A 43360-nucleotide genomic window follows, 5' to 3' on the forward strand; every position below is an offset into this window, starting at 1 on the left:
GCCGAATACGCTCTGCACGATCTGGCCCGCCTCGAAGCGGGCGAGACCGTGCTGATCCACGGCGCGGCAGGCGGTGTCGGTACCGCGGCCATCCAGGTGGCCAAGTCGATCGGCGCCCGTATCATCGGCACGGCGAGCTCACCCGAGCGGCGCGAACACGTCCTGGCCATGGGCGCGGACTTCGCGGTGAACTCGCGCTCGCTCAACTTCGTCGACGACGTCCTCGCGCTGACCGGCGGTGCCGGCGCCGACGTGATCGTCAGCAGCGCACCCGGTGAGATCCTGCGCCAGAACTTCAACGCCGCGGCCGAATTCGGGCGCATCGTCGAGGTCGGCAAGGCCGACATCTACACCGGCGGGCTGCTGGAACTGGCCAACTTCGACAAGAATCTCGCCTACTACTCGATGGATCTGGACCGCCTGGTCGCGGTGCGCCCGCAACGACTGTCACGACTGCTGCAGCGGGTGTTCGCGAAGGTCACCGAGGGCGTCTACACCCCGTTGCCGTACCAGATGTTCCAGACGCACGAGGTGAGCCAGGCGTTCGAGGAGACACTGCGGTCCTCGCGCGTCGGCCGGGTCGCGCTGCGGATGGACGACCCGCAACCGCCCGTGCGGCCCTACCTGCCGCCACTCGACATCGACGGCGCTGGAAGCTATCTCATCACCGGCGGGTTCGGTGGATTCGGCATGGCGATCGGTCGCTGGCTGGCGATGCGCGGTGCGCGCAGGCTGGTGCTGGTCGGGCGCAGCGGCGCCGCCACCGAGACGGCGCAGCGCCAGCTCGAGGCGTGGCGCGCGGTGGGTATCGAGGTGATCGAGGAACACGCCGACGTGACCGATGCCGACGCCGTCGCCGCGATCATCGATCGCGCGCACAGCGAACACCATCGGTTGCGCGCGGTGTTCCACGCCGCGGGCGCGGTGGCCGACAACCGACTGGCCAGCATGGCGATCGACGAGCTCGACCGGGTCTATCGTCCCAAAGTCCATGGCGCGCAGGTGATCCACCAGGCGGTAGCCGATGCGGGCATCACCCTGGACATGTTCGTCCTGTGCTCCTCGGGTGGCTCGATGTACGGGATCTACGGTCAGTACAACTATTGCGCCGCCAACGTCGCCGTCGAGACATTGGCACGGCGCTGGGCGGCTGCCGGTGAGCGCGCGCTGTGCATCGGCTGGGGCCACCTGTCGGGCGCCTCGGGCGGCATGGCCTCGGACGAAACCGCCGAAAAGTATCTGGACCTGGTGGGGTTCGGTCCGATCGATATGGCCGACGCCACCGCCTACCTGGAACAGGCCCTGCGCCTCGGCGTGACGAACGCGGCGATCATCCCCACCGACTGGGCGAAACTGACCGGAACCTTCCCGCAGCTGGTGCGCACCGGCCGCACCGCCGCCTTGGCTCAATCCTCGGCCAAGGACACCTCCGAATTGGCCAGGCTCCGTGCCGAACTCGCCGCGATGGAGGAGGCCAAGCGCGGACCCGCCATCGCCCGCAAGATGGCCGACGAACTCGCCGTTGTCATGGGGGTTCCGGTCGAGTCGATCGACATGACGGTGCCGGTGCCCGAGCTGGGGCTCGACTCGTTGATGGCGGTCGAACTGGGTGCGCGGGTCACCAAGACGCTCGGCATCGACCTGATGTCGATGCAGATGGGTCGTTCGTTCAGCCTGGAACAGGCAGGCCCGAAGGTCGCGGAGCTGATTCTCGCCTCCGAACCCACTGTGACACCGCCGCTTCCGGAGGTGGCGTCCGTGCCCGGTGAATCCGCCCCGCCAAGTGTCGAAGTGCCCGACCGGTGGACCGTCGACCGATCGGCGGAGGTCTCGATGGCGGGATCGCACTGATGGTCGACTTCGGTTTGATCGACGAATGGCGCCCGTCTCCCGGTCGGCTCGTGACCTGGTTCGCCTCGGCGGACTCGGTCGCGCGCGCGGCCGGGGCGCCGGCCCATCCGGCGCCGCCCTCGCTGCAGCAGGAGCAGTATCTGCGTCTGGCCGACCGGCACGGCGGCGCGGATTTCCGGTTCTCCGGCCTGTGCCTGGTGACCGCCGAGATCCCCACCGGTGACCTCGACCGCGACGCCATCACCCGGGCGATCCACGCATTCCTGATGCGCCACGACACCTTTCGCACGTGGTTCGCCGTCGAACCGGATGGCACGGTCCGGCGCCATCTGGTGCCGGAGGCCGATGTGGAGTTCGTCCCGGTCGACTACGGCCATGTCGACGACCCCGAGTCGATCTGCCGACACGTGGAGAAGACGACACCCGGCCCGTTCCAATGGGATTGCTTCACCTTCGGCACCATCGAGCACGGCGATTCCACCACCGTGTATCTGGCCGTCGACCATCTGCACACCGACGGTCTCGGGCAGTACCTGTCCGCGGCCGACTTCGCCCAGCTCTACGCCGCGCAGCTGTGGGACGAGGCCGAACCGCTCGCTCCCGCGGCGAGCTATCTCGACTATTGCCGCAACGAACGACTCTTCAGTGAGCAGCAGAGCCTGTCCTCTGCTGGGGTGAAGAAGTGGCTGGCGCTGTTGCGTGGCAACGACAATCGGCTGCCGGTGTTCCCGCTCGATCTGGGCGAGAAGACCGACGGCTACCATCGCAGCGCCCACCTCAGTGTCGTGCTGTTCGACGACGAACAGGCCGATCGATTCGACGAGGTCTGCCGGGCCAACGGCGCCGAATTCGTCGGCGGCGTGTTCGCCGCGGCCGCACTGGCCGAACGCGAGCTGGTCGGTTCGGACTACTACTTCGGCATGACCCCGGTCAGTACCAGGACCACCGCAGCCGAGAACAATTCGGTGGGCTGGTACGTGACGCTCGTTCCGGTCGCGTTCCCGCTCAGCGAACGCACCACGTTCGCCCGCGCGCTCATGATCGCGCAACGGGCCTACGACAGTGGACTGCTGTTGGCGCCCACCTCTTTTCACCGTGTTCTCGACCTGCTGCCCGCTGATTCCGAGATCAAGGCCGAGCCGGGGTGGGTCACCCCGATGATCTCGTTCATCGACGCGAGGGAATTTCTGGGCAACGAGCTGTTCGACGGCATGAAAGCCGGGGTCTTCGCCAACCGCGCCGCCTCGGAGGAAGCTCTCATCTGGATCAACCGGCTACCGGGGCAAACGACGCTGAGCGTCATCTTCCCCGACACCGCGGTCGCGCAGGAGTCGGTGCGGCGCTACCTGGCCGCCATGAAGTCCGTATTCGGAGCCATTATCGACAGCGCCACGGAGCACCCATGATCCGAGAAGAGTTCGAACCGACCATCTTTCGTGATCCCGGTATTCCCGATGGCGAGAAGTCGAGATACCGCGTCGGCATCTCCGGCGAGCCCGGCGGCTTCGAGATATCCCACGTCGTCGTGCACGACCGGGGCGGCTACCACACGACGATCGAGGCGAGTCCGGAAGGCAAGAGTGGGCGCGACCGTGCACTGGTCATGACGGTCGAACAGCGAATCGGGCGCATCGACGGGCGACTGCACGCGGAAAGCTATCGCGCGCAGACACGGTCGGGAGCGACGGTGGTTTCTCGCGAGGAAGTGAATTTCGTCGACACCGTGCATCTGCAGTTCGGCGGCCTGCCCGGCCCGTTCCCCCCGAATGTGATGCCGATAGCCGCCGGGCTGACCATGTTGCGCGGACTGGACTTCGCCGACGGGCTGATCGAAACGGTCGACGTGTGGCTCGCGTCCTCCGTGCACTGGCCACTGCTGGTCCGGGTGGAGAAACAAGTCGTCTTCGCGGGGACGGCCGGGGTGTTCCCGTGTTGGCAGGTGCGGTTGCGGCCCGGCTTCGAGCAGGTGAACGGGATGCTGGACAAGATGGTCGGCTCGGTGGTGCCGCCGTTCATCGCGCTGTTCGAGGTGGCGGCGCCGCATCGGATGGTGCAGCTGAGTTTCCCGACCCAGATGTCGATGTCGGCCCCGCGCGCCACGATGGAACTGGTGTCATGAGCGAAGCCACCGGGGTCGCGAAAGCTCAGGTACCCGAGCTCGGCGCGTGGCTGGCGTTCGGCGCCTGTCTGATCGCGGTGTTCATGCAGATGATCGACGTGACCATCGTGAACACCGCGCTGCCGAGCCTGACCGCCGACCTCGGTGCGTCCAGGTCGGCGCAACTGCTGGTGATCTCCGGCTATGCGCTGGCGTTCGCCTGCACCCTGCTCACCGCCGCGCGGATCGGTGCGATGGTCGGCCGACGCACGATGTTCCTGGTGTCGGTGGTCGCCTTCACCGCCGCCTCCGTGTGGTGCGGATTGGCCGGTGGCCCTTCTGAACTCGTGATCGCGCGCGTGGTCCAAGGCGCGGCGGGGGCGGGCATGGCGGCCCAGACGATCGCTCTTCTCACGGCCGGCTTTCCGCGCGAACGCCATCCCTTGGTCTTCGCGCTCTATGGGGGAGTGGCCGGATTCGCCGGGATGCTCGGGCCCATCGTGGGCGGCGTGCTGCTCACCATCGACATCGGGGGGTGGGGGTGGCGGTCGGTCTTCCTGATCAATCTGCCGATCGGGCTGTTCGCGTTCGGGTTGGCATGGAAATTCCTGGACCGGAACAGCCCGGTCGGCCGTGACCGACTCGATCTGGTCGGTGCCGCGCTGTCCGGGCTCGGGTTGTTCGCTCTGATCGCGGGCATTGCGCAGATCCAGGAGCACGGGTGGCGGCTCGACCTCGTCGCCGTGACCGGTGCCGGGCTCGTCCTGACGGCGGTGTTCCTCGCTCAGCAGCGCGCCCGCACCGCACGCGGCGCCGACCCGCTCGTGCGCCTCGACCTGTTCGGCAACCGCGGTTTCCGGATCGGCTCGGTGCTGGTCGGCACCTTCTTCGGACTGTTCACCGCGTTCGTGTTCGCCGCCTCGATCACCATGCAGGATGTGCTCGGCTACTCGCCGCTGCTCACCGGCATGGTGATGACCCTGTTCGCCCTCGGTGCGGGCGCCGGTGCCCTCGGCTCGCTGATACTGGTTCCCCGCTGGGATATCTGGGCGCTGGCCGCCGGGATCGCGCTGTTCGGCGGGTGCATCGCCGCGGGCGGGGTGTACCTGTATCTGGTCGACGGTGTGGCGAACGCGCTGCTCTGTGCCGGTCCGGTGTTCGCGGCCGGATTCGGTGTCGGCCTGTTCGGCGTGCAACTGCAACCGATGATGCTGTCCGGGTTGGACGCGAATCGGATGGCCGAGTCCTCCGGTGTGCTGCCGACCATCGAACAGATCGGCAATGCTGTCGGCCTCGCGGTATTGACCACGGTGTTCTTCAGCTCGCACAGCCTGGGCGGCAGCATCATGATGATGGGCGCTATCGCCGTCGTCGCGATGGTGCTCGCGGTGCTGACCTTGGCGATGCCGTCGCGTGCGCGTCGAGAACAGGCCGCGGTCAGCGTTTCCTGAGGTGTCGGCGCTGGTCGTCGGCGTGCGGTTGCCGCTGATTGTCGTACCCCGGTGCCAGACTCCGGCAGGTGAGATGGGCGATAGCGGAGACGGGCGACGGCGGCGCTCGGTTGTGTCCGCTCGATCAGGACGGTCACCCGGCGGGACCGGTCCTCGACGAGCCCTCGCTCGTCGAGGCGGTGCGCAGCCGTCCTGACGTCGAACGGTGGGTATGGCGGTCCACGGCCGAGATCTACCGTGCGCTGCTGGCGGCGGGCGTGTGGGTCGAACGGTGCTACGACGTCCAGGCGGCGGAGTCTCTGCTGATCGGACACGAGGAAGGGCAGGCGGGGCAGGCGCGCTCGCTGGCGGCGGGCTGGGCACGGTTGCACAACCTGGCTGTCCCGCCGGATGCTCCCGCGCGGGCCGCCGAGACCCAGCCGTCGCTGTTCGACTCGGGCCCGGTGCCGCTGCCGCCGGGGATCGACGAGTTCACCGCCTTGCTGGCGGTCTATGCCGGACAGGTCGCGCGCACCGCTCGGGCCGAGCATCCCGACCGCATGCGGCTGCTGCTCGCCGCCGAATCGGCGGGCATGCTCGTCGCTGCCGACATGGGGCAGCTCGGAATTCCGTGGCGCGCCGATGTACACCGCGAACTCTTGGATTCGATGCTGGGCGAGCGCTTTCCGGGTGGATCCGAACCGCGGCGGATGGCGGAGTTGGCCGAGGAGGTGTCGCGGGCGTTCGGGCCAGGGGTACGAGTCCGGCCCGATCTGCCCGCCGACATCATCAGAGCTTTCGGTCGCGCCGGAATCCTGCTGTCCTCCACCAGGAAATGGGAGATCCAGCAGATCGACCACCCGGCTGTCGCCCCGCTGCTGGCCTACAAATCGCTCTACCGGCTGTACACGGCGCATGGGTGGTCCTGGCTCGAGCAGTGGGTGCACGGCGGCCGCTTCCGGCCCGAGTACCTACCCGGCGGCACAGTGTCGGGGCGCTGGACCACCAATGGTGGCGGCGCACTACAGATTCCGAAGATCATCCGGCAGGCGATCAGGGCCGATCCAGGATGGTCGCTGGTGGTCGCCGACGCCGACCAGATGGAGCCGAGGGTACTGGCGGCGATCTCGCGTGATCCCGGACTGATGGAGGTGGCAGGCCGTGGCGAAGACCTCTACGCGGACCTGGCGGCTCGTGGCTTCGGCGGCGATCGAGACCAAGCCAAGATCGCGCTGCTCGGCGCCATCTACGGACAGACCTCCGGCGACGCCCTGACCCACCTCGCCGGCCTGCGCCGGCGCTACCCGGCCGCGGTGGCCTACGTCGACGACGCGGCGCACGCGGGCGAGGAAGGCCGCCTGGTGCGCACCTGGCTGGGTCGCACCTGCACGCCGTTGTCGGTCGGGCTCGACGACACGGACGCGCCCCGCGACACCCGCGCCGATTCCGCCGCCCGCGCCCGCGGCCGCTTCACCCGCAACTTCGTGGTGCAGGGCAGCGCCGCCGACTGGGCCCTGTTGGTACTGGCCGGAATCCGGCACGCGATCCGCGACCTGCGCGCGGAACTGGTCTTCTTCCAGCACGACGAAGTGATCGTGCACTGCCCGACCGAGGAAGCCACGGCGGTGGCCGAAGCGATCGCCGCCGCCGCCGACGCGGCGGGCCGGATCGTCTTCGGGCAGACGCCGGTCCGGTTCCCGTTCACCACCGCGGTCGTCCAGTGCTACGGCGACGCCAAGTAGGACGGTCGCCGCGCGCCACCTGCGCCAGTTGTCGGTGGGTATCGGTAGCGTCTTGCCTGTGGAAACAGGGGAACGTATCCAAGAACTCGCCGACCGGATCGTGGCGCTGCGCGACGCCTACTACCAGGGGGCGCCGCTGGTCGCCGACGCGGAATTCGACGCGATCGAAGACGAGCTGCGAGCCCTGATCGAGGCGCATCCCGACCTCGCACCGGACCCGAATCCGCTCGAACAGGTGGGTGCGCCCGCCGTGCTGCACGCCCCGGTACGGCACTCACGCCCGATGCTGTCGCTGGAGAAGGCGACCAAGCCGGAGCAGGTCGAGGCGTTCTTCGGTCGTTTCCCCGGTCAGTCGGTGGTCGTGATGCCCAAGCTCGACGGCTTGTCGCTGGCCCTGGTCTTCGAGAAGGGGCGGCTGGCGCGTGCGGTCACCCGTGGCGACGGCACCACCGGTGACGACGTGACCCCACTGGTCCGTGCTCTCGTCGACGGCGTCCCCGAGCGGATCGAGCTGCCCGGCCGCGTCGAGGTGCGTGGCGAGGCGGTGATGCTGCGGTCGACCTTCCTCGCCTACAACGCCGCGCACCCGGACAAGCCGCTGATCAACCCGCGCAATGCCGCGGCGGGCACCCTGCGGGCGAAGGACCCGGCCACCGTGTCCGAGCGGCGTCTACAGTTCTTCGGCTTCGACCTGGACACCTCGGCCGACGACGCCGCGCACGACCTCGGGGAAGGGCTGCGCGCGATCGGCGTCGCGGGTGCGCAGATGCGCCTGTGCGCCGACGCCGCGCAGGCGCAGGCCGCGATCACCGAGATCGAGCAGGGTCGCAATGATCTCGACTACGACATCGACGGTGCCGTACTACGCCTGGCCGACCGTGATGCCTACGCGGCGGCAGGGACCCGGTCGAACTCCCCGCGGGGTGCGCTGGCGTTCAAGTTCGCCGCCGAGGAGAAGACCACGCTGCTGCGCGAGGTGATCTGGGATGTCGGCAAGACGGGCAAGATCGTCCCCGTCGCGTGGCTCGAGCCGGTGTTCGTCGGCGGCACGACGGTCACGAAGGCGACGCTGGCGAACCAAGAGGTGATCCGCGCTCGCGACATCAAGGTCGGTGACACCGTGCTGGTGCGCCGCGCTGGTGATGTCATCCCGTTCGTGGCGGGTGTGCTCGACGCGGCCAAGCGCACGGGCGAGGAACTCGACATCATCTCGCCCACCGTGTGCCCCTCGTGCGGTCAGCCGGTCACCGAGCAGGGCAACAGCCGAGAACTGTTCTGTACCAACGTTTCCTGTCCCGCGCAGACTGTGCGCAGGCTGATCCATTGGGCCTCGCGCGCGGCCGCCGACATCGACGCCATCGGGGGAGTGTGGATCGAACGCCTAGCCGAGGCGGGCATTCTCGAAAGTCCGTCGGACTTCTACACGCTGACCAAAGAGCGGCTGCTCGAATTCGACCGCGTCGGCGAGGTCTCCGCCGCGCGCATGATCGATTCGATCGACGCCAGCCGTCAGGTCGGCCTGCGCCGCGCCCTGATCGGCCTCGCCATTCCGATGGCTTCCGACGGCACCGCCGCGCGCCTGGCTCGGTCGGGCTTCGGCTCCCTGGAGGAGGTCGCCGACGCGGGCGAGGAACGACTGGTCGCGGTGGAGGACATCGGCCCGAAGGTCGCCGCCTCCCTGGTCGCGCACCTGACGCGACTGCGTCCGGAACTGGACCGCCTACGAGAACTCGGCGTCAGTCTCGACGTGCGCGAAGAGGACCTGCCGCCGGTCATCGCGGCGGGCGCGCCCCTCGAGGGCAAAACGGTGGTGATCACCGGCGCGATCAGCGACCCACGCTCCGGCGAAAAGGTCGCTCGCCCCACCTTTCAGCGCCTCTGTGAGCAGGCCGGGGCGACAGCGGCGTCCTCGGTCTCGGCCAACACCGACATGCTCATCACCGGCGCCGGGGTCGGTGACAGCAAGCTGGCCAAGGCCGAGAAGCTCGGCGTCGAGGTCGTCGACCAGGGCGAGATCTGGACGTTGCTGATCGACGCAAAGGTCATCTGACGGTCGAAAGGCGCCACTGCGGTACCCGCCGAGTCCGGGAGCGGATACCGCAGTGGCGACAGCGTCTTCTCAATCGGTCCGGTGGTCAGGGGCGCGGTCGGTGACGTAGTCCTTCGCCCAGCGGTAGTCGGGTTTGCCGCTGGGGGAGCGGGAGATCGTTTCCGCTATCCAGATGCGTTTGGGGATCTTGTACCCGGCGAGGTGCGGGCGCAGGTGGGTACGCACGGCATCGAAGTCCAGGGTGCGGTCGGGGGAGATCGAGATGATCGCGGCGACCTGCTGGCCCCACCGTTCGTGCGGGACGCCGATGACCACCGCGTCGTAGATCGCGTCGTGGGATTTCACCACGGCCTCGACCTCCTCGGGGAACACCTTCTCGCCTCCGGTGTTGATCACCATGTTGCCGCGGCCGATCAGGGTGATGGAGCCGTCGGACTCGGCGCGGGCGCGGTCGTCGGTGACCACGATGCGGGCGCCGTCCACCGTCTTGAACAGCCGGGCGGTGCGCTCGGGGTCGTTGTAGTAGCCGAGCGGAACCGCGCCGGTCTTGGCCAGCCAGCCCTCCTCGCCGGGAGCGACGGGCCGCCCGTCCTCGTCGACGACCACCGCGCCGCGCCCGGTCTGCACCCGAGGTCCGCGCGCCGGATCGTCGTCCTTCTGCGCGAAACCGATACCGCCGAAACCGGTTTCGGACGAGCCGATCGAGTCCGACACCATCGACGTCGGAAACTGCTCCAGCAGTGCGTTCTTCACCGGCTGCGACAGCAGCGCGGCCCCCGAGGCGATCACGAGCAGCGAGGAGGCGTCCACCGGTGCTTCGACGAAGGTGTCGATGAGCGGGCGAGCCATCGCGTCGCCGGTGATGACCATGACGTGCGGCTGGTGCGTGGCAACGGACTGCCACACCCGCGCCGGGTCGAAGCGCGGCTCGAACAGCACCGTATTCCCCGACCAGAGTGCGTTGAACGTCGGCATCATCGCCGCGGCGTGGATCAGCGGCGGGAGCACGAACCAGATGGCCGGCACGCCCTTGGCGCCGGTCTCGGACTGCTGATACTCGTCGCGCACCGGTTCACCGCTGTAGAAGTCGACCCCGCCGCCGAGCACACGCCACATGTCTTCCTGACGCCACATGACGCCTTTCGGCATGCCGGTGGTGCCGCCGGTGTACATCATGAACAGGTCGTCCGCGGTGCGAGTGACCGAGGGCCGGACCGGGTCTCCCGCCGCGACGAGCTGCTCGTACAGGACCGCGCCCGCGCCCGGTACACCGACATCACGGTCGTCGTCGACGCAGATCGATTGGCGCACAGTCGGTGTGGCCTCGAGGGCCGCACGGACGGTCTCGCCGTAACAGGCGTGGTAGATCAGCACCTCGAGGTCGGCGTTGCCGTAGACGTAGGCCAGCTCGGTCGGGCCGTACCGGTAGTTGATGTTGATCGGCACGGCGGCCAGCTTGAAGCAGGCGAGCAGCGTCTCCATGGTCTCGATGCTGTTGTGCATCTGGAAGCCGATGTGCGTGCCGCGGCCGACGCCCGACTCGGCCAACTGATTGGCCAGGCGGTTGGCCCGAATATCGAGCTCCCGGAAGGTCACTCGACGATCGCGCTGAATGAGGGCGATGCGATCGGGCATGGCGTCGACGGAGTGTTCGAACAGGTCGGCGAAGTTGTTGGCCATGTCAGTCCATCTCTTGACGATCTCTCACACGACGGTGAGTGGCAGGGGTTTTCCGCGGTCGGTGAAGGAGAAGCCCGCACCGGTACTGAAGCGGGTCACCGCGACCTCGGATGCTTCTCGGAACGGTTGCTCGGCCAGGTCGATGTCGACGGTCCAGCCGTGCTGGTCCGTCGCCGTGACGCGGGCGACGAAGCGTGGGTTGACCCCGCGGACCAGGGCATCGAGGGGACGCAGGTCTTCGGGTGTCAGCATCGAAGGCCAGGCCCCGTCGGTTCGAGCCCCACTGACGTGCGGGAAGCGCAGGCGCACACCGGAGGCCAGCACCGCGATGTCGACTCCGGTGTAGTTCACCGGGTTCAGCGCCGGATGCAGGCGCAGGACCGTGGCAAGCGCGTGCGGATCGTCGCCGAGGGCCAGGCATCGACGAATGCGCTCGGAGGTCAGTCCGGCGATCCCGGCGAACTGCTTGCGCCCGATCCCGAGAGCGGTCTCGGTGTCGGAGCGTTCGTTGATGGCGACCATGAACCCGAGGGTCAGCAGATGCTGCTGCAGGCAGATCTCATCGGCCATCCGACGCAGGGCCGCATGGGAGAAATCGGCGAACCGCAGATCGCTCAGCAGGGGCCCGGTGTAGTCGGCCATGCCCTCGTCGCCGGGATCGATCTCGGCCAACTCCAGCCCCGCGGCAACGGAATTCGCGAGGAGCGCGGCATTGCGCGGCACCGAGGGCGGGACGTGCGCGGGATCGATGACCACTGTCCACGCGCACACCGGGGTGCGGTCGGCGGGCCGGCGCGGTGGGCGGTGCACCGGCCGAACCTGGGCGTGCGGATTGGTGGCCAGCGCTGTCGCGTCGAAGGTGGGGTCCTCGATGTCGTGGCACATCGCCACCACGAATTCCTCGCCCATCGGCTCGACATCGGCCAGCGCGCCACAGTGATCGAGCCAGAACTCGCCGTGATCGTGGTCGTCGACCCGGAACCGGAAGTCCATGAACTGCGGCGGCGCGCCGATATCGAGTTGCAGCCCCTTGAAGATGGTCTCGACGCTGTCGCCGGTGAAGCGAAGGGCCCGCTGCATCCGGCGGGTGTAGATCGGGCTGGCCAGCTGCCACTCCTCGATGGCCACCGCCGTCATCCCCTCCCGGCCGAAGGCGGCGATGGTGTGCGCCATCCCGGATCGATCGATGAGGTGACCGCACAGCAACAGTTCGGGGACCAGCGCGGCCAGTTGGTGCCGGGACAGCCCGGCGTAGCTGCTCATCGGGCTCACCACAGGGAAGCCGGTGATTCGCCGACGCGGTACCAGCCGGGCAGCGGGTCACGCGAGACGGAGCGTTCGATGCGCTTGTGCATGCCCGGCGACAGCGCGTTGTCGGTGATCATGTCGAGGAACATCGCCGAGACGTTGCCGAAGTCGAAGAAGTCACGCTGCCAGGACCATTGGAAGTCGCCGCCGTAGCGGAACCAGCTGCCGCCGATGCCCTCGGGGGAGTAGTGGCGGCCGTCGGCGCGCTTGCCCTCGTTGATCTGCTTCCAGAAGCCGATCACGGTGCCGCTGCGCTCGTCGATGACGAACTCCTGGTACGGATAGGTCCAGCCCTCGAGGCCGAGCATCTCCTGACCGAGGGCGTAGTCGCGGATCTCGTCGCGACCGACGGACATGAACTCCTGCTTGGGACCGTAGTTCCAGCCGTAGGTCGCATCCACCGTGTACATCTCGGCGAGGGGCTTCCAGTCGCCCTTCTCCTCGCACCGCTGGTTCTCCACGACCCAGCGCCGAACCATCTCGTCGAGTTCGGCCCGCTCGAAACTTGCCATCAGTCTGTGCCTTTCACGGAGGAGTCGGATTCGCCACCGTCGGCGATCGACAGAGCTTGGGTGGGGCAGTAGCGGATCGCGGCCTCGACGGCCGTGCGTTGCGCGTCGCCGGGGGTGGCGTCCACGATCTCGACCAGGCCGCGTTTGGGCACAGTGAAAACCGCGGGCGCCTCGTCCTGGCAGACCCCGTGTCCCTGGCACAGATCCAGATCGACCACGATTCTCATGACGCGCCTCCGTCCGGCACCGGCCGCAGGGGCGCCTCGGGCTGCACCTCGACCAGCACCATGTGGACCCCGCGCGGGACGGAGACCACCGTCGCCACCGCGTCGGCGAGATGCTGCGGCCGCAGCATGTAGGGATGGCGGGCCAAGCCCCAGTCCTTCCAGTCCCGCAGCACCGGCCCGACGATCTCGGGGGTCGAATCCATGCCCATTCCGGTCAGGGTCGGGCCCGGCCGTACCAGTGACGCGCGAATGCCGCTGCCTTCCAATTCCATGCGCAGCTGGCCGACCATCGCTTCGAGGCCGTTCTTCGCGGCGCTGTAGGCGCCGGAGCGCGGCCGTGGATTGTCGGCGCAATCGGAGCTGATCACGACCAGATCGCCGCGCCGCCGCGCTGTCATTCCTGGCAGCACCCGGTGGATGAGGCGTTGGGCGCCGACGAGGTGGACCTGCACCTGGAACAGGAATCGCTCCGGGTCCATCTCGCCCACCAGCGAGAATTCGATATCGCCCGCACCGGAGACGAGGATCTCGGTGGGACCGTGCGTGCGCTCGGCGGCCGTCACGAACTCGTCCACGGACGCGGCGTCGGTGACGTCGAGCCGGTGCGCGTATGCCTCGCCGCCGTCGGCGCGGATCTTGGCGGCGATCTCCTCGCACAACTCGACTCGACGCGCGCCCAGCGTCACCGGATGCCCGAGCTGGGCCAGCGCGACGGCGCTCGCGGCGCCGATGCCGGAGGAGGCGCCGGCTATCAGCACGGGCCTGCGGTCGGGATGGGGTTCGAATCGGGGCACTAGCTGACCTCTACTGTGATGGGGAGTTTGGCGAAGCCACGGACATTCGTGGAGTGCACTCGGGCGATGCCGCCGTCGGCGACGTCGAAAGCCGAGACCCGCGAGGCGAATTCGCCGAGCACGATGGTGGCCTCCAGTCGGGCCAGATGCGCGCCGAGGCAGAAGTGCACGCCCGCACCGAAACTGGCTAGCGCGGAGCTGCTGCTGCGGTCGATGACGTAGCTGTCACCGTCGTCGAAGGCCGCCGGATCGCGGTTGGCCGAGCCGATCAGCAACAGCACCTTCGCGCCCGCCGGAATGGTGCCGCCGTGGTATTCGAGGTCGACCGCCGCGGTGCGGGCCACGATCTGGCTGGAGGTGTCGTAGCGCAGGGTTTCCTCCACCCAGTCGCTGACCAGCTCCGGCTCGGCGACGACCTTGGCGTACTCCGCGGGGTTGGCGCCGGCCCAGTAGAGCGCATTACCCAAAAGCTTGGTGGTGGTCTCGTTTCCGGCGACGACCATCAGGAACATGAAGCCGATGATCTCCTCGTCGGTGAGGGTGTCGTCATCGATCTCGGCATCGAGCAGCGCCGAGGTGAGATCGTCGCTGGGTGCGGCGCGGCGCTGGGCGACCATGTCGGCGTAATAGCCGAACAGCCGGATCGAGGCGTCGATCGCGTCGACGGGCACATCGAGCACGCCCTCTTCGCGGTGCACCACCAGATCGGCCAAGCGGCGGATCTCGGCGCGATCGGGCTCGGGTACGCCCATCAATTCGGAGATGACGTCCATCGGCAGCTTGCCCGCGACCTCGTCGATCCAGTCGAAGCTGCCACGCGCGAGCGCCGGCTCGAGATGCTCGAGGGTGATCTCCCGGATCCGTACTTCCATCTCGGCTACGCGTTTCGGGGTGAAACCCTTGAAAACGAGCCTGCGCATCCGCATATGTCGCGGATCGTCCATTGCCAGGAACGACATCACCCGATGGGCATGCGGGCCCCAGGCCGCCGGATCCAGGGAGACGCCATTGGCGCTGGAAAGCCGATTGCTGTCCCGAAATGCCGCGAGTACATCGGAATGCCGGGAAAGTGCCCAGAAATCGAGCTCCGGATTGTGGTAAAGCGGCGCCTCGGTGCGCAATCGGTGGTAAGTCGGGTACGGGTCTTCGTGGAATCCGTAGTCATACGGATCGAAAGTCACGGGCTCCACTGTGGCGCTGGTCATCGCGAATACCCCGGTTTCGATAGATCGTCCCCTTCGGTGGCGGGGGCGGACAACCCCGAGGGAGACAGGTAGCTGGACATGTGTCTGGACGGTACCATCGACACGAGTTCGGCACAACGCTTTCAGGGGTCTTGCGGGGGCTGACCGGCTGGTGGTGGCCGAGTTTCGGGCCGGTCAAATATCTGGACCGGTGTCTGGAATGTGGTCCAAATCATATGGTACCGTCACCGCCATGGCACGGGTAGACGACGAAGTTGCACCGGTCAACGGTGGTGCGACGGACGCGAGCGACACAGATGTGCAGGACGGGGAACAGGCCGGTGCCGGGCAGATAATTCGTCGAAACTTCTCCGACACTGTCCTTTCGAGTGTCGCGACTCTGGGCCGGGCTTTGCGTATCGGCGCGGCAGCGAGCTACATCGGTGTGATCGACGCTATTCGTGGGCGATTCCAGGTACACGAAACGCTCACGCAAGCCTGGTTTCTGATCAGGGTCACCGCGGTACCGAGTATTTTGATGGCCATTCCCTTCGGCGTCATCGTTTCCGCGCAAGTCGGCAATATCGTGTCCGAACTCGGGGCCGATTCGATGATCGGTGCGGCGGGCGGACTCGGCGTCATCAAACAGGGTGCCCCGATGGCCACCGCGATGCTGCTGGGTGGGGCGGGCGCCGCCGCGATCGCGGCCGACCTGGGCGCACGGACCGTCCGTGAGGAGGTCGACGCACTGCGGGTGATGGGCATCGACCCGGTGCAACGCCTGGTCGTGCCACGTATCGCGGCCATGATGTTGGTTGCGCCGCTGCTCAATATCCTCATCATCTTCATCGGCGTCGGCTCGGGCTTCCTGGTCGCGGTGTCGGCGTTGAACGTCACCCCGGGCAGTTACTGGCAGTCCTTCGGCGCCTTCACCACCTCGATCGACGTGTGGGTATCGCTGGTCAAGGCCCTGATCTTCGGCTTCCTGGTCGTCGTGATCGCCTGTCAACGCGGGTTGGAAGCCAAGGGCGGACCACGCGGTGTCGCCGACGGGGTCAATGCGGCCGTGGTGATGTCGATCGCCGCGGCCGTTGTGCTGAACACCGTGATCACCCAGGTCGTCACGATGTTCTTCCCGGTGAGGATGGCCTGATGAGCGCGCCCTATTATCCCACCGCGCTGCGGTGGATCGGCTGGCTGCGCCGTCGTGGCATTCGTCCGTTCGGCCCGATCGAGTCGATCGGGTTCGTGCTCGGCTTCTGCTGGCAGGTGCTCTCGTCGGTGCCCTACACGCTCGTGCACTACCGCCGTCAGACGATCACGATGGTGACGGACATGACCTGGGGCCGCGGCTCGGTGATCATCGGCGGTGGCGTGGTGCCGCTGATGCTGTTGCTCGGCGCGGCCATGGGCGCCTCCATCGGCATCGAGGCGTTCAGCGCGCTCGACCTGTTGTCGCTTGGTCAACTCAGCGGACTCATCTCGGCCTTCGGGGTGACCCGCGAGCTCGCGCCGATCGCGGCGGGGATCGGATTCGCGGCGCAGGCCGGGTGCCGAATGACCGCCGAGATCGGCTCCATGCGCATCTCCGAGGAAATCGACGCACTCGAATCACTCGGTATCCGGTCGGTGCCGTTCGTCGTGACGACCCGGGTCATCGCCGGGATCTTCGCCGTCGCACCGGCATTCGTGGTCGCGCTGATCCTGAGTTACTTCTCCTGTGCCTTCATCGTCACGACGATCCACGGGACGCCGGCCGGAACGTACAACCACTACTTCGAGCAGTTCGTGGTCGGCTGGGATGTCTTCGCCGCGACTGTCAAAGTGATGGTGTTCGCGGTCGCTGTCGTGCTGATCCATTGCTATCAGGGCTTTTTCGCCACGGGCGGTCCCGAGGGCGTGGGGATCGGTTCCGGGCGCGCCATTCGGGCGAGCCTGGTGGCGATCATCGCGCTCGACATGGTCGCCACCATTCTGCTGTGGGGATTCCAATCCCCCGTCACGTTCACCGGGTGATGCCATGCCTGCCTATGCTCTGCCGGGTACCGAAGTCGGGCCACTGCGTGCCCGCATTCTCGGCACTCTCGCCGTCGTGCTCACGCTGGTCGGCGTGCTCGTGTGGCGGGTGGTGCCCGACAACGAGCCCGACGACCAGATCCAGGTCGCACTGCTGGTCGGCCAGGTCGGCGAGGGCGTCGGGGAGGGCACCGATGTCCGGCTCGACGGCGTGCGCGTCGGCTCGGTCGCCGCGATCGACTTCGCGGGCCGCGGCGAGCAGCGAATCGAGCTGGCGCTGAGTGGTTCTCAGCTGTTCGGCCTGACGAATGCCCTGACCGTCGACTACGCGCCGGGAAACCTCTTCGGCATCAGCGCCATCGAACTGCACTCGACAGCGGGCGGTGCGGAGCTGGTCGACGGCTCCACGGTCGACCTGACCGATCGCGAAGCTGATCGAGTCCACGATGCCACGCTCTCGGCCTTGCTGAAATCGACGGGACAGCTCACCGACGAGGTGCTGACACCGAAACTCGTCGAACTGCTCAGCACGATCTCGCGCGACCTCACGGCCTTCACGCCACTGCTGCAGGCGATCGGCACGACCGCCCGCTCCTATGCCGAGACCCGGCAACTCCCGCCGTCGATGCTGTTCGAACAGTTCGGTTCGGCGCTGACCGGGCTGCCGCCGATGCTGACCGGCGGACTGACGCTGCTGAACGCGGAGTACACGAACAAGTACCTGGCGGTACCCGACCAACTCCAACGCTTCGGCCAGATGTTCGAAGGCATCCAATACCAACTGCTGCCGACGGTGACCCAACTGCTCAGCACGTCCCAACAGTATTTCGGTGGAATCTTGCCCATGATCAGCCTTGTCCTCGACCGCCTTGCCGCGTCGGTCAGCGACCCGCACCGTTCGGCGCAGCAGCTGAGCGAACTACTCACTCGCCTCGACACCGCCTTTCGCGACACACCCGACGGCCCGGTGCTCACCGCCGGGGTCGAACTGGATGTGGTGCCCGGTCTGGCGGCGCCGCTGGCCTCGATACTCGGGGGCGTGCGCTGATGACGACACGTTCCCTGCTGTTGCGCGTAGCCGCTGCGGTCCTGCTGATGGGTCTGGTGCTGGTGGGCGTCCTGCGCGTGATCGAGAGACCGATCGACGGCGAAACCGACACCTACACAGCACTGTTCACCGATGCGAACGGCCTGCGTGCCGGCGACGACGTACGCCTCTACGGCGTTCAGGTCGGCAAGGTGCGTGCGTCCGAACTCGACGGCGCGCTCGCTCGCGTGACTTTTATCGTCAGCAGGGATCGGCCGGTGTTCACCAACACCGTCATCGCCATCCGCTACCAGAACCTCACCGGCTTCCGGTATCTGGACATCGAGCAGCCTGAACAGCCTGCGGGACAGCGTGATCCGGCATCGGTTTTCGGCACCGCGGAGACGGTGCCCGACTTCGACATCACCCGACTGTTCAAAGGACTACAGCCGGTGCTGGCCGAACTCTCGCCCGATGATCTCAACCAGTTCGCGACCAGCATTCTCGCGGTGGTCCAGGGCGACGGGACCGGTGTCGGGCAGGCGCTGGGCGCCATCGACAAGCTCAGCCGCTATGCCTCCGATCGGCAGGCGGTGCTGTCGACGCTGGTGGGCAACCTCGCCCAGGTGGCCGATCATCTCGGCGGGAAGTCCGGCAATGCGATGACCCTGCTGACCAATCTGACCAACCTGTTCATCACCATCACCGAGAAGCTGCCCGGACTCGTCGACTTCGCGAACGGCATACCCGGTGTACTGCAACCACTTCGGAGCATGCTGACCATCTTCGGGGTCACCGGGGAGCCCGACGGGGACCTCGATGTAGCGCTGCGCAGGGCATTCCCTGATCCGTATGACGCGGTGGCCGCATTCGAGAGCATGCCCGGCCTCATCCAGGCGATGACACAGGCCATTCCACCCACCGGGCCCGACCTCACCTGCTCGCGCGGTGCCGCCACGGCGCCCCAACCTCTGCAAGTACTCATCGCCGGACAGGGGATCGTGCTGTGTCACCGATAGCGCGCGGACGCGCCGCCGATCCGCGGGCAGGCGAATTGCGCTGGGGGATAGCGGGAATGTGCGCCGCTGTGCTCTTGCTGGTCGCGATCGGCGCGGTCTATGTCACCGGAACGACCGCCGAGCGCACGTATTCCGCCGAGATGGCCCAGGCGGGCTCGGTCCGCACCGGCGACGACGTGCGGCTCGCGGGGATACCCGTCGGGAAGGTGACCGCGCTGACCCTGCTGCCCGATCGGGTCAGGATGGAATTCACCGTCGCCGAGGACGCGTTCCTGGGCGATCAGACCACCCTCGATATTCGGATGCTCACCTTCGTCGGCGGCTACTACCTGGCCGTCCTGCCCGCCGGCACGAAACCGCTCGGCGCCGCGGTGATCCCGATGGAGCGAGTCATCGTGCCCTACAACCTGACCAAGGCTTTCCAGGACGCCGTGGAGCCGGTCCGCCGGATCGACGGGAGCGTCTTCCGCCAAGACCTCGCCGCACTGTCCACCGCGATCGACAAGAGCCCGGACGCCGTGCGGTCGACGGTGCGCGCCGCCGGTGACGTGGTCGCGATCCTGGACCAGCAGAACGCCGACATCTCCCGTGCCCTGTCCATCGCCGACGAATACCTGACCGCGCTCGACGCGAACGCCGATGTGCTGGCGGATCTGATCATCACCCTCGGCACGCTCGAACAGATCATCCAGACCAACAAGGTGCAGGTTGCCGAATCCCTGTACGACCTCGCAGTGATCCTGCAGGATCTCACGCCGCTCGGACGGGCGTGGGACACGTCGATCAAAGAGCGCGCCCAGCCGCTCGCCGATGCCATCCCCGCGCTCGAGCAGCTCGGCGGGCGGCTGGGCGCCCTGCTGGATGCCGTGCGCGCGTTCGAACAGCGACTGCTCCCGCTGATGCCGGCGGGCGGTGGGGTGAGTGTCGACCAGTCCGGCGCGACCATCCAACTCCCCGCCGTGTGCGTGCCGCTGCCGGGAGGTGGTTGTTGATGCTGAACAAGATCCTGGGATCGCGCGGGCTGATGTCGGCCGTGGTCGTCGTGGCGCTCGTCCTGGCCGGTGCGATCGGCCTGCGGCTGAGCTCGCCGAATCCGCCGATGCGTAGCTACTGCGCCGACATGCCGGACAGTATCGGGCTGTATGAAGGCAGCGCGGTCACGGTCATGGGGGTGCAGGTCGGGAGCGTCACCGAGATCAGCATCGAGGGTGCGGTGGCGCGCGTCGAGTTCACCGTCCGCGCCGATCGCAAGCTGCCGACCGATGTCGGAGCGGTGACCGTCAGCGACACCTTGATCGCCGACCGGCGGCTGGCCCTGATCGGGGCCGAACCCGCTGGGCCGGGCTGGAATTCGAGCGCGTGCATCACCAAGACGCTGACTCCCAAAAGCCTGACGCAGACCTTCGACGCGCTCGCCGGGCTCGCCGACCAGCTCAACGGTGCGGGCGAAACCGGTCAGCAGCGCACCGCCGTCGGGGCCGGAGTCGATGCGCTCGATCGCGCGACAGCGGGGACCGGTGATCAGATCAACGAGATCATTGCCGCGTTGAGCAGAGCGCTGGTCGCACCCGACGCGGCGATCGGCCACATCGGTCAACTGCTCGACGCGCTCACCGAGCTCGCCCACCGAGCCCGCAGCGGCTGGTCGCAGGTGGAGACCACGGTGAGCGGGCTGCCACAGACGTTCAACGACATCGTCACCATCGCGTTCCCGCCGATCATCGAGATCGTCGCCGCGCTCGCCGACCTGCTGCCCCAGCTCAACGACGTGATCGTGATGTTCGGGTCGCCCGCGCTGCGTGCGTTGAATTCCGTGCCGGATCTTTCGCGCATGATCGCGGCGGGCGTCGGCTCGCTCGCCGATGTCATCGCCATGGCCCCGGCCGTCGCGAGCGGCTTCGCCGGCGCTGTCGACCCGGCCGGCGGAGCGCTGACCATCGGCTACGCGCCACCGAAACTCGTACTCGCCCAGCAAGACACGGCCCAGGTCTGTGCGGCCGTACAGGTCATTACCGGACAGCCCTGCCAGGCGACCGAAAGCGGTGCGATGACGATTCCTGCCCTGCCCCTGCTGCTCGGGGCGGTGAGCGCACGATGAGACGAGTTGCCCTGCTCCTGTTCACAGTGCTGCTCGCCGCCACCGGCTGCGGCTTCCAACCCGCCGACCTGCCGGTACCGGGTTCGGGCGTCGACGGACCGACGTATCAGCTGCGGATCGAGTTCGCCGATGTGCTCAATCTCCCGCAGGGCGCCAAGGTGATCGCGGCCGGTGTCCGGGTCGGCATACTCACCGGGGTCACCCTCGTCGATCCGGTCGCCGCCACACCGGACCGTAGGGCCGTGCCGGGCTACGCCATCGCCGACGTCGCCATCGCGCAGTCGGTTCGGCTCTCGGTCGGCACTACCGCCGAACTCCGCCAGGAGACTCCGCTCGGCGACGTCCACATCGCGCTGACCGAACCGGTGCCCGCGAGGACCGGCGAGCTGACGGCGGGCGCGACCATCCCACTCGCGGACACCACCCAGTCGCCCCCGATCGAGGACATCCTGGCCGGGCTGTCCACCTTCATCGGCAGCGGCGCGGTGACCGACTTCCAATCCATCGTGCGCACCATGAACGGCGTGTTCCCCGACGATCCGCGCGACACCGCCCGTCTCGCAGGCCTTCTCGGCGCCGACATCACCGACCTCGGCGACCACCTGCACTCGGTCGACGCCCTGCTCGACGGCTTGGAGGCCACCGTCGAGGAGGGCATGCAGCAGAACCTGCCGATTCTCGACGAACTGCTCACCCCCTACGGCGTCCAACACACCACCGATGCGGTGAACGCGCAGATCCGGGTCATCTTCGTGCTGACCGCGCTCGGCCCGGTCGCGCCGAGTGCGCAGTGGCTCGGCCCACTGCTGTCCTCCTTGGATGACACCACCCGCGCCCTGGTGCCCATGCTGCTGGGCAGCCGCCCGCTCGACGCCGATTCACCGTCGAACATGAAGGCGCTCATCGACCTGATCAACACCGATCTCGTTCCCTTCGCCATGCACGGTCCGAAGGTCGACCTGGTCGATGTCACCCTCGGGCCGTCGACCGGCCCGATCACTGCCGACGAGCACACGGCCCGCATCGTCGACACCCTGCGGATGATCGGACTCCTACGATGAATGTCCGTGCGGCAGTGTCGCTCTCCGCGATCGCGGCGGTCCTGGTTCTCGGTGTCGGGTACATGTCGCTCGGGGTGCTGCGGCTGGACCCGCGACTGAGCTACATCACCGCCGACATGCGGCTGGACAACTCGGGCGGGCTCGCGCCGAATTCGCCTGTCCTGCTCGCCGGTGTGCAGGTCGGGCGCACCGAGTCGGTGCGCAAGCAGGCGGGCGGGGTGCTCGTTCGGCTGCGGATCGACAGCCGCTACCGAATCCCGGTGTCCAGCGACGTCCGGATCGAGCAGCTCTCGGCCCTCGGCGAGCCGTATATCGCCTTCGCGCCGGAATCGGGGGCCGGCCCGTATCTCGAGGACGGCCAAGTCGTCGCGGCCGACCGGATCCACCTGCCGATGACCATCACAGCCCTGTCGGCCCGACTGGTCGAGCTGCTCGAGCAGATCCATCCCGAGGCGATCGCGAACCTGGTCGACACCTTCGACCGGGCGCTCGCCGGGACGGACACGGCGATGCAGACCCTGCAGCGGTCATCGACCCTGCTCGCGGCCACTCTGCTCAGCCGCACCGAGGCCGTTCGGCAACTGTTCGCCGATGTGCAAGCCCTCGGCGGCAACATGGAATGGCTAGGGCCCTCGCTCGGCACGGCGGGTCCGCTGTTCGGCGAGTTCGGCGTGACGCTGAACGCGATCGTCGAATCGGGATCGGAGCTCGTCGAGAGCCGCCCGGTGCCCTCGTACTTCACCGGCGACGGCCTCGTGCCGTTCCTGGCCGAGCTCACCACCCTGATCAACGAGATCGGGCCCAGCATCGCCCCGCTGGGACAGGTGCTGGGTCCGGTGGTCACCGATGCGGTGAACCGCACACCCGCCATCGACATCAGCACCCTGATCGAGCAAGCCCTGCAGAGCGTGGACGCCGACGGCACAGTGCAATTGCGCATCGGCGTCAAGTAGTCGAACGAAGGACGGACCATGAGCACAGCGACCGAAGAAGCCACCACCACCGAGGCCGCCGAGCAGCCGCCGCGCACCGTTTCCCTGCGACTGTCGACCGTGCTGAGCACCGCCACGATCGCGGTCCTCGTCGCCGCGGTGGTCACCTTCGCGTCGCTGTACTTCTCGGCCGAGGCGACGATCGCCGATCGCGACGCACGCGACGCCGACGCCCGGCACGTCGAACAGATCGCCTCGGACTACGGGGTCGGCGCGTCCACCATCGACTACCGCGACGTGCGGGCGTGGTTCACCCGACTGCGAACCGGCACCACCCCGCAACTGGCCGCGAAATTCGACGCCACCGCACCGCAATTGGAGCAGATCCTGCTGCCGCTGCAGTGGACGTCGAAGGCGACCCCGCTCTCGGCGACCGTGACCTCGGAAACCGGTGGCATCTACAAGGTCAACGCCTACCTCGATGTGGTCTCCACCAGCGCCCAGACACCCGACGGAACGCGGACCACCGTCACCTACTCGCTCACTGTCGACCGCAATGCCGACTGGCAGATCACCGAGGTGGGTGGCCTGCAGAACGCGCTGCCGACCAAATAGCCGACTCAGTAGGCGATGAAGAGGATCTCGTCGGGGGTGTAGTCGTGTCCGGGGTGGTTTTCGGCCAGGTGCGCCTGGGTCTGCTTGATCAGGTCGTCTTCGTCGGTGCCCTTGATGGCGACGCCGCAGGGGCAGTTCAGACGAGTCTTCATCGGTGTTCTCCTTTGGTTCCGACTATCCGAGCAGGTTTCCGGACAGTAGTCCGGATTGTATTCCAGTTCATATGTTAGCGTGGCTCGCATGGCAGCTCTGGACGAAATCTCCGCCGGTACCAGCGAACTGTTCGCACTCGCCGAACAGGTCACCGGATTCATGCCGCCGGACGAGGGACACGCGCTCTACGCTGCCGCTCACGCGTACGCGGGCGACGGAATCATCATGGAGATCGGCACCTATTGCGGCAAGTCGACCGTCTATCTCGGCGCCGCCGCCCGCGAGACCGGCGCCGCCGTGTTCACCGTCGACCACCACCGCGGCTCCGAGGAACACCAGCCGGGCTGGGAGTACCACGACACCACCCTGGTCGACCCGGAGACCGGCGTCTTCGACACCGTGACCACGTTCCGGCGCACCATGATTCGGGCGGAGCTCACCGACACGGTGACCGCGATCATCGGCTCGTCCACCGCCGCCGCGCGCATCTGGCGCACCCCGTTGCGGATGCTGTTCGTCGACGGCGGCCACACCGAGGAAGCCGCGCAGCGCGACTACGACAACTGGGTGCCCTGGGTGGCGGGCGGCGGGCTGCTCGCCATCCACGACGTCTTCCCCGACCCCGCCGATGGCGGCCGCGCGCCGTTCAACATCTATCGCCGGGCACTCGACAGCGGCAAGTTCAGCGAACTCTCGGTCACCGGTTCGCTGCGCATCTTGCAGCGCACCGCCGCCTGCGGCTGAGTCTCAGCGGGGGAGCGCGTCGCGGAAGATGCCGTTGCCCGCGGTGGTGCGGCTGAGGGCGTCGGCGGCCAGCACGACAGCCGCCCCGGTCCACGTGGTGCGTTCTTCCGGCCAGCGCTTGCCATCGGTGAAAACCAGTCCGGTCCAATAGGAACCGTCGAGTTCGCGCAGATGCTGCATATTGGCGAACAGTGTGGCGGCGGCAGCGGTGTCGCCGATGGCGTCCAGGGCGAGCACCAGTTCACAGGTCTCCGCGCCGGTGACCCACGGTGCGTCGGAGACGCAGCGGATCCCGAGGTCGCCGACGACGAATTCGTTCCAGCGCCGAGCTATCAGCTCCGTGGCCGCGACGCCGCGCACCGCGCCGCCGAGGACGGGGTAGTACCAGTCCATGGAGTAGCGGCTCTTGTCCAGGAAGGCGTCCGGACGATGGCGCAGGGCGTGACCGAGCCGGTCGCGGGCCACCGCCCAGTCCGGGCGTGGATCGCCTACCCGCTCGGCGAGCGTCACCGCACAGCCGAGGCTGTGGAAGATGCTGGAGCAGCCGGTCAGCAAGGCTTCGCCGGAGGACCCGGATTCGTTTGCCGACCAATGGATCTCGCCGTGCGCGCCCAGCTGGAGGCCGAGCACGAAGTCGATACCGGCGCGAACCGTCGGCCACAGCTCGGCGGCGAAGCCGGTATCGCCGGTGACCGACAGGGCGTGCAGGACGCCGGTGGCCAGGTAGGCGCAGAAATTGGTGTCGGCGTCGTGATTCTCGATCACGCCACCGCGCACCTGCATCGGCCACGAGCCGTCGGAGCGTTGCGATTTCGCCGACCAGATGTAGGCCTCGCGGGCCTCGTCCCACAGGCCGGCCACGGTCAGTGCCATCGCGGACTCGATGTGGTCCCACGGATCGGTGTGACCGCCGCTGAACCAGGGAATCGCGCCATCGGGTTCCTGTGCGGCGGCGATGGATTCGGCGGTCCGCCGGATATCCCGCGCGGAGAGGACCCCGGGAAGGGCCGGTAGCTCAACGGGCATCGCCGCGCACCGCCGGTTTCGTGAAGTAGAGCGCGACGGACTTGCCGACCAGCGGATTCAACACACGTTCGGCCGTGCGCGTCACGGCGGGCGCCGACATCATGTCCCACACCAGCATGCGGTGATAGGCGCTCACCAGTGGGTGCTTGTCATTGCGCACGCCGACAGCGCATTTGAGCCACCAGAAGGGTGTGTGCAGCGCGTGCGCGAAGTCCTGGTGGTGGTAGCGCAGACCGCGCGCGGTGATCTTGTCGCGCAGCTCGTCGGCGCGATAGATGCGCACGTGGCCGCCCTCGTTGGCGTGGTACTCGTCCGAGAGCGCCCAGCAGATGCGTTCGGGCAGCCAGCGCGGCACCGTGACCGCCAGCGTGCCACCGGGTTTGACCACCCGCGCCAGTTCGGCGATCGCCTGCGTGTCCTGCGGGACGTGCTCGAGGATCTCCGAGGCGATGACCACGTCGAATTCCTCGTTGCCGTAGGGCAGATCGAGCGCGTCGCCGCGCACGGTCTCGGCCTTGGCGTACTCCGGTGCCTCGCCTGCCGCGGCCATGGCCTCGAACATGATGTCTACATCGGCCAGGTCGGCGGCGTTCTGGTCGAACGCGACGATGTCGGCTCCGCGGCGGTAGGCCTCGAAGGAATGTCTGCCCGCGCCGCAGCCGATGTCGATCACCCGTGATCCGGGACCGACGCCCAAGCGGTCGAAATCGACGGTCAACATGAGGCCTCCAGGTGCTGCACAGGGTCGGGCGGTGTCGTCATCGGGCGGTGCCCGGCGGGGTGGGGGAGCGGCGGGTGATCGCCTGGTCGTAGATCGCGACCGTCTGCGCGGCGACGGCCGACCAGCTGAACAGCTCGAGAACGCGAACACGACCCGCCGCGCCGAGGAGCCCGCGCCGGGCGGGGTCGGCGAGCAGTTCGCCGAGCACCCGGGTCAGCGCGTCCACATCGCCCGGCTCGACCAGTTCGGCGCACTCGCCGACGACCTCGGGCAGCGCGCCCGCTCGGCTGGCGACCAGCGGCGTGCCGCTGGCCATCGCCTCGACCGCGGGGAGCGAAAACCCCTCGTACATCGACGGAATGCAGGCGAGCTCCGCGGAGGCCAGCAGTTCGGCCAACTGCTCGTCGCTCATTCCGCTGACCGGGGTGACGATATCGGCGATGCCGAGTTCGGCGATCAGCTTCTCGGTGGGGCCGTTCGGTTCCAGCTTCGCGACGAGCCGGAGCTCGACATCGCAGGTATTGCGCAGCCGAGCCACAGCTTTCAGCAGGTGTGCGATGCCCTTGAGCGGCTTGTCGGCGCTGGCGACCGCGACGATCCGCCCACGCACCCGCGGTGTCTCGCGTGGCCGGAACAGCTCGGTGTCCACGCCGAGGGGAACGGTATGCAGCTGTCCCGGCCGCACGCCGAAGTCTTCGGCGATATCCGCGGCCGAAGACGACGACACCGTGATCAGGTCCGGAATCTGCTGTGCGACTCGCTGTTGCATGCCGAGGAACCCGTACCAGCGGCGCACGAACAGCTTGCGCCGCCACGGCGTCGCGGCCAGATCGACCGCGCGGTCGCGCGTGATCGGATGGTGCACGGTCGCCACCAGCGGCAGCTGCTCGGCGATGTCGAGCAGACCGTAGCCGAGGCACTGATTGTCGTGCACGACATCGAAATCCTGTGCGCGCGAGGCCAATAGCCGTGCGACGCGCAGGCTGAACGTGCGCGGTTCGGGGAACCCCGCCGTCCACATCGTGGCGAGCTCGAGCAGATCGATGCGATCGCGGATCTCGCGCGGATGCGGTGTGCGAAAGGGGTCTTCGTCGCGGTAGAGGTCCAGACTCGGCACCTCGGTGAGACGCACCCGCGGATCGAGATCCTCGGGATAGGGCTGGCCGGAGAACACCTCGACCTCGTGGCCGAGCTCGACGAGCCCCTGGCTCAGGTACCGGACATACACTCCCTGTCCGCCGCAGTGCGGCTTGCTCCGGTAGGACAGCAGTGCGATCCTCATCAGTCCCGTTCTCCTGACTCGTAGCTGACCTGCCAGTGTTTGATGCCGTTGATCCACCCAGACCGTAGCCGCTGCGGCTCCGATACCTGGGACAGATCGGGCATCACGTCGGCGATGGCGTTGAAGATCAGCTCGATCTCGAGCCGGGCCAGGTTGGCGCCGACACAGAAGTGGGTGCCGGTGCCGCCGAAGGCCAAGTGCGGATTGGGGTCGCGCAGGATGTCGAAGCTGAACGGGCGCTCGAAGGCGTCCTCGTCGAAATTGGCTGAGCTGTAGAACAATCCGATGCGATCACCAGCGCGGATGAGTTGCCCGCCGAGCTCGGTGTCGGCGGTCGCGGTGCGCTGGAAGACCGTCACCGGGGTCGCCCATCGCACGATCTCGTCGATCGCGGTCCGTGGGCGTTCCCGTTTGTAGAGCTCCCACTGATCCGGATTGTCGATGAACGCCTTCATGCCGTGGGTGATGGCGTTGCGGGTGGTCTCGTTGCCCGCCACGGCCAGCAGGATCACGAAGAATCCGAACTCGTCGGAGCCCAGCGCCTCCCCGTCGAGATCGGCGTGCACCAGTGTGCTGACGATGTCGTCGGCCGGTTCGGCGCGCCGCTGTTCGGCCATGTTCCAGGCGTAGCCGAGGATCTCCATCGCCGCGGTCGACGAGGCGTCGGTCGTGGTCGCGTCGCCGTACTCCGGATCGTCGTAGTTGAGCATCTGGTTCGACCAGTCGAACAGCTTGCGGCGGTCCTGCTGGGGGACACCGACCAGTTCGGCGATGGCTTGCAGCGGAAGCTCACACGCCACCTGTTCGACGAAGTCACCGCCGCCCGCCTCCCGCGCCGCGTGCACGATCGCCGCCGCCCGTTCGGTCAATGCCGCGCGCAACCCCTCGACCGCGCGCGGTGTGAACCCCTTGGAGATGATGCGGCGGATCTTGGTGTGCTTGGGCGGATCCATATTCAGTAGCAGAGCGCCGGTGAGTTCGATCTGCTCGGGAGTCACCTCACCGGGCAGCCGGATGACCGAACCCTTGCGCTGGGAGGAGAACAGCTCGGGATTGCGTGAGATCTCCTTGATGTCCTCGTGCTTGCTGATGACCCAGTAGCCGCCGTCGCGGAACCCGCCCGACTGCGGGTCGGTCTGGGCGTTCCACCAGACCGGGGCGGTGCGGCGCAGCTCGGCGAATTCCTGGACGGGGTTGCGGGATTCCCACAGGGCCGGATCGGTGAAATCGAATCCGCTGGGAATGGACGACGCTGTCACAGTGATTCTCCGCCCGCGCTCAGCGCTGCCTGCGGCGGTAACGGACGCGGCAGGGTTGCTCGAGCTGCACCACCATCTTCGAGTGATCGTTGCGGTAGGTGTCCGATGGCTGGGCGAGTTCGAACTCCCAGTCCCGCAGCAGAATCGAGAAGATCGCCTTGAGCTGCATGAGTGCGAACGGAGCGCCGACGCAGCGATGCTTGCCCGCGCCGAACGGAATCCAGGTCCATCGGTTGAGGATGTCTTCCTGGCGCGGATCGAGGTAGCGCGCGGGATCGAAGGCGTCGGGGTCGGGGAAGTCCTCCGGAATCCGGTTGGAGATGGCGGGCGTGGCCGCGACCATGTCGCCCGGGGCGATCTGATGTCCGCACACCTCGAACTCCGCGCGCGCCACCCGCATGAGCACGATCAGCGGCGGATGCAACCGCAGCGACTCCTTGAGCGCGGCCTCCAGATTCGGAATCTGGCGCAACGCATGGTGACTGACATCGGCGCCATCCGCGTACAGATTGTCGAGTTCGGTGACCACACCGGCCATCGTCTCGGGATGCCGCAGCAGCTCGATGATCGTCCAGGCCGCTGTGCCCGAGGTGGTGTGGTGGCCCGCGAACATCATCGAGATGAAGATGCCGGTGATCTCGCTGGCCGAGAACCGCAGTGCCCCGTTCTCGTCCTTCACCGAGATGAGGACATCGAGCATGTCGCGGTCGTCTTTGCCCTCGGGCGGATTCGCCTCCCGCTGATCCATGATCGCCTGCACCAGCTCGACCAGGGCGACACGCGCCGCGTCGCGCCGGGTGAAGCTCTCGATCGGCGCGTACGGATCGACATAGGCCAGGGCGTCGGTGCCCTGCTCGAGTTCGTGATAAAGGTGCGCGAAGCGCCCGTCGAGCTGATTGCGGAACTTCACGCCGATCAGACAGGCGGAAGAGGTGTAGATGGTCAGCTCGGCGAAGAACTCGAGCAGGTCGATCTCGCCCTCGTCGTCCCACTGGGCGACCATCTGGTCCACCTCGTGGGCGATGGTGCCCGCGTGCCCACGCATGTGGTCCGCGCGCAGTGCCGAATTGTGCAGCATCTCCTTGCGGCGTTCCGGTGGTGCGTCGAAGACGACGCCCTCGCCGAAGATCGGCTTCATGAACGGGTAGGCCGCGGCTTGATCGAGATCGTCGTCGCCGGCGCGGAAGAAGAATTCATTGGCTTCGGCGCCGGACAACAGGACGACATCGCGTCCCGCGAGTTCGAAGGCCCCGACATCGCCGCACTCGGCTCGTACGCGGCGCATCAGCGCGATCGGGTCGGTGCGGAACTCGGCGAGGTGCCCGTGTTCCTCTTCGCCTCCGGATACGCGCTGCGGTTTGACCAGCGTCATTGGAACGTCCTTCCCGGAATACTGTCCAGACACTTGATGGACATGTGTCTGGACAGTACTACGGTGGCGAGCCTGCGACAAGGCTCGATCGGCCCGAATCCAGCGCGTCAGTCGTCGGTGGCGGGCTCGACCATCAATCGGCGCGCGCACATTTCGAGCAGATCGGCGACCTGCTCGTAGGACAGCAGGCCCATGCCGCCCTGCAGGAGCGCGCCCGAGTACAGCAGTTCGAGTGCGGCCAGGCGTTCCGGATCTTTCGCGCTGAGCGCTTGCTCCAGTCGGTGGCGGATCTCCATGCCGATGCGTACTCGCAGGTGGTGCACGTCGGGATCGTCGCCGAGCAGCGCGCTGCTGACCGCCCCGGCCAGTGCGGGTTCGTCGGCCACCAGCATCGAGACCTGTCGAAGGACAGCGACCACGCGCGTGGTCGCATCGGCATCGCCTGCCTCCAGCGGGGGCATCGCGACCAGTCGTCGCCAGAACACCTCCGAGATCAGGTGTTCCTTGGAGGAGAAGTACGTGTACGCGGTGGCGGTGCCGACGCCTGCCGCCGCGGCGACGAGCCGGATCGTCGTCCCCGAGTAGCCCTCGCGGGACAGCACGTCGACAGCGGCGACAGTCAGGCGGTCCACGGTATCGGCCTGCTTCTCGGTCAGACGTCGGCGCGTTGCTTCTATGCCGGTAGGCGCGATTTCGGACATGTGTCCGGATACTACTACAGTCGGGTGTACGGACCAATGGACTGTATGGTCTTGCGTCTTGTCATTAAACCGAACTATATTCCGTACACCTGTCCAGACACGTATCGGAGCCCCGCTATGAACGGCCTCGTCCCCCCCGAAGGCACACCACTGTTGATCGGCGGCAAGTTGATTCCGGGTGGCTCCGGTGTCTTCGCGACAATCAATCCCGCCACCGAGGAGGTGCTCGGCTACGCAGCCGACGCCTCGGGCGCCGACATGGAGGCGGCCATCGCCGCGGCGCGCACCGCTTTCGACGAGACGCAGTGGTCGCGCGATCCGGCGTTCCGTGCGCACTGCCTACGTCAACTGCGTGACGTACTCGGCGAGAACCTGGAGGAACTACGGGCGATCACGATCGCCGAGGTCGGCGCACCGGTCATGCTGACCAGCGGGCCGCAGTTGGAGGGACCGATCGCGGATCTGTCCTTCGCTGCCGACCTGGCCGAGAACTACGTCTGGGAAACCGATCTCGGCACCAGGGGCCAGATGGGCATCTCCAGCCGTCGGGTCGTCCGCCGCGAGGCCGTCGGTGTCGTCGGCGCCATCACGCCGTGGAACTTCCCGCACCAGATCAACCTGGCCAAGATCGGGCCCGCCCTGGCCGCCGGCAACACCCTGGTGCTCAAGCCCGCCCCGGACACTCCGTGGTGTGCGGCCGTGCTCGGCCCGCTCATCGCCGAGCACACCGATATCCCGGCGGGCGTGATCAATATCGTCACCTCGTCCGATCACGGCATCGGCGCCCAGATGGTCCTCGATCCGCGGGTCGACATGATCACCTTCACCGGCTCGACCCAGACGGGTCGCTCGGTGATGGTCGGCGCGTCGTCGACGCTCAAGCGCACCTTCCTCGAACTGGGCGGCAAATCCGCCGCCGTCGTGCTCGACGATGCCGATATCGCGACAGCGGCCAGCTACACCGCGTTCACGGTCGCCGTGCACGCCGGCCAGGGCTGTGCGCTCACCACCCGGCTGCTGGTGCCGCGCGAGTCCTACGACGCCGCGGTCAGCGCGGCCGCTGGTGCGCTGCGCGGCCTGAAGGCCGGTGACCCGAACAATCCCGGAACCGTTTGCGGGCCACTGATTTCCGAGCGGCAGCGCGCGCGGGTGGAGCGCTACCTCGAGAGCGCGCGCGCCGAAGGCGGGCACATCGAAGTCGGCGGGGGCAGGCCCGCGGACAAAGAGCGCGGGTACTACATCGAACCGACCCTCATCAGTGGGCTCGACAACTCCGCGACCGTCGCGCAGGAGGAGATCTTCGGGCCGGTGCTCGTCGTGATCGCCCACGACGGCGACGACGACGCGATCCGGCTCGCCAACGAATCGCCGTACGGTCTGTCGGGCTCGGTCTGGGGCACTGATCCGGACCGGGTCGAGCGCGTGGTCTCGGGGGTGCGGACCGGGACCCTGAGCGTCAACGGCGGGCTCTGGTACCACGCCGACGCGCCGTTCGGCGGCTACAAGCAGTCCGGCATCGGCCGTGAGATGGGCGTCGCCGGCTTCGAGGAATACCTCGAGACCAAGCTGATCGCCACCCCCGCCTGACCTCACCGAATCATCCACACTCAGGAGCTGAAAACCATGGCACGTTTCACTGGTCGTACCGCGATCGTCACCGGCGCCGCGCAGGGTATCGGTGCGGTCTACGCCACCGCGCTCGCCGCCGAGGGCGCCAATGTCGTTGTCGCCGATCTCAATGTCGAGCGCGGCGAGGAGGTGGCCAAGCAGATCGTCGCCGACGGCGGGTCGGCGGCCTTCCGCCGCGTCGACGTCGCCGATCCCGAATCCGCCGCCGCACTGGCGGAATTCACCGTCGCCGAGTTCGGCGCCATCAACCATCTGGTCAACAACGCGGCCATCTACGGGGAGATGAAGCTCGATCTGCTGCTCACCGTGCCGTGGGATTACTACAAGAAGTTCATGGGCGTGAACTTCGACGGCGCGCTCAATGTGACGCGCGCGGTCTGGCAGCCGATGGTCGCGGCGGGCGGCGGCTCGATCGTCAACCAGTCCTCGACCGCCGCCTGGCTGTACTCGGGCTTCTACGGGCTGGCCAAGGTCGGCATCAACGGCCTCACCCAGCAGCTCGCCACCGAGCTCGGCGGTTCCCAGATCAGGGTGAACGCCATCGCGCCCGGCCCGATCGATACCGAAGCCACCCTCACTGTCACGCCAGGAAACATGGTCAAGGACATGGTGAAGCGCATCCCGATCAAGCGAATGGGCACTCCGCAGGACCTGGTGGGCGCCTGCCTGTACCTGCTCTCCGACGACGCGGGCTGGGTCACCGGCCAGATCCTCAATGTCGACGGCGGACAGATCATCCGATGACCACCGAATCCACCAGTGCCCCGGTTGGTTTCATCGGCCTCGGCAATATGGGCGCGCCGATCGCGCGACGGCTGCTGGAATGGCCGGGCGGGCTGACGGTCTGTGATGTACGCGCCGAGGTCACCGAAGCGTTCGTGGAGGCGGGCGCGCGTTCGGTCGCCGATCCGGCGCAGGTCGCCACGCACGCACGGATCATCTGCGTGACCGTCATCGACGACGCGCAGGTGACAGAGGTCCTCACCGGCCCGACGGGCATCCTCTCCGCCGCCGCGCCGGGCACGGTCGTCGCGGTGCACTCCACCATCAGTGACCGGACCGCGCAGGAACTCGCCGCCCGCTGTGCGGAGCACGAGGTCGAGTTCGTCGACGCGCCCGTCAGCGGCGGCGCGCCCGGCGCCACCCAGGGCAGGCTCGCGGTGATGGTCGGCGGCAGTGCCACCGCGGTGGACCAGATCAGGGCGCCGTTCGGTTGCTTCGCCGACCTGATCGTGCACGCCGGTCCGGTCGGAGCGGGCACGCGAATGAAGTTGGCGCGCAACCTGCTCCACTTCGTCTCGTTCACCGCCACCACCGAGGCGCAGCGGCTCGCCGAGGCCGCCGGGATCAGTCTCACCGCGCTCGGCAAGGTGGTCCGGCACTCCGACGCGGTGACCGGCGGGCCGGGCGCGATCATGCTGCGCGACACCACCGCGCCGATCGAGCCGGACGACTTCTGGTTTTCCATCCTCGGTCACGTGCGCGATCTCGGCGAGAAGGACCTGTCGCTGGCGCTCGAACTCGGTGACCGGCTCGACGTCGACCTGCCACTGGCACAACTCGCCATCGCGCGCCTGGCCGAGGGACTCGGCGTCGCCCACCCTGTGCTCGACAAGGAGACATCATGACCACCAATGGAGAAACTCCCGCCGACGTCCGGCAGCGTGGCCTGGCCAAGATGAGCGAGGTCTACGGCTGGGAATTCGCCGACGGCCCCGGCGATCATTTCGCCGTCACCGCCGACCATCTGTTCGCCGACATCTGGTCGCGGCCCGCGCTGACCGTGCGTGAACGGCGACTGCTGCTGCTCGGCGCGCTCACCGCGCAGGGCAGTTTCGACATCGCCGAGATCCAGATCGGCGCCGCATTGCGCAACGGTGAGTTGTCCGAGGAACAGCTGCGCGAGATCGCGCTGTTCCTGTGCCACTACGTCGGCTGGCCGGCGGGGACGACGCTCGACGGCACCGTCGGCAAGGTGATCGCGCAGGAGCGGCGCAAGAAATGACACACACCGAACGCGGCCGTCCGCGACCGCTGTAGCGTGCGGTCGATGGGTATGCCGAAGAATCAGCCGAAAGGGCTGAACGCGCCGATGACGACGCGGATCATCCGATACGGATCGCGCGCGCAGGCGTGGATCTATCGCCGCACCAACGGGCGCGTCGGTGGAAACTGGCGGATCGGCGCCGGGTTTCGCAAGCCTGTGCCGACCCTGCTGCTCGAACATCGAGGTCGCAAGTCCGGCAAGATCTTCACCGCGCCACTGCTCTACCTCGTCGACGGCCAGGATCTGGTCATCGTCGGTTCACAGGGCGGCCTGGCGAATCACCCGCAGTGGTATCTGAATCTGCTCGCGGATCCGAACGCGCACGTTCGGATCCGCGCCGAGCACTACCCGGTCCTGGCCCGCGTCGCCGATGCCGACCAGCGGCAACGGCTGTGGCCGCGGTTGACCGAGCTCTACGCCGATTTCGATGCCTACCAGTCGTGGACGGAGCGGGAGATCCCCGTGGTGATCCTCTCCCGCACCGGCGCCTGAGGTCAGTCGGTCGCGAGCCGGTCGTCGTAGACGCGACGGGCATCGCGGTCGACATCGATGAAGGTGCGGTGCACGCCCAACCGGCGTGCCATGAATTCGCCGAGCGGGCGTGGGGTCAGCTTGTTGAATGCGGCGAGCACGCCCGCGAGGCGGGTGACCGAGACGCGTCGTCGTGGCCGGGCGATCAGTGCGGCGACCGCGGCGGCGACATCGGCGGGGTCGGCGAGCAAGGCGCGCGGCGCGCGGGTTCCGGTGATCATCTCGGTCCTGGTGAACGTCGGCAGGACCGCCGAGAACCGCACGCCGGTGCCGCGGTGCTCGAGGCGCATGGTTTCGGTGAAGCTGAGCACGGCCTGCTTGCTCGCGCAGTAGGTGGCCATTCCCGGCGTCGGGTTCTCACCCGCCATCGAGGCCATGTTCACGATGTGGCCGCGACCGCGAGCCAGCATCGACGGCAGCACGAGTTTGGTGCCGAGGGCGACGCCGTAGACATTGATGTCGAGAATCCGGCGGGTGATCTCGTCGGACTCCTCGGTGAACCGGCCGACCGGCATGATGCCCGCATTGTTGATCAGCACATCGATAGGGCCGCAGGTCTTTTCGACTTCGGCGAGGAAGGTCGCGAACGAGGCCGGGTCGGTGACGTCGAGGTGCAGTGCCACCGTCGCGGCGATCTCTGTTCCGGTGCGGGCGACCGTGGTCGCGTCGATGTCGCCGATGGCGACGACCGATCCGGCGTCGACGAGCGTGCTCGCGACCGCCCGTCCGATGCCGCGGGCGCCGCCGGTGACAACGACTACCTTACCGACGGCGGACCTGGTGTTTCGTTCATCAGACATGTGTCCAGATACTATTCTGGACCGCATTCCGAATCAACCCCGGACAACCCGCCCACGCGGTGCGGTTCACCGAGGCATCGGAACTGCCGAGTAACATCCGGACGCATGTCTGAAAGCGATTCCATCAGCCTCGAAGCAACCAGGCGTCGATTGACCGGTAAGCAGGCCGATACCGTCGATCGATTGACCAGGGCCGCGCTGGTGGTGCTGACACGCGATGGCTTCTCCGGCATGACGATTCGGCTGGTCGCCGCAGAGGCGGGCGTCGCCACCGCGACCGCGTACACGTACTTCTCCTCCAAGGAGCACCTGGTCGCCGAGATCTTCTGGCGTCGCCTACTGGCCTCGGCCTCGCCCGCGAACGAGGATCCCGACCCGACGGTGCGGGTGCTGGCCGAGCTACGCAACATCGCGCTACTGGTGGCCGAAGAGCAGGAGTTGTCCGGCGCGGTCACCGGCGCACTCCTGGGCTCGGACCCCGACGTCGAACACCTGCGCACCCGCATCGGCATCGAGATCCGCGGCAGGCTCGCGCGCGCACTCGGCCCCGACGCCGACAACGAGGTCATCGAATGGCTCGAGATGATCTACGCCGGTGCGCTGGTGCGGGCGGGTATGGGCTACGAGTCGTACTCCGAAATCGCCGACCGTATCGAGCGGGCGGCATTGAGGATCCTGCGCCCCGCCTGACGTTCACGGTTCGAAGCTCACCAGCATCTGCTCGAGAGCAGCCTGATCAGGACCGACGAACGGCTCTGCCTGCGGCGCCTCGGCAAGCATGTCCCAGTACTGCGACATGCGTCCCGATGCGGGCGGAAGGTGGGTGCTGAGTATCCGTCGCGGGTCGAACGCGCGCACAGCCGACACCGTGGCAAGGTATGTTCTCTCGTCCACGGCGTGTATCCACGGACTGTCCACCGCCGCCCAGAGATGCTGCGCCGCGCGAATCGCGTCCGACGGCGCGTAACCCACATCGTCGGCGGTCGCGAGTTCGGCGCTCGGCATCGGAGCGCCGAAACAGTCCGAGGTGAAACATGATTCGCTGTGTTCGTCGTAGAACCCGACGGTGCTGGGGTTGTCGAACAGCGGTGGCCGGAACGCAGTGAGGAGCCGGTCGCCGACGTCGAGGGACTGCCCCGGATTCAGCAGGTACACCCGATCCATCGGGACCGGTCGAGCGCACGACATGATGCCCAGGCCCAGGAATGTCGTGATCAGCCGGGCGTTCGAGGCGGCGTCGAGCAGGTCGAACAGCGATCCGGTGTGGTCGCGATCAGGATGGGTGAGCCATATCCATTCAACGTCGGCGGGATCGATGACAGAACTCAGCGCCGCCATGAATCCACGGTCGGGAAGGCTGAGTCCGGTATCGACGACGACGGGTTCCGCCGCGTGCAGAACGTAGGCATTCACCGGTAGATGGCCGATACCCGGAACCTCCAATTCGTCGGCGAGAACAGTGATGTCGGGCTGGATTCGATTGATACGCATGGTGTTTCCTCAGTCCTCGAAATCGACTCGAATGATCGAGCGCGCGATGACAGCGAGATCGTCGGCGGTCGGGTCGTAACCACGGGTGACCTTCAGTCCGAGCTCGAACGGGCGGGCACCGTCGTCCATCGCCGCGCGCATCGCGGCGCCGACTCGCGAAGGTGCGGCATCGACGAGCACGGCACGACCGTGACGGATATGCCCGCGATGGGTGACCGTGACGGGTGCGCCGCCGGTCAGATTGTGGCGCCACGGCCGCTCGGTGAAGATCAGCGTCTCGTCACCGACTCGATGCAGACAGACCGGGATCCGCAGACTGCGACCCGTGCGACGGCCGGTGATCTCGACCATTCCCTGCCGCCGGATGCGATTGCCGAGCCATCGGGTCGCCAACACGCGCCGAACCACAGGATTGATCAGTCGCATCAATTCCGGCGGCGGCGGACTGAGTCGCACATTCGTGGTTCCGGAATTCGTCATATATCGAGGTTAGGAGCCTTCCGGTCCGAGCGATATTCCACAAACGTGGTATTTCCCCTGGTCCGGCAACGGCCTACCGTTGATCTGGTGAGCACGGATTCGATGCGACGCGCCGCCGATCAGATCGGACTGCTGTGCCGCGAGCCGCGCGATCTGGTGTCGCTGTGGCAGCAGGTGACGGAGGTGTTGGCCACCGCCGTCCCGCACTACTGGACGCCGTGCTGGTACACCCTCGATCCCGCGTCGTTGCTGATGACAAGTCACTTCCATCTCGGCCTCGCCGAGTTTCCGCCGCAGTGGCTGGCCGCGGAGTACGGCGAGGAGCGCAACGGCATCGTCGACGTCGTCAGGTCGGCGACCGGATTGTCGACCCTGCACGACACCCTCGGCGGTGACCCATCCAACAGTGAACGCTGGCAACGCAATATGACGATGGGCGGGGACCAGGAACTGATCGCGCGCCTGCGCACCCGCTCCGGTGAGGTGTGGGGAGCGCTCGCGCTCTATCGCGAACCCGGCGCCGCGATGTTCGACCCCGCCGAGAAGGAGTTCGTGGCGACGGTGGCGCCGACACTGGCCGACGGCGTACGCAGGTCCCTGCTGATCGGGCAGGCCGACGAACCCGAATACGCGGATTCACCCGGTCTGCTGGTGCTGGATTCGGCTTGCGAGATCGAATCGGCCAGTGCGGGCGTACAGCGCTGGATAGCCGATCTGCCCGACGGTGACTGGGATCGTCAGAAGCTGCCGAGCGCGGTGGTCGCCCTCGCCGCCCGTGCGTTCCGCAACGCGGCCGAGGACCGCCCCGACGAGGTGCTCGTCTCGCGAGCGCTGTCCAGGTCGGGCACCTGGGTGGTGTTGCACGGCGCCCGCCTGACCTCGACGGGGCAGACCAGGGTCGCGGTGATCATCGAACCCGCCCATCCCAGCCGTATCTACCCGCTGCTGATGTCGGCCTACGGGCTCACCGAGCGCGAGCGCGACGTCACCCGGTTGGTGCTGCAGGGCGCGTCGACCTCACAGATCGCCCACGACATGACCGTCTCGGCACACACCGTGCAGCAGCATCTGAAGGCCATCTTCGACAAGACCGGCGTCCGCAGCCGCCGTGACCTGGTCGCCAAGGTGTTCTTCACCCACTACGAACCCCGCTTCCGGGACAACGAGCACCGCGTCACCGCCACCAAGCCGGTCCGGGGCGGACCATGGCCGACCTACTGACCTAGTTGTCGACGGCGGTGGCGAGCAGTACGCGCAACTCTTCGACAACCTCGTCGAGCGGGGCAGTGGAGCGGTCGACGCGGCACAGGATCACCGCCCCTTCCACGCCGGCGATCGCCATCGTGGCCAAGCGCGCCGCACGCGCCGGTGCGACACCTTCCGCGGTGATCGCGATGGTCAGGGTGTCGTGCCAACGGTGCAGGATGTTGGCTACTTCGGTTTGCAAGTGGTGGTCTTCGGGGGATCCGCCGACCGCCACCGACACCACTGGGCACCCCGCCTCGAAATCGGATGCCAGCAGGGTCGCCGTCCAGAATTCGGCGATCCCGGCCAGCACTCCGAGGGCGCCGCGATCGGCTGCCGCGGTGATGAGGGCGCTGATCGTATCGCCTGCGAGAGTGAGTGATTCGGTCATGATCTCGGCACGTCCGCCGGGAAAGTGGTGGTACACCGAGCCGCGCGGAGCGCCACTGCGCGCGAGCACCGCGTCGACGGTCACGCCCGCCGCACCGCGCTCGCCCAAGAGTTCGATCGCACCGCACAGCATCTTCTGGCGCGTATCTGTACGAGCTCCCACCGTCAGGCCTCCTTCACCGGCGCCGTGAGCACCTCGATACGGGCGGGGACATCTTCTATGCAGTTTTGCATAGCCCAGGGCACTGTTGAGTCAGCGGTCGTCAAGCCGAACAGACTGCCTGTTGAGTTTCTGTGATGAGGTCCGCAAGTTTGCTAGGACTATTGCCGGAATCACAGTCCACCTCTCATGATGGTCTTTTGATCACTATGACGCCGAGGAACCGCTGTGACGCACTTCGCCGCCCGCCTCAATGAGCTCTTCGACAACCCCTCGGAGCCGGACGTGCGTCTATGCACGAACCGCCACGTGGCGCGCATGCTGCAGGCGGCCGGTCACCGCATCTCCGCACCGTACTTGTCACAGCTGCGGTCGGGGCATCGCGACAACCCGTCCCCGAAAACTGTGGCGGCGTTGGCCGAGTATTTCCAGGTCACGCCCGATTACTTCTTCCTCGCGGCGAACCATCCGGAGGCCGACGATCACACGCTCATCCGCGAGCTGGAACTCGGCGAGCCGCGCGCACTGATGCTGCGTGCCGTCGGATTGTCGCGCGAGGCCATGGACATCCTCGTCACGATGGCCGAGCGCCTTCGCGTCAGTGACGGATTGCTCGAAGTTTGCCTAGACGGCTGAGGCGGGCTATCGATCCGTGCACTGGATCACAGCTACCGCTCGTCCGAAGATCCTCTTGCTGTCCTGTTGTGCGGTGATGGCGATCGTCGCGGTCTTGCGGTCGGGATCGACAGCCTTGACTGTGCCCGTGTACTCGACCGTGGCTCCGCTGTTGGGCACGTAGACCGGGCTGGCCAGGCGCACCGCGTATTCGGTGACCACGCCGGGATCGCTCGCCCATGAGCTCACATACCCGGCGCCTATGCCGACCATCAGCATGCCCTGTGCGACAGGCGACTCCAGATCAACCGATGCCGCCGCCGCGTTGTTCCAGTGAATGGGGTTCGGGTCGCCCGCCACGCCCGCGTAGTTGACCAGATCGCCGAGCCTCACGGTGACGGTTCTCGACGGAAGCTCGTCGCCGACGGCTACCGCGCTGAACGGCACTATATTCCGGTCCGGGTTCGCGATTGTTGCCCGGCGGAGCGGCGCAGGATGCTCGGGTGCGTGGTGTTGTCGTGGGATCGACGTGCCATGGCGGAAGTTCTGCATTCGCACTCCGTCGAATATGCGCGACGTGGCGATGTTCACCTCCGACCGGCCGGCGAATGATGTACGTGTGGTGACGATCTGATCGCCGTGCTGGTCGACGACCGAACACTTGATTCCGAAGATGGTGCCTCCGAACACCTTTCGGATCGCATCGAGCTCGACCTCGAAGCGCAACGAGTCGCCCACGAGGATCGGCCTGTCGACGGTGAGAGAGTAGTCGGTCTGCGTGATGCGGCTGAGGTCACAGCTCTGGGCGACTCGATCGAACATATCCATCTGGGCGAGAAGCGCTGGTATCGAGACGAAGGTCAGTGGCGCGACGAGACCGCCGTAACCGCAGTCGACGGCCGCTCGCTCACAGTGGTGAGCGGGATGGTCGTCCTGAACCGCGCGGGCGAACTCGCGGACCTTCTCACGCCCGACCACATAGCAGTCGCTGGTTCGATAGGACTGTCCCAGCGTCGTCGAGGATGCGACTGAATCGGGCAACCGGGAGTCGTCTGGGGTTGTGCGCACATCCATTAAGGTAGCTAATAGTTAGCCAGATGGGCGATATTTGCGGTTCTCAGGGTGTCGGATGGTCGATCTGTTCACGGAGGATGTCGCCGTGACCTGCGTGGCGAGCGAATTCCTCGATCATGGCGAGCAGTGTCCATCGCATGCTGACCGTCCCCTCGCGCGGATTGTCTTTCGTCTCGTCGAGGTCGAAGCGGGCGGCGATCACCCGTGATCGCGCGCTTGCCCGCTCGAATTCGGCGATCACGTCGTCCAGTGATTCGTCGTCGGCGACGACGAAGGTGCCCTCGTCCCGGCTCGAGTATCCGTCGCACTCGGTCTCGTCGAGTCCGGCCCAGAACCGCTGAAACCAGATCCGCTCCGCCGCGGCGGCATGTTTGATCAAGGAGATCGGCGTCGTCAGCGATGCGACGAGCCGTCGGCGGGCGTCATCGTCGGACAGGCCGCGTGCGGTCGCGATGAGCGCTTCGCGGTTGCGATCGAGTGTGTTCTCGATGATCGTTCGCTCGGCGCCGGTGGTAATCGGGTTGTTAGACATGGACTTTCACTCCGTTCTGTTGCTGATCGAAGACTTGGCGAACTCGGGTAATCGGTAGGGCGCCGATTCGGCCACTGACTACGGGGCAGATGCAACGCGCCCAACTGCGGAGGCGAAGCGGGGGAGAGGTGCATCTTGTACTCGTCGCAGAATGTGCGCTCAGGAAGGCGATGCGGGTCGATCTTCACCGCGGCCGAGGTAGGTCGAGCGTCGAAGGACTCGATGCCACCTGACGCGAGTATGGCACATTGCCGATCCGGCACCGAGGCTTCCCTCTTCCGCTATGCGACCACACGGAACCGCGTGGTACCCCGAGGATCTCGGCGCTCCCGTTGGAGCGTTGCATCCTTGGTGGCCGCTCGTCCAGATCGCGAAAAAGGTGCATCTACCAGCCGATTAGTACCTTCGCCAAGGGGTGAGGTAATCTTTTCGAGCACCCGGAGACGGACGCAAGAACGGGCTGTGGCGCAGCTTGGTAGCGCACTTGACTGGGGGTCAAGTGGTCGCAGGTTCAAATCCTGTCAGCCCGACAGTGAAAACCCTCTCTGACCTGGGTCGGAGGGGGTTTTCTTGTTCCCGGAGATTTGACGTGGTTTGGCCAAACTTCACAGAAACTCCACAGTTTTGAATCTGATCACCTGTCCAGTGCCCCGTGATTCCCCTCCACCGGATTGCTGGGAGAGTCGTCCGTGCGGTCGGTCAGGTGCAGTCTTTCTTCACGTCCGCCGTCAACGCCGACCTGTGCGGCGGAGTCCCGCTCCGCCCCGACCGATGCCGCAACGCGCCTGGGTCCGATATGACGCCGCCAACCGTCCGACCTGTTGGGTGGTCCGCGCGTGTGAGTCGAACTGGACTCTGAGTGGTCCCGTGCGCCGTCTCTCGATGTCAGGTTTGCGCTGATACAGCCGAAGTCGCTACTCCCTATAGGGAATCGCGAAGCTCGGCCTTCGTATCCCGTGTGGCGGACAGCAGAGCGATCCGCGAAGTCGCTTGTGGCAGTGGCTATCAAGCGACCGTAGATCCGATATCCAGTCGGCGGGCGCGGCTCCTGCGCCGGTGGCCCTGCAGAGCCTAGGCTGGACCGCGCCCCGCGACGTGGCGGCGGCGCGTGGGTGCACGGGGAAGGACTCGCCTCGACCAGCTCATCGGTCGAGGCGAGTCGCCGGTGGCAAAAAAAGGGGAGGGGCTCATCGGCAAGATTAGGGCGAACCAGTGATCGAGCAAGGCCCCGTCCGTTCCCAACATCTGGGATCGACGTAGTCCGGTGGCGGCGTAGACGGTGATGATGTCGACGAGGTCAGCGCCTTCGCAGTACTCGGCGACAGTGGGCGGGGTATAGGCCTTGACCGGTGTGCCACGCTGACGTTCGGCTTGCGAGAGTTTGCGTGGGCACGGGAGCTGAGAGGTTCGCACAGCGCTGAGGATGAAGCGGAGTTGGTCGATGGTCGGGCCACCCGCGCCGGC

Annotated in this window: 43 protein-coding genes, 1 tRNA gene and 1 pseudogene (1 of these 45 running past the window's edge); 25 read left to right on the forward strand and 20 right to left on the reverse strand. The window is 67.0% G+C overall.

Annotation, left to right across the window (positions count from 1 at the left end; genetic code table 11):
- The 6 genes from NS1_RS25605 to ligA all read left to right on the forward strand — a co-directional run.
- Nucleotides 1-1851, forward strand: the end of a protein-coding gene (locus tag NS1_RS25605) for a type I polyketide synthase (RefSeq protein WP_062988467.1). 4581 nt of this gene lie to the left of the window's left edge; only the last 1851 of its 6432 coding nucleotides appear in the window; the start codon falls outside the window, past its left edge; the stop codon is at nucleotides 1849-1851.
- Complete coding sequence (locus tag NS1_RS25610) at nucleotides 1851-3257, forward strand: condensation domain-containing protein (RefSeq protein ID WP_062988561.1); 1407 nt, start codon at nucleotides 1851-1853, stop codon at nucleotides 3255-3257. The genes NS1_RS25605 and NS1_RS25610 overlap by 1 nt, the downstream gene beginning before the upstream one ends.
- Nucleotides 3254-3970 carry a hypothetical protein gene (locus NS1_RS25615; protein WP_062988468.1) on the forward strand — a complete coding sequence of 239 codons (717 nt, stop codon included), beginning with the start codon at nucleotides 3254-3256 and terminating at the stop codon, nucleotides 3968-3970. The genes NS1_RS25610 and NS1_RS25615 overlap by 4 nt, the downstream gene beginning before the upstream one ends.
- Nucleotides 3967-5400, forward strand: coding sequence for an MFS transporter (locus NS1_RS25620; RefSeq protein ID WP_062988470.1), 1434 nt, complete (start codon nucleotides 3967-3969; stop codon nucleotides 5398-5400). Before NS1_RS25615 ends, NS1_RS25620 begins: the two co-directional genes overlap by 4 nt.
- A 68-nt stretch (nucleotides 5401-5468) precedes the next feature.
- Nucleotides 5469-7121, forward strand: coding sequence for a bifunctional 3'-5' exonuclease/DNA polymerase (locus tag NS1_RS25625; RefSeq protein ID WP_062988472.1), 1653 nt, complete (start codon nucleotides 5469-5471; stop codon nucleotides 7119-7121).
- A 58-nt stretch (nucleotides 7122-7179) separates the two neighbouring features.
- Nucleotides 7180-9171, forward strand: a complete 1992-nt coding sequence (gene ligA / locus NS1_RS25630; RefSeq protein ID WP_062988474.1) for an NAD-dependent DNA ligase LigA — start codon at nucleotides 7180-7182, stop codon at nucleotides 9169-9171.
- 69 nt (nucleotides 9172-9240) lie between these two features.
- Here ligA and NS1_RS25635 read toward each other — a convergent pair whose 3' ends face one another.
- The 6 genes from NS1_RS25635 to NS1_RS25660 are packed head-to-tail and all read right to left on the reverse strand — an operon-like array spanning nucleotide 9241 to nucleotide 14897.
- Nucleotides 9241-10851 (reverse strand): acyl-CoA synthetase, encoded by a 1611-nt coding sequence (locus NS1_RS25635; RefSeq protein WP_062988476.1) that lies wholly within the window; start codon nucleotides 10849-10851, stop codon nucleotides 9241-9243.
- A 24-nt stretch (nucleotides 10852-10875) separates the two neighbouring features.
- Entirely contained in the window at nucleotides 10876-12114 is a 1239-nt protein-coding gene (locus tag NS1_RS25640; protein ID WP_174562678.1) for a hypothetical protein, read from the reverse strand.
- 5 nt (nucleotides 12115-12119) lie between these two features.
- The gene (locus NS1_RS25645) at nucleotides 12120-12671 is read right to left on the reverse strand and encodes a hypothetical protein (protein ID WP_062988481.1); all 552 of its coding nucleotides are present in this window, start codon (nucleotides 12669-12671) and stop codon (nucleotides 12120-12122) included.
- On the reverse strand, nucleotides 12671-12898 hold the full coding sequence (locus NS1_RS25650) for a ferredoxin (RefSeq protein WP_062988483.1): 228 nt from the start codon (nucleotides 12896-12898) through the stop codon (nucleotides 12671-12673). The genes NS1_RS25645 and NS1_RS25650 overlap by 1 nt, the downstream gene beginning before the upstream one ends.
- The gene (locus tag NS1_RS25655) at nucleotides 12895-13692 is read right to left on the reverse strand and encodes an SDR family oxidoreductase (RefSeq protein ID WP_062988485.1); all 798 of its coding nucleotides are present in this window, start codon (nucleotides 13690-13692) and stop codon (nucleotides 12895-12897) included. Before NS1_RS25655 ends, NS1_RS25650 begins: the two co-directional genes overlap by 4 nt.
- On the reverse strand, nucleotides 13692-14897 hold the full coding sequence (locus tag NS1_RS25660) for a cytochrome P450 (RefSeq protein ID WP_062988488.1): 1206 nt from the start codon (nucleotides 14895-14897) through the stop codon (nucleotides 13692-13694). The genes NS1_RS25655 and NS1_RS25660 overlap by 1 nt, the downstream gene beginning before the upstream one ends.
- 232 nt (nucleotides 14898-15129) lie before the next feature.
- On the opposite strand from NS1_RS25660, the gene NS1_RS25665 reads away from it, so the two are divergent.
- Genes NS1_RS25665 through NS1_RS25705 form a run of 9 tightly spaced genes read left to right on the forward strand, consistent with a single transcriptional unit; the run spans nucleotide 15130 to nucleotide 23644 of the window.
- Nucleotides 15130-16029 carry an ABC transporter permease gene (locus tag NS1_RS25665; RefSeq protein ID WP_084504409.1) on the forward strand — a complete coding sequence of 300 codons (900 nt, stop codon included), beginning with the start codon at nucleotides 15130-15132 and terminating at the stop codon, nucleotides 16027-16029.
- Nucleotides 16029-16892 (forward strand): ABC transporter permease, encoded by an 864-nt coding sequence (locus NS1_RS25670; protein WP_062988490.1) that lies wholly within the window; start codon nucleotides 16029-16031, stop codon nucleotides 16890-16892. The genes NS1_RS25665 and NS1_RS25670 overlap by 1 nt, the downstream gene beginning before the upstream one ends.
- A gap of 4 nt (nucleotides 16893-16896) precedes the next feature.
- Nucleotides 16897-17940, forward strand: coding sequence for an MlaD family protein (locus tag NS1_RS25675; protein WP_062988493.1), 1044 nt, complete (start codon nucleotides 16897-16899; stop codon nucleotides 17938-17940).
- Nucleotides 17940-18938, forward strand: coding sequence for an MlaD family protein (locus tag NS1_RS25680; RefSeq protein ID WP_062988495.1), 999 nt, complete (start codon nucleotides 17940-17942; stop codon nucleotides 18936-18938). The genes NS1_RS25675 and NS1_RS25680 overlap by 1 nt, the downstream gene beginning before the upstream one ends.
- The gene (locus NS1_RS25685; protein WP_255284686.1) at nucleotides 18926-19930 is read left to right on the forward strand and encodes an MlaD family protein; all 1005 of its coding nucleotides are present in this window, start codon (nucleotides 18926-18928) and stop codon (nucleotides 19928-19930) included. Before NS1_RS25680 ends, NS1_RS25685 begins: the two co-directional genes overlap by 13 nt.
- Nucleotides 19930-21036, forward strand: a complete 1107-nt coding sequence (locus NS1_RS25690) for an MlaD family protein (protein ID WP_062988565.1) — start codon at nucleotides 19930-19932, stop codon at nucleotides 21034-21036. Before NS1_RS25685 ends, NS1_RS25690 begins: the two co-directional genes overlap by 1 nt.
- Nucleotides 21033-22097, forward strand: coding sequence for an MlaD family protein (locus tag NS1_RS25695; RefSeq protein WP_062988497.1), 1065 nt, complete (start codon nucleotides 21033-21035; stop codon nucleotides 22095-22097). Before NS1_RS25690 ends, NS1_RS25695 begins: the two co-directional genes overlap by 4 nt.
- Nucleotides 22094-23050: an MlaD family protein gene (locus NS1_RS25700; RefSeq protein ID WP_062988499.1), complete on the forward strand. Its 957-nt coding sequence runs from the start codon at nucleotides 22094-22096 to the stop codon at nucleotides 23048-23050. Before NS1_RS25695 ends, NS1_RS25700 begins: the two co-directional genes overlap by 4 nt.
- A gap of 18 nt (nucleotides 23051-23068) precedes the next feature.
- Nucleotides 23069-23644: a hypothetical protein gene (locus NS1_RS25705; RefSeq protein WP_062988501.1), complete on the forward strand. Its 576-nt coding sequence runs from the start codon at nucleotides 23069-23071 to the stop codon at nucleotides 23642-23644.
- 5 nt (nucleotides 23645-23649) lie between these two features.
- Here NS1_RS25705 and NS1_RS38635 read toward each other — a convergent pair whose 3' ends face one another.
- Complete coding sequence (locus NS1_RS38635; RefSeq protein WP_063816260.1) at nucleotides 23650-23796, reverse strand: DUF1059 domain-containing protein; 147 nt, start codon at nucleotides 23794-23796, stop codon at nucleotides 23650-23652.
- A gap of 88 nt (nucleotides 23797-23884) precedes the next feature.
- Between NS1_RS38635 and NS1_RS25710 the strand changes: the two genes are divergently transcribed.
- On the forward strand, nucleotides 23885-24541 hold the full coding sequence (locus NS1_RS25710) for a class I SAM-dependent methyltransferase (protein ID WP_157125379.1): 657 nt from the start codon (nucleotides 23885-23887) through the stop codon (nucleotides 24539-24541).
- Between the two features lie 3 nt (nucleotides 24542-24544).
- On the opposite strand, the gene NS1_RS25715 is transcribed toward NS1_RS25710, so the two are convergent.
- The 6 genes from NS1_RS25715 to NS1_RS25740 form a co-directional block, all read right to left on the reverse strand.
- Entirely contained in the window at nucleotides 24545-25567 is a 1023-nt protein-coding gene (locus tag NS1_RS25715) for a prenyltransferase/squalene oxidase repeat-containing protein (RefSeq protein ID WP_062988503.1), read from the reverse strand.
- The gene (locus NS1_RS25720; RefSeq protein ID WP_062988505.1) at nucleotides 25557-26288 is read right to left on the reverse strand and encodes a class I SAM-dependent methyltransferase; all 732 of its coding nucleotides are present in this window, start codon (nucleotides 26286-26288) and stop codon (nucleotides 25557-25559) included. Before NS1_RS25720 ends, NS1_RS25715 begins: the two co-directional genes overlap by 11 nt.
- Nucleotides 26289-26325: 37 nt before the next feature.
- Nucleotides 26326-27570: a glycosyltransferase family 4 protein gene (locus NS1_RS25725; RefSeq protein ID WP_062988507.1), complete on the reverse strand. Its 1245-nt coding sequence runs from the start codon at nucleotides 27568-27570 to the stop codon at nucleotides 26326-26328.
- Complete coding sequence (locus NS1_RS25730; protein ID WP_062988509.1) at nucleotides 27570-28829, reverse strand: cytochrome P450; 1260 nt, start codon at nucleotides 28827-28829, stop codon at nucleotides 27570-27572. The genes NS1_RS25725 and NS1_RS25730 overlap by 1 nt, the downstream gene beginning before the upstream one ends.
- A 19-nt stretch (nucleotides 28830-28848) precedes the next feature.
- Complete coding sequence (cyp51, locus tag NS1_RS25735) at nucleotides 28849-30201, reverse strand: lanosterol 14-alpha demethylase (RefSeq protein ID WP_062988511.1); 1353 nt, start codon at nucleotides 30199-30201, stop codon at nucleotides 28849-28851.
- Nucleotides 30202-30308: 107 nt separating this feature from the next.
- Nucleotides 30309-30902 carry a TetR/AcrR family transcriptional regulator gene (locus tag NS1_RS25740; RefSeq protein WP_062988513.1) on the reverse strand — a complete coding sequence of 198 codons (594 nt, stop codon included), beginning with the start codon at nucleotides 30900-30902 and terminating at the stop codon, nucleotides 30309-30311.
- A gap of 117 nt (nucleotides 30903-31019) precedes the next feature.
- Here NS1_RS25740 and NS1_RS25745 point away from each other — a divergent pair, with 117 nt between their 5' ends.
- Genes NS1_RS25745 through NS1_RS25765 form a run of 5 tightly spaced genes read left to right on the forward strand, consistent with a single transcriptional unit; the run spans nucleotide 31020 to nucleotide 35070 of the window.
- On the forward strand, nucleotides 31020-32489 hold the full coding sequence (locus tag NS1_RS25745) for an aldehyde dehydrogenase (protein ID WP_062988515.1): 1470 nt from the start codon (nucleotides 31020-31022) through the stop codon (nucleotides 32487-32489).
- Nucleotides 32490-32525: 36 nt separating this feature from the next.
- A complete protein-coding gene (locus NS1_RS25750) occupies nucleotides 32526-33275 on the forward strand; it encodes an SDR family oxidoreductase (protein ID WP_062988517.1) in 750 nt (249 codons plus the stop codon).
- Nucleotides 33272-34159, forward strand: a complete 888-nt coding sequence (locus NS1_RS25755) for an NAD(P)-dependent oxidoreductase (protein ID WP_062988519.1) — start codon at nucleotides 33272-33274, stop codon at nucleotides 34157-34159. Before NS1_RS25750 ends, NS1_RS25755 begins: the two co-directional genes overlap by 4 nt.
- The gene (locus tag NS1_RS25760) at nucleotides 34156-34536 is read left to right on the forward strand and encodes a carboxymuconolactone decarboxylase family protein (RefSeq protein ID WP_056823156.1); all 381 of its coding nucleotides are present in this window, start codon (nucleotides 34156-34158) and stop codon (nucleotides 34534-34536) included. Before NS1_RS25755 ends, NS1_RS25760 begins: the two co-directional genes overlap by 4 nt.
- A 51-nt stretch (nucleotides 34537-34587) precedes the next feature.
- Nucleotides 34588-35070, forward strand: a complete 483-nt coding sequence (locus NS1_RS25765) for a nitroreductase family deazaflavin-dependent oxidoreductase (protein ID WP_157125382.1) — start codon at nucleotides 34588-34590, stop codon at nucleotides 35068-35070.
- 2 nt (nucleotides 35071-35072) lie between these two features.
- Here NS1_RS25765 and NS1_RS25770 read toward each other — a convergent pair whose 3' ends face one another.
- Nucleotides 35073-35909, reverse strand: coding sequence for an SDR family oxidoreductase (locus tag NS1_RS25770; RefSeq protein ID WP_062988523.1), 837 nt, complete (start codon nucleotides 35907-35909; stop codon nucleotides 35073-35075).
- A 105-nt stretch (nucleotides 35910-36014) separates the two neighbouring features.
- Between NS1_RS25770 and NS1_RS25775 the strand changes: the two genes are divergently transcribed.
- On the forward strand, nucleotides 36015-36599 hold the full coding sequence (locus NS1_RS25775; RefSeq protein ID WP_062988525.1) for a TetR/AcrR family transcriptional regulator: 585 nt from the start codon (nucleotides 36015-36017) through the stop codon (nucleotides 36597-36599).
- A gap of 3 nt (nucleotides 36600-36602) precedes the next feature.
- On the opposite strand, the gene NS1_RS25780 is transcribed toward NS1_RS25775, so the two are convergent.
- Nucleotides 36603-37400 (reverse strand): MBL fold metallo-hydrolase, encoded by a 798-nt coding sequence (locus NS1_RS25780; protein WP_062988527.1) that lies wholly within the window; start codon nucleotides 37398-37400, stop codon nucleotides 36603-36605.
- A gap of 9 nt (nucleotides 37401-37409) precedes the next feature.
- Nucleotides 37410-37880, reverse strand: coding sequence for a PNPOx family protein (locus NS1_RS25785; RefSeq protein WP_255284687.1), 471 nt, complete (start codon nucleotides 37878-37880; stop codon nucleotides 37410-37412).
- Nucleotides 37881-37967: 87 nt separating this feature from the next.
- Here NS1_RS25785 and NS1_RS25790 point away from each other — a divergent pair, with 87 nt between their 5' ends.
- Complete coding sequence (locus NS1_RS25790) at nucleotides 37968-39101, forward strand: helix-turn-helix transcriptional regulator (RefSeq protein ID WP_307619824.1); 1134 nt, start codon at nucleotides 37968-37970, stop codon at nucleotides 39099-39101.
- 1 nt (nucleotide 39102) lies between these two features.
- Here the strand turns inward: NS1_RS25790 and NS1_RS25795 are convergent, their stop codons facing one another.
- A complete protein-coding gene (locus tag NS1_RS25795; RefSeq protein WP_255284688.1) occupies nucleotides 39103-39678 on the reverse strand; it encodes a TetR/AcrR family transcriptional regulator in 576 nt (191 codons plus the stop codon).
- Nucleotides 39679-39903: 225 nt separating this feature from the next.
- Between NS1_RS25795 and NS1_RS25800 the strand changes: the two genes are divergently transcribed.
- A complete protein-coding gene (locus NS1_RS25800) occupies nucleotides 39904-40311 on the forward strand; it encodes a helix-turn-helix domain-containing protein (RefSeq protein ID WP_062988531.1) in 408 nt (135 codons plus the stop codon).
- 6 nt (nucleotides 40312-40317) lie between these two features.
- On the opposite strand, the gene NS1_RS25805 is transcribed toward NS1_RS25800, so the two are convergent.
- Nucleotides 40318-41358 carry a fused (3R)-hydroxyacyl-ACP dehydratase subunits HadA/HadB gene (locus NS1_RS25805; RefSeq protein ID WP_218019973.1) on the reverse strand — a complete coding sequence of 347 codons (1041 nt, stop codon included), beginning with the start codon at nucleotides 41356-41358 and terminating at the stop codon, nucleotides 40318-40320.
- Between the two features lie 49 nt (nucleotides 41359-41407).
- Nucleotides 41408-41896 (reverse strand): DinB family protein, encoded by a 489-nt coding sequence (locus NS1_RS25810; protein WP_062988534.1) that lies wholly within the window; start codon nucleotides 41894-41896, stop codon nucleotides 41408-41410.
- Nucleotides 41897-42352: 456 nt separating this feature from the next.
- Between NS1_RS25810 and NS1_RS25815 the strand changes: the two genes are divergently transcribed.
- Nucleotides 42353-42426: transfer RNA gene (locus NS1_RS25815), tRNA-Pro, on the forward strand.
- Between the two features lie 541 nt (nucleotides 42427-42967).
- Here the strand turns inward: NS1_RS25815 and NS1_RS41355 are convergent.
- A pseudogene (locus tag NS1_RS41355) lies at nucleotides 42968-43360 on the reverse strand (hypothetical protein); the annotation flags it as partial.

This window comes from Nocardia salmonicida NBRC 13393, from assembly GCF_001613085.1.
Taxonomy (GTDB): Bacteria; Actinomycetota; Actinomycetes; order Mycobacteriales; family Mycobacteriaceae; genus Nocardia; species Nocardia salmonicida.

Excerpts from the sequence above, each read along its gene's own strand:
- NS1_RS25680 (WP_062988495.1), top strand. The coding sequence starts at position 17,940 with ATGACGACACGTTCCCTGCTGTTGCGCGTAGCCGCTGCGGTCCTGCTG.
- NS1_RS25745 (WP_062988515.1), top strand. The coding sequence starts at position 31,020 with ATGAACGGCCTCGTCCCCCCCGAAGGCACACCACTGTTGATCGGCGGC.
- NS1_RS25785 (WP_255284687.1), bottom strand. The coding sequence starts at position 37,880 with ATGACGAATTCCGGAACCACGAATGTGCGACTCAGTCCGCCGCCGCCG.
- NS1_RS25765 (WP_157125382.1), top strand. The coding sequence starts at position 34,588 with ATGCCGAAGAATCAGCCGAAAGGGCTGAACGCGCCGATGACGACGCGG.
- NS1_RS25710 (WP_157125379.1), top strand. The coding sequence starts at position 23,885 with ATGGCAGCTCTGGACGAAATCTCCGCCGGTACCAGCGAACTGTTCGCA.
- NS1_RS25705 (WP_062988501.1), top strand. The coding sequence starts at position 23,069 with ATGAGCACAGCGACCGAAGAAGCCACCACCACCGAGGCCGCCGAGCAG.
- NS1_RS25720 (WP_062988505.1), bottom strand. The coding sequence starts at position 26,288 with ATGTTGACCGTCGATTTCGACCGCTTGGGCGTCGGTCCCGGATCACGG.
- NS1_RS25750 (WP_062988517.1), top strand. The coding sequence starts at position 32,526 with ATGGCACGTTTCACTGGTCGTACCGCGATCGTCACCGGCGCCGCGCAG.
- NS1_RS25740 (WP_062988513.1), bottom strand. The coding sequence starts at position 30,902 with ATGTCCGAAATCGCGCCTACCGGCATAGAAGCAACGCGCCGACGTCTG.
- NS1_RS25695 (WP_062988497.1), top strand. The coding sequence starts at position 21,033 with ATGAGACGAGTTGCCCTGCTCCTGTTCACAGTGCTGCTCGCCGCCACC.
- NS1_RS25620 (WP_062988470.1), top strand. The coding sequence starts at position 3,967 with ATGAGCGAAGCCACCGGGGTCGCGAAAGCTCAGGTACCCGAGCTCGGC.
- NS1_RS25700 (WP_062988499.1), top strand. The coding sequence starts at position 22,094 with ATGAATGTCCGTGCGGCAGTGTCGCTCTCCGCGATCGCGGCGGTCCTG.
- NS1_RS25660 (WP_062988488.1), bottom strand. The coding sequence starts at position 14,897 with ATGACCAGCGCCACAGTGGAGCCCGTGACTTTCGATCCGTATGACTAC.
- NS1_RS25725 (WP_062988507.1), bottom strand. The coding sequence starts at position 27,570 with ATGAGGATCGCACTGCTGTCCTACCGGAGCAAGCCGCACTGCGGCGGA.
- NS1_RS25665 (WP_084504409.1), top strand. The coding sequence starts at position 15,130 with ATGGCACGGGTAGACGACGAAGTTGCACCGGTCAACGGTGGTGCGACG.
- NS1_RS25715 (WP_062988503.1), bottom strand. The coding sequence starts at position 25,567 with ATGCCCGTTGAGCTACCGGCCCTTCCCGGGGTCCTCTCCGCGCGGGAT.
- cyp51 (WP_062988511.1), bottom strand. The coding sequence starts at position 30,201 with ATGACGCTGGTCAAACCGCAGCGCGTATCCGGAGGCGAAGAGGAACAC.
- NS1_RS25810 (WP_062988534.1), bottom strand. The coding sequence starts at position 41,896 with ATGTCTAACAACCCGATTACCACCGGCGCCGAGCGAACGATCATCGAG.
- NS1_RS25755 (WP_062988519.1), top strand. The coding sequence starts at position 33,272 with ATGACCACCGAATCCACCAGTGCCCCGGTTGGTTTCATCGGCCTCGGC.
- NS1_RS38635 (WP_063816260.1), bottom strand. The coding sequence starts at position 23,796 with ATGAAGACTCGTCTGAACTGCCCCTGCGGCGTCGCCATCAAGGGCACC.
- NS1_RS25675 (WP_062988493.1), top strand. The coding sequence starts at position 16,897 with ATGCCTGCCTATGCTCTGCCGGGTACCGAAGTCGGGCCACTGCGTGCC.
- NS1_RS25770 (WP_062988523.1), bottom strand. The coding sequence starts at position 35,909 with ATGTCTGATGAACGAAACACCAGGTCCGCCGTCGGTAAGGTAGTCGTT.
- NS1_RS25645 (WP_062988481.1), bottom strand. The coding sequence starts at position 12,671 with ATGGCAAGTTTCGAGCGGGCCGAACTCGACGAGATGGTTCGGCGCTGG.
- NS1_RS25780 (WP_062988527.1), bottom strand. The coding sequence starts at position 37,400 with ATGCGTATCAATCGAATCCAGCCCGACATCACTGTTCTCGCCGACGAA.
- NS1_RS25610 (WP_062988561.1), top strand. The coding sequence starts at position 1,851 with ATGGTCGACTTCGGTTTGATCGACGAATGGCGCCCGTCTCCCGGTCGG.
- NS1_RS25690 (WP_062988565.1), top strand. The coding sequence starts at position 19,930 with ATGCTGAACAAGATCCTGGGATCGCGCGGGCTGATGTCGGCCGTGGTC.
- NS1_RS25650 (WP_062988483.1), bottom strand. The coding sequence starts at position 12,898 with ATGAGAATCGTGGTCGATCTGGATCTGTGCCAGGGACACGGGGTCTGC.
- NS1_RS25760 (WP_056823156.1), top strand. The coding sequence starts at position 34,156 with ATGACCACCAATGGAGAAACTCCCGCCGACGTCCGGCAGCGTGGCCTG.
- NS1_RS25775 (WP_062988525.1), top strand. The coding sequence starts at position 36,015 with ATGTCTGAAAGCGATTCCATCAGCCTCGAAGCAACCAGGCGTCGATTG.
- NS1_RS25615 (WP_062988468.1), top strand. The coding sequence starts at position 3,254 with ATGATCCGAGAAGAGTTCGAACCGACCATCTTTCGTGATCCCGGTATT.
- NS1_RS25670 (WP_062988490.1), top strand. The coding sequence starts at position 16,029 with ATGAGCGCGCCCTATTATCCCACCGCGCTGCGGTGGATCGGCTGGCTG.
- NS1_RS25635 (WP_062988476.1), bottom strand. The coding sequence starts at position 10,851 with ATGGCCAACAACTTCGCCGACCTGTTCGAACACTCCGTCGACGCCATG.
- NS1_RS25640 (WP_174562678.1), bottom strand. The coding sequence starts at position 12,114 with ATGAGCAGCTACGCCGGGCTGTCCCGGCACCAACTGGCCGCGCTGGTC.